Source organism: Bradyrhizobium archetypum (assembly GCF_013114835.1).
Lineage (GTDB): Bacteria > Pseudomonadota > Alphaproteobacteria > Rhizobiales > Xanthobacteraceae > Bradyrhizobium > Bradyrhizobium archetypum.
This window is the reverse complement of sequence record NZ_JAAVLW010000004.1, coordinates 450,359-508,029: the sequence shown is the minus strand read 5'-3', so window position 1 is coordinate 508,029 and position 57,671 is coordinate 450,359. Positions and strand designations below refer to the sequence as shown.

Sequence of the window (57,671 nt, the reverse complement as noted above, 5' to 3'; positions counted from 1 at the left end):
CAGCCGCTTTGCTATCGCCGTCTTTGCGCGTTTCGCTGCAGCTTTCACGACAGTCTCAGTGAGCGTTCCTGCGGATTTGTCGTCACTGGATCAACGATCGGCTTCTGCTGGCCCCTTAGTTTCGGTTGTCTCATGGCTGCAATCCCATGAGGACACGCATGGGCTGCAGTGCCTGATGGGCGGCCTCAGAGCGCGCTCCGTTGTCGACCTGCGAACAATCCGTACACAAAGAGCACGATGATTGCGCCCACCACGGCACCGATCAATCCAGCGCCTTCGCCGGGCCGGTACCATCCCAGAGCTTGGCCTAAGTAGCTGGCCACGAAGGCGCCCACGATTCCCAGAATGGTCGTGAGGATAAAACCCGACGGTTCATTGTCCCCCGGCATAATAAATTTGGCTATTACGCCAGCGATGAAGCCAATGATGATCGTCCAAAGGATGCTCATCTCAATGTTCCTTTCCGTTAGTGATGCGTTCTAGAAATCAAGCAGCGGGTAGACGTCCTTCCGGTGTGTATTTATCAACGGCAGTGGGCAACTCGCGAGAGAGTCTCGCAAGGAGCTCTTCTTGCGAAAGTCCGGTCTGTTGTTCGAGCTTTTCGAGAACGTCCGATCCGATTGCCTGCTTCAGTTGCGGAGGCGAGATGTCCTTGTTGGGACCAGAATTGATCCACGATTGAGCCGTTTCACCATGACCATTTTGTTTGAAACGTTCGAGCAATTCGCCAATGCCTCCGCTCAGCAGGCCGCCAGCTCCGGCGCCGCCTAGCATCCCGCCCAAATTGGCAAGCAAACCGCCCGACGGCTGCGAACCCGCCGAACTATTACCGGCTCCCTTGAGCAATTCTGCCAATTTGTCGCGGTTCTGGTATCCGGCAATCGCGAGTAGCCCGAGAAGTGCAGTCATTGAAGGCATTCCGCGGCTCATTTTCGGCTCCTATCCGTTGCAGGTCCATGCAACTCCCGCAGATCGGTTGTGTTCCAAAAGTACGGCCAGCCGCGAGAAGCGACGGGTTTCCACAAGGCCCCACTTGATCTTCTTTCTCTACCCCACGCATCACAATCAGGACGCCTCCCCCGACGGTCGCTGCCCCCTCGCCTCAACCGGAATGCCAGCGATCTTGCCGAGCGCGGAGGAGCGCGACGTCCGGAAGCGTGCTTGTCCAGAGGGCCGGTCCTCCCGAGCGCACCCGCCGTGGAACGTTCTTCTCTTGAAAGAACACGACTTCGGGCCGATACTGGATCGAGGTCCTTGGCTATCACAGCGATCCGAGGAGGCGATCATGGCAATCCAAATCGTGATGGACCGCACCGGCGACAGCCGTCATCACTTCAACTCCCAAGACGCAAAAGAACTGGCGAAGGCGGAGCAGCGGTTCTACGAGCTGACGAAGGTCGGCTTCACCGCGGCGGTCCGGACCGGTCCAGGTCAGGTCCGCCAGATCCGATCGTTCGACCCGAACGCGGAAGAGACCGTTTTCTTCCCCAGGCTGGTCGGCGGGTAGCCGGCCTTTCTGCCATGTTCGGCTTTCGACCGGTGCCGCCAGGTAGCCGCTCCCGCAAGAGAGCGACGCGAGCTCTATTCATCAGCCACGGCGCCGAGGGCACGCCGGAAGGCCGGTCGCTGGGCCTGTTGCGAAAATGGCTGTCGCCGAGCCAGCGGGAGCAGTTCGGCAGGAAGGGCTACTTTGATGTCGTCGGAAGCGACAGCGGAAAGCGATACAGGATCCATGCCGGGGCCTCGGTGAACGTGTGCGAGATAGACGACAGAGGTTGCCTGCAGGAGGGGTTGTGTTTCATGCCGATCGGCGCTCTGCCGATCGGAGACGTTATGCTCGCCCAGAAGATCGCGCTGGAAACATGCGAACGCGAGGCGCGCGCCGTGGCCAGGAGGTTCACTCCGAACGGTTTCCATTTCAGACAAGTCCGACCTCTCGGCTGACCACGTCGAACGCGTTGTTGCTGTGCGGAATCACTTATGCTGACTTGCGCTTGGTTTTTGCGGCGGGTTTTTCGCGCCCGTTTCCTTGGCCGGCTTCTTGCCTGCAATCAGCAGCCGCATCTCCTTTTGTCCGACGGCGACCTCCTTCTTTTTGCAACCTGCCTTCGGCCGCCCGCTCCTTGCCGACGCTCCGACGCAGCGCCTCCGTGAGCTCGACGACGCTGCTGGAGGCAGGCTTCTCCTTCGGCGGGATAGCCCTGCCTTCAGCGGGATAGGCCTGCCGGCGCGCTTCTGGTTTGACGACGTCGATCGGAGCGGTTTCGTATCGGTTTTCGAGCTTTTCAAGCTGGAAACGACCTTAGCTGCCTTTGGCTGGAGCCATGCTCGCTCCGGATTCTGGATGCCGCGCCGCAGATGGCATGCCCAGGATTGTGCATTGGTCCAATCGGCCTCAGCGCTCACTTTGCCCTCAGTCCCCGCGCGCGCTGAACCCGTTTCTTCTGTCCCGTCGAATCAAACAGACCGCTCCGCAAAAGGCGGGATTCCCTTTGGCGGAATCCCGAAAGTGCAAAATCTAGACGAAGGAAAGATCTTGATCGGCGTCCTTCAGGCAAATTCGAAGATGACGATCTCGGGCTTACTCCGGACCGACTGTTACGACCACGACACCATCGATCTTGATCAGGAATGCCATTGTCGGCATGTCAGATGCCGGAGCCTGCCCGACCGCATGCTGGAACGCTGCGATCTCCTCTTTTGCTGCTAGTCGGGGGACCAGCGCTGAATTTGGCGAGCAGACCGGAGCGCCGTTCGATGTGAGCGCAATAAGATCGGTCCGTAGGTCGGCGTCCCGGCAAATATCCTGCGCCTCTGCAAGGTCAAGTGCTTCAAAGGCAAGCGTTGGCCTGCGATCGACTTCGAGGACGAACACTCGAAGTGAACCGATTTTCTTCGGCCGCTGCGATGGTCCGCGCGCTGACACGCAAGAGACTCCTCATGACCATCTCTTACTGTGACCATAGAATAGGGCAGAGAACGACATGTTCCTAGCGAAAAACAGGCCTGCTCTGCCCATCAGCACCCAAGTGCCCGGGTTCAGAATATTCGAGAACGGACCACCATCCATAGCGGCTACTCTCATATTGGGCGTGAATCCCCCCGCCCTCAAGGCTATTGCGGACATCTGGCAGCTATCGTGGAGCCCAGGATGGTACTTGGCCTGAGGCTTCAAAGTCGCAATCGGTTGAATGGCTCTCAATCCATGATGGCATCCGTGGGATGGCCGCCTATAATACTCAGACCGCTTTTGGAACGGCCAACAAGATCGACCGTTTTTCTTTCTCATTGTTGCACCGATTGTGCTGTTGATTGCGATTTGGATCATGAGGTCACATGCCGCAAGACGGTCTAATCTTCTGAGGTATTGTCATGGCGGTCTTGGTGACAGGCGGTGCCGGCTACATCGGTAGCCACATGGTGTGGGAGCTCCTTGATAGTGGCGAGGATGTAATCGTCCTTGATCGGCTCTCCACCGGCTTCGAGTGGGCGGTTGCGCCTGAAGCGAAGCTTGTTATCGGCGACATTGCCGACGCTTCCTTGGTGAAATCGCTTTTCCGCGATCACGAGATCGACGCGGTTATGCATTTTGCTGGCTCGATCGTCGTGCCGGAGTCGGTGGCCATGCCGCTGGCGTATTATGAAAACAACACCTGCAAGACACGTGCTCTCCTTGAGACGATCATCGAAGGGAACATTCGGCACGTTATTTTTTCATCGACTGCTGCGGTGTACGGCAACCAGGGCGAGGCACCGATTGCAGAAGACGCCTCGACAAATCCTGAATCGCCTTATGGTCGATCGAAACTGATGACCGAGTGGATGCTTCGCGATGCGTCCGCAGCCCATGGCTTCACCTATACCACGCTGCGATACTTCAACGTGTCTGGTTCCGATCCGCGCGGCCGGACAGGACAGTCGACAGAGGGCGCGACTCATTTGATCAAGGTCGCATGCGAAACAGCTACCGGCAAACGCCCTGCCATGACTGTATTTGGTACGGACTACCCTACGCCCGATGGCACCTGTATTCGCGACTATATTCATGTCAGCGATCTCGCAGCCGTACACCGCCTAGCCCTCGCGCGCTTACGCCGAGGTGGCAGCAATCTCACCGCAAACTGCGGTTACGGACGCGGTTATTCGGTCTTCGAGGTAATTGACAGCGTCAAGAAAATGGCGGGTCGGGACTTTGACGTACAGCTTTGCACCCGCCGCGCTGGCGATGCGTCTGCAGTGGTCGCTAATTCAGACCTTGCGTACCGAGAGTTTGATTGGCAGCCAAAATATGCCGACCTGGACCGGATCGTTGCTGATGCCCTTGCTTGGGAAGAAATTCTGGCTCGAGGCAATCGACAGAAATTCGACCGTGCAGAACTATGAAATTTCTGGCACCTTATAAGCGGCAGTATACGACTTCGGCGACTGCTGGAAGCACAGCATCAGGCTCGAGCGTCTCCTCGATTCCCGAACCGGGCGTCGCCTATCCGCGCCTGATCGAGGCCAGCGGCCGCTGCCCTGCCCGAAGACGCCGCGGTCCTCACCGGATGCGTACCGCTTTGCAGCCCCTGACGCGGCCTGCTCATCAATCTGGCTGGGTACCGCGACTTTGTCGAAGCCATGAAGCGTCTGTTAGAAGAGGTGAGGCGATGAACAAGGTCGTGGCTAGGCCTCGTTTTCTGTTCCTAACGCCGGCCCCGAGGCCGTTTGCGAATAGCCGCTTGGCGGCCGCACTCGCGCCGCTATTCCCCGAACTTGACATGAACGTACTTGATGTCAGGTCCGAGCTGAAACGGCATCCGTTCCGGTTGGCATCGATATGCACGGCTGCGGTTTGGAATGGCGGCTCGTCGCTTTTTGGCAACCGGCAAAAACTCCTGCTCGCACTCTATCGTACTCCGCTGTTTCAGCATTGGGTGAAGCAGCTGGTCTCTCAGCGTGTCAGGAGTGGCGATTACCGCTTCACGTTCCAGATGCAATCTCTCTTCGACGGGTCGGCCGGCAGCCTACCGCATTTCGTCTACACTGATCACACCATGCTTGAGAACATGCACTATCCCGGCTGGCAGCGATGGGTCGATATTCAGCCGTCATTCGTTGATCATGAAAGGACCATTTATCTCAATGCGGACACGATGTTTGTTTGGAGCACAAATGTGGCTCGCTCGCTCGAGGAACAGTACGGAGTTGCAGGTGAGAACATTCATTGCGTCGGGGCCGGGAGCAATGTTGAGCTTCATTGCGACCCGGTGAACCGGCTGTACGACGGTCAGACGATTTTGTTTGTGGGCGTCGAGTGGGAGCGCAAGGGCGGGCCGGTCCTCGTGGAGGCGTTTCGCCGCATCAAAGTCATGCGGCCTGAGGCGCGGTTGATCATTGTCGGATGCTCGCCCAATGTAGCAAGTGACGGAATTGAGATAGTTGGCCGACAGCCGCTCGCCACCTTGGCGTCTTATTATGAGCGGGCATCGATTTTCTGCATGCCATCCCGACGCGAGCCGTTCGGCAACGCCTATATTGAGGCAATGACAGCTGGGCTCCCTGTTGTTGCAACATCAATAGGTGCAACACCTGATTTCGTGCGCGAAGGTGAAACGGGATATCTAGTGCCGCCCGACAATGTAGACGAATTGACCGCCGCACTGCTGAGGCTTGTTGGCCGGCCGGGCCATTGTCAGCGATTAGGGAGCGCGGGGCGGAGGATTGCAGTAGACGAGTACAACTGGCACGCAGTTGCAAGGAGGATAGCGGCCGTCATTCGCTCGCGGCTCCCCCTCCTCGCCCAAACCGCATAGATTGTCGAGGCGGGGATGAACCTGATCCGCAAACACCCTCTTAGGTCTACAGAGAATTGAGACGGCTTGGCAAGCGCTCTACCCGCAGCCGGTGATGTAATCCAGCCTCCTCGGGCTTCACGGGGACGCCAGCAGACTCGTTTAGCCGTCTCGACGATATCGTTCTGTCGATGCTGGCATGCCTCCGTAACGAACCTAGTTTGGCGCTACAACGAGCGCTCGGTCGATGACAAGGTTATTAGGTACTTTCGGGAAACCTGCTCAGTGCTGCAGCCCTCAAAAGTTTGAAACGGCTGGTTGCGCTTGCTAGTTCCTTTCAACCGCCGTTGCCCATCTGCGATCTCAGTGCCGATTTTCGAGAACCAATGTAACTCTCCGCCCTTGAGGACGGTGGTTGATGCCATTTTCGAGCGCTAGACAACCGTCGCCTTCCAACGAAGCCCTGCGTTGGGCAACTGGCCCAGGCCACGCTCACGGGCAATGCCGTGCAAAAGCAGCGCCTGGACTCGAGTAGGCCAAACGGAGATCACACCTTCTCGCGGCTGAGCTGACAGACGCGAGTCGTCTGGCCGGCACCAGGGCCCTAGCGCCGTGGAAAGCCCTAAGCTAATATTCCAATCGCGCTACTCAGTGGGGCGATCGATGCCGTCCACTCCTAGAAACATAGTGTTCGTCATTAATTCGCTCACCGCCGGTGGGGCAGAGCGTGCCTTAACCGATTTGCTGGCGTACCTGCAGGATGATCTTCGGCAATATACCGTCCATCTTGTGCTTCTCGACGTCGAAGAAGAGCGGCACGCTGTGCCGTCTTATGTGCGAAAACATATTCTCGACGCCAAATTCGGGATGTTCTCAAGCACTGTTTTGCTTGGCCGACTTTTGAGAGAGTTGACCCCTGCCTTAACATTGAGCTTTCTGAATCGGGCGAACTGCGCAAATGTCATCTCGTCCAAGATTCTCAGTAGTCCATGCATAATCAGTGAACGTGTTCACACGACCAGCCATTTTGGGACGGGCATCAGCGCCGCGATCAACAAGGCAATTGTGCGGCTCACGTATCGATATGCAGACCAGGTGATCGCCGTATCAGAAGGGGTCAAGGCTGAGCTGGTTACCAAATTTGGTGTCCCCGAGGCGAACGTTCGCGTAATCTATAACCCCATCGATACCGCGCGGATTTGTGAGAGAGCATCAGAGGCACCCAGCATAAGACTTCCAAAACAGTACATAGTTGGTATGGGGCGCCTGGTTTCTAACAAGAATTTTCGGCTGCTGATTGAATCGTATTGGTCGTCTGGCATTACCGAGAATTTGGTTATTCTCGGTGAGGGTAGCGAACGCAGCGAGTTAGAGACGCTCATATCGAAGCTCGGATTGAGCGAACGTGTTTTCTTGCCGGGTTACGTGCAGAACCCGTACCCGATTGTTAAAGCCGCGCGCCTGTTCGTTTCTTCATCGAATGCAGAGGGGTTTCCGAACGCGCTGATTGAGGCAATGGCCTTGGGCTGCCCAGTTGTGGCGACTGATTGCGACGCCGGCCCGATGGAGATTTTGACGCGGCAACTGGGGCCCCGAGCCACGGAGGTGACACTCGCAGAACACGGAATCTTGGTCCCGGTCAACTCAGCGAAATCACTAGCTGATGCGGTCCGTATCGCCAGCCGTGAGGACATTAGAGAATTGTACTCACAACGCGGCAAGCAACGTGCGCTGGATTTTGGAATACGTAGTTCAGTTGACAAATACAGGTCGGCCATAGCGTCTTGTGCTTCCCTTTAATCTTGCATCATAGTGGGCCGGCCTTCTCTCGAAGGTCCGCTCATCTGAGGCTGTGCGGGCCGATGTTCTCGGCTGAATCGGGAGCCGTCCTGGCTGAGTTCTGAGACGACTCCTCCACGACGCACGCTCTTGGTGCGTCGTATCTCGACCGAAAAATGTACCGGCCGAGGCGACAGGCCTCCGTCGAGGAAGCGCTGCAATCTATTTCTGATGAGCGCCTGTACGATTTCGTGATCTGCTCATAACCTCATTGGGTGTATTCTCCACGTTGCTCGATAATACCGACGCGACTAGGCCTAAGGCCAAGTGCTGACCATTCGTTGAATGGTGGAGGAGATCGATGCTCACCAAGCGCGCACTGGGGTGGGGTGCACTTAGCACTGTAGCGGCTAGTCTATGGCTGCCCTCTCTTGTCCAACGATCAGCTGATGCCGATGAGAGACTCCGAGACCGTGAACGCAAGCCGTTTGCGGGCCGCAGGCACATCAGTCCGATGGGCTCGGGCAATCGTTCCGGAACCGATTGGCACAATGCTGCAACGCTGCTCGACATCAACGAAATGATCCGGCTTGCCGGTCCCGATGGCACGGTGCATATCCTGGCCGGCCCTGATCCTTATCCAATTGCTGAACCAATCGCCATTTCGCGTGGCGGTGTGTCAGGTAAGCCGGTCAAGGTGATGGGTGTCGATAGCGCCGGCGCGCCAGCCAAGGCCCGCATCATCGGCACGCGCACGAGTCCGTATCCCACTACTCGCGAAGACTTTGCTGCGATGAATAAAGGTAGTGATGTGTTCCGGCTCTGGGCCGGTGCAGATCACCTCCACTTTTCATTCCTGGAGTTTCAGAATATCGGCAATGGAGCGTTCTTGGTCCAAGCAAACCTAGCGGGCTTGACACTGGAAGATATCATCGCCGCGAACGTAACGCGCTTCTTCGAGCGCGATCCCGACAAGATGTGCACGGTCACCGACCTTAAAATCAGGCGTGTTTCCGTTGATGGCTTTTCGAAATCCGCCATCCGCCTCGACCAAAATACATCGAATGTTGTCATCGAAGACGTGCGCGCCGACAGCATGCGCCAGGATTTCGACAACTTCGCGGAGGGAGTGGATTTATCGGGCAATGTGCATGACGTGATTTTCCGTCGCTGCGTCATGCGCAACTCACAACAGACGCTTGGGCCTGATGATTTCTGGAATGGCGATGGCTTTACCACCGAGTTGGGCACGCACAACATCCTCTTCGAAGATTGTGTCGCGAGCGGCAACACGGACGCCGGCTTCGATCTCAAGTCGAATAACTTGACCCTGCTGCGCTGCAGAAGCGATGGCAACACCGCCAACTTCAAGCTCTGGGGCAAGAAGAAGGTTGTGATGCAGGAGTGCGTGTCTGAAAATCCGATCCAGCACGGCGGCACTCAGAGGCCGGTTCATCTTACCGCCCCTTGGGGAGCCAACGTGCTCGTGAAGAATTGCCGCTTCACAGACCAAAATCGCGGCGTAACCGTGTATCATACAGATGCGAACGACGCGGTAAAGCCGCCGGTTGGTTCGACGATTACCGTCACAGGCTCACGAGTCAGCAGCACAGGTAAGCTATCATTCGTTGACCTCAACTCCAAAGTTCTTATTGAAGGGGTCGAGCAACCGTTTGATGGGCGTTGATGCATTCCCGGACGGGACACTAAGTCTCGGAAGGGTATGCCAGCTCCTATTGGAGTGGCGAAATGTTCATGCGTCTAAACCTCGAACGTTGGTGGAAGGCCGTCCACTCCTTCGGCCCTTGGCAAGGGACCGTAGCATATTTCCTATTCGCGTGGCCCAGGCTGATGAGGTCCGGCGACCGGAAGGTGATAGAAATGCAAATCCCAACCTTGCCACATCCGATCCGGCTGCGCCCGGCGACTACCGACTGGGTCGTGATGGAGCAGATTTTTATTGATCAGATGTTCAGCCTAACACAGTGGCCGGAGCATGAGCGCGCCGTCCGTGCATGTTATGAAAGTGCCATAGCGCGCGGCCTGACTCCCGTCATTATAGATTGCGGCGCACATATCGGCTTGGCGACGCTATGGTTCGCGGTAAAATTCCCAGCTGCTCGCATTTTCGCGATCGAGCCGGCGTCCGACAATTTCGAGATTCTGAGTTTGAACGTTAAGCCTTATCCGAACGTGAAGCCGGTTCATGCCGCCATATGGGACCACGAGACGCAGGTCCGGCTCGTCAATGCGGGCAGCGAGCCATGGGCATGGGAGGCCAGCGAACATAATTCTGGGGAAGTGCGGACCGTCACTGTACCCCGTCTTTTGGGCGGCGAGCCAAATAGCGCTCCTCTCCTCATCAAGATCGATATCGAGGGTAGTGAGATTGAGATGTTTCGTTCCAATCTGGCCTGGATCGAGAAAACCCCTTTGATCGTATTTGAATTGCATGACTGGCAAGGTGGCTGGCGTGGAACTGGGCACGCTGTGTTCTCGGGCCTCAGCACCCATCCGCGTGATTACATGCAACGTGGGGAACACATGTTTTCATTTGCCCACCATACGCTGCCCTCAAACTGAGTCGAGTGAACGACAGACAATCCCGTTTCGAGTGGACGCCGGAACCGCCTTGGTCCTTGATGCGCTGGAACCGGCGGTCCCCAGAGACGGCAATAGGACGGGGCACCGCCAGAATTCGGCTGTCTCCAGGACTGGCGCGGGTGTCGCGGAACGACATAGGCGCTGAAGCGGAAAAGGCCCACCACCTGCTCATGATACGCGGGACTCCGATACGCAGAGCAATTTTCTGCCGCTGGTCGTTCAAGGCAACTTCACAGCCTGTATAAGGGCGCTGCTCGTCACGAGATCCTGGTCGGTCAAATGGCGAAAGCGGGGCGCGAGGTTCTCTCGACGAACACCCGAATCTCGCACAATGCGCTCATCGGTCACGACCTGACATCCAGCCTCTTGCATGAGTGCGATGTGGGTTGAATGCGGTTCGCGATTGGTCACATGCCTCCGACGACCCGCGGCCAGCCTCCAAATTGCCTCCGAGCATGACCACTGGCCGTTCCATTCCGTCGTGATCCCGATCGACTGAAAGGCGATCTCATGGGACATGATCCCGCCTGGTCTCAGCCAGTTCGCCATCAGGTTGTACATGTCGGGGAGATTGTGAACGAACTGGAGAACACCCTGCGAGATTACGAGATCGACTGTCGCATCCTCAACCATGCCCGCCGTCCAGGGGGCGTTGTAACAAACCGGCCCGTTGTTACGAGAACTTGCTTCTGGATTGGCCAGGGCGGCCCGGATCAGGTCGATGCGAGCAGGCCTGAGCTCGGCCTCCAGGCGCGCGGATGTAAGAAATTCGCCTGGAAAGGCGTATGATGGCAATGGTGGCTGCAAGTGAGGAAATTCCGTCGGATCCGGTATCGCCGCACGATCCCGAAACAGTGCTGCCAAATCTTCCAGAATTCGAATGTTGCGTTCACTATCAGCGTAGTGCACGGCATCGAGCGCAATATAGCGTTTTGCCCCGGTCAGGAGCGCGGCCAAGCCGACTCCGAGCGAGTCGCCTGGACCAAGCTCGACCACCGTCGTGAAAGTCGTCGGCAGACCGTGCCGGTGCAGCATGCATAGGTGGCGCAGCCAGACAGAGTAGCAATACCTCGCGGACACCGTGCCGCCCGTTCTTCTCCCGGTAAGGTTTCGCAGCCCAGGAACGTACGTCGCAGCGCCAATCACGAGTGAGCGTGGTTTGATTGTCATTCTATCCTCGTTCAAAAGGGATTGGTGCGCACCTTGACCCCATCTCTCCGATTGCAGCTCGTTCTCACCGAGGAGCCGACGTCGCGACGGGATTCCCGGCGAGCGATGATCTTGCTGCGGTCGGCACGCGCATTTGAGTCATCGTGATGATCCTAAACCGTTGGGCTCTGCTACTTGCGCATCTGTCCCCGGTTGGCGACCCGCGAGAGCTGCTTCTCGCAGGGGTATCGCTAAACCAACCACCACCCGGACGGCATGCTCAGTATATTCAGTATATCATGTCAGCGTCGGCAGGCGGTAGCCGACGCGAACGGCGATCGCCGGGAGAACGCCGCATCCATCTGGCAGCTCAACGATATGATCGTAGCGGCCGGTCCACGGTCTACGTCCGCGCTGACGCCGGGCCCTGCTCATTCACCGACAACAGGGTCAACATCAGCACCGGCGTTCAGATCGGACCGCCTGTGATCATCATCGGGGTTGTCTGGAGACTCGAGCGCTGGGTCGGACGGTACGAACACTGGGCGGCCCGCGCGATGGCACCTCCTGCTTGATCGCGAAATGATTTACCAAAAGCGGCACGTCATCGGCAGGTAAAGTATTGCAGGCTGGCCCCATAGCGCGCCGCTGACGCAACAGCGCATTGAATCTTCCTAGGAAGATAACACTTGCCCAGGAAGACCATACTGCAAAAGTCGTAAACGTCAATCGAAGGAACGCGCCAACGGGCCGTGGTCCCTGATGCGCTGGAACCGCAGTAAGACGGAGTTCAGGCCGCTCCGCGCCCGTTTCCAAATTACATCGCTGGAGCCGGGCCTTGCTAGTGGCACCACCAGACGCGGCGAGACTCTACGGGGCGGCTATTCCAGCTTGGCGTGTGTATCGTACCAACCAACCATTGGCTTTCCGCGCACCCATCCTAGCAGCCGGGTGATCTCCTTCCCGCCTGGCAAGCGCGACAGAATCGAGTTATCGCCGAAAAGACGGTAACGTGTAAAAATTCTCCGATACTCTCCCAGGCATTGGTCGTAGCTCAACCAAGCCCCCGGAAGGTCATCGCCAAACGGCCCAGACGCACTGTCTCCGAAGACGTAATCGAGGGAGTCGCCGCCGAGGGTCTTGGTCACAATTTGTGTCCGCGGTATGCGAGCCTGCTGAACCGGCTGAAAGCCGTGATAACCGAGGTCCCGCAGAGCCTGCAGTTGATCGACGAGCCGCGTGAGATCCACCGCTTCCGCCTCGATCGAGATATAGCGCGGGCGATCCTTAAGTCTGTGCAGCCCGTCCAAGACCAGATGATCGGCGCCCTCGATGTCCACCTTCAAATAGAAAGGGACTCCGAGGGTCCGAAAGGCTTCAACGACATCTACCCGTGCGACTTCGATTTTGACCGATCTGGCTCCAATCTTTTCGTTCCGCTCCGCCCAGCTTGCATCGATCGTGCCCCAAACGGATTTCTGCAGATTTTTGTAGAAGGCGAGGCGCTCACCGGCCATTTCAGGCGCGATAGCCCCCTCAACTATTTGCAACCGTCCCTCTGCGATCGCATCCCGGAAACGGGCCTTGCAGTAGGCAACGAGGTCCGGGTTCGCTTCGAAGGCGGCGACCCGGAAACCTTTCTTGAGATAGAAGTCGGTGTCTTCGCCTCTATGCAGTCCAATGTCGAAAATCAGATCCGGTTGATAGGCCATGTGTGCAGCCTCTCCAAGCAGTCGCGCATCATCCCGTGGACATTCGAGCGGCCAGTAGATTAACGGAACCGGCTTCCTATCCTTCGGTTGGGAAGCCCGATCACTCCGCTGGTCCAAAGCACAAACCGCCGAATGAGTTTCTGTATTGGCACGGGCACGTACGAGAGCAAAAGCAAAACAAAGTAACGCTGCGGTTCGACCGAGACAAAGAAGCCACGATAAATTTCGGGCGATACGCGCTCCCGCTGTTGGACTCCGCGGGCGTATTCGAATACTTCCATGTTGAAGAGCCGCTTGAGCAAACGGCGGCGTGTTCCCGATGCTCGAGCTATCATGTCCTCGAGAGTGGCGCACACGCAGTGGCGGGCGTTGGTAGTAACGGAATCCTGCATCTGGCCTGGTATTGCTCGATAATATGAGCTGCAGACGCGCGGCGATGCGAGCGCATCGGAGATGGACAATAGCCGCAGCCACATCTCCTTGTCTTCACCACGGCGACAGCACTCCTTGAACAGACCCGCTTCCAACAGCATGTCGCGGCGAAGAACGACGGCGGATGGTATCACGGGGCAACCGCCGATTCGCAGCCAATCGGAAACAAACCGGTCAAGGCTCAGATGAGTGAAGCGCTGGTCGTCGCAGGATGCGCTGTATGAGTCCTGCGTTACGATGCCGTCAGACCAGATGTTCTCAAAGCCCGTGAAGAGCATCCCCGTACGATCGGTTGCTTGGGTCAGCAGCTTTTCGATTTCCTCGATGTAGTCTCCATGCCAGCTGTCATCGGCGTCGAGAAGCGCAATCCAGCGTGATGTGGCAGATTGAATTCCGAGATTGCGAGTCGCGGGAAGGCCTCTCTGCTTTGGATCGGTTCGTCTTAGCAGCCGCAGTCTCGGATCTTGAAACGCGGTTACCTGGTCGATACTGCCGTCCGTCGAGGCATCGTCAACGATGATGATTTCGTCAACTGGCCTGGTCTGTGCCAGTATGGAAGTGATCGCGCGCGCAACATAAGGTTCTTTGTTGTAGAGCGGGACCAAAGCAGCAAACGTGTCGGCGGTCATGAGCTGGCCCTTCCGGTGCCCAATGCTGACGTGTAGATCGTGTGAGCTCCTCTATATTGTGAGCTCTACCTCAACCATATATGATGCATCTTCAAAGTCACGCGCCGAACCTGTCTGGAAAACAGCCTTCACTGCATGCCCGCTCCATTTTAAACTAAGTGGAATGCCCTGACTGCCGAGGTCCGGATGCATCGGCTTTTTCAAATCTCAAACCAAGGGTTGAAGCGGGATGCCCGTCGAGCAAGCGTTACGAACCTTGCTGGGCGCGCCGTAGATCTTCTTCTTCAATTTGGCGTCCTGATTGTCCTGGCTCGATTGATCACCCCTGCCGAATTCGGCGTGTTCGTCATGGCGACATCCTTTCTCTGGCTGACCATGACTTTCAGCGACCTAGGACTGGGCACTGCGGTGCTTCAGGAGCAACAGTTGACCGAGGGACACGCCTCGGCTGTATTCCAGATCAATTTGGCGACTGGCCTTGCTTTCGCGCTCATATTTCTGGTGGCCTCGCCATTGTTTGGCTTGTTCTATCACGATCCTCGGGTGACGCATGTTGCGGCCGTCTTGAGTCTTGTATTCGTCTTTTCTGGGCTCACCGCCGTGCAGCTGGCATTGCTGCGCCGCGCGTTGAAGTTTGATGTGCTGTTGCGCGCTCAGATTATCGCGTCGGCCGTTTCGTCGGTTGCGGCCATCATTCTTGCGCTCATGGGCGCGGGTTATTGGGCCCTGACGGTCCGTGCCCTTGCTGATCCTCTAATTTATTCCATTTTGGCTTGGCTTTCGTCGGGTTGGCTGCCAGGCCGCGCCAAATGGGATCAGACGACAAAGGCGCTACTGCGCTATGGAGGTCATAATCTCGCCTTCACTCTTCTTTCTTCGGCCGGTCGGCAGACCGACAGCATTCTGGTCGGCTGGCGTTTTGGAAGCGTCGAACTGGGGGCCTACGCGTTGGCAAGCCGGCTGTTTTATCTTCCGCTCGTGCACGCTGCATGGCCGCTCGGCTACGTCATGATCCCTGCTCTCAGCCGGCTCCGGGATGACCCTGATCGACTGAGAAGGTGGTATTCGACGCTCCTTCGAATGGTGACGTTTGTAGCGCTCCCCCCAATGTTCAGTTTGGCGATCTGCGCCGATGACGTCGTATATTTGGTCGCCGGTCCGCAGTGGATTAAAGCGGCTGACATCCTAAGGGTGCTCGGGCCGGTTGGAGCGCTACAGGTGGGCACCGCCACCATCGATTGGTTATTGCTTTCGCAGGGGCAAGCGCGCCGCTCTCTTGTTTGGGAGGCGGTCAGAACGACAGTCCTCCTCGTGTGCATCGTTCTTGGTCTTCCCTGGGGTGCAATGGGCGTCGCAGTGGGACTTGCCGCGGCAACTCTCCTGTTGTTTCCTCCTAGCTTCGCGTACGCGACAAAGGGTACCTCGATCCGTCTGATCGATGTCACGAAGGCCTTGCTTCCGAGTTTTGCTGTGATGATGGTTACGGTCGGTGCGGTACTCGTGCTGAGGGTTTTCGTCGCGCAAGATTGGAATCAAATTGCACGCTTGCTGGTTACAGGTGCGGTGATCGCCGGCATCATGACCTGCGGGGCAGCGTTCGCTTACGGCCGTTCGTTCTTGAATCCCCGTTTTCTGATATCAAGTCTGACGTCAACGCTGTTCGTCGAGCGGCGCTAGACTTTTCTCCTTGAGATATCGATTCGGACTGAACGAAGCGACGTCCGAGCGCGATTGCGCTTTGGCGAGCAAACGCTTCCGGTGCTCAAGAGAGCGTCAACCTGCGTCGCGGGTCTCGTCGCCCGTGGGTTGTGGCGCGCACCCTCCGAACGCCGACCGCAGCACTTGGCTAGAATAACGGTGACACCAATTTTCTTCGATGGCTTCGGTTCCAAAAGGACCATGTTGGCGGACGCTGGTTGCACGCGCGCCCCGCAAGTCGTATCATGATGCCTCTGCCTGCATTATTACGATGGCGGAAGTACCATGAATTCTTTGCGTTCGCGTGTTTGCACAGCATGGCTCCGTAAAGAACGGGGTGCGGCGCTTATTTTTGCTTCCCTTGTTTGTTTTGCCATGCCCGCTATGGCTGAATATCGCCTCGACGTTGGTGACGTCATCGAGATATCAGTCTTAGGCGTACCGGAATTGCGGCAGCGTGTTCCGGTCCAACTCGATGGAAGTATTTCGTACCCCCTGCTCGGATCCTTCGCGGTTTCCGGTCTATCTCCATCGGAGGTTCGGGCGAAGATTCAAGCCATCCTTCCGACCAAAGTATTTCGGCAAAGGGCGTCGGATGGACGCGAGAGCGTCGCGGTCATAGAGCCTGATCAGGTGACCGTAGGTGTCGTCGAATATAGGCCAATATACGTAAATGGCGATGTGTCCAAACCAGGTGAGCAGACCTATCGCCCTCGTATGACCGTACGCCAGGCCGTCGCCCTTTCAGGCGGCTACGAGATCATGAGATTTAGGACGAGCAGTAACCCATTCCTCGAGTCATCTGACTTTCGGAGCGAATATGAGTCCCTATGGACCGAATTCGCTAAAGAGCAGGCACATGTCTGGCGTCTACGAACCGAGCTAGGAAACACGGATAATCCGGATCAGTTAGTCCTCCGCGAAGCTCCGATAGCTCCATCGGTACTTTTGCAAATCGCACATCTGGAGGACGAAAAATTGAAGAGCCGCCAGCGCGAATATGATCGAGAGAAGGCATTTCTTCAAAGTGCCATTAAGCAGAGCGACACGCAGATTGCAGTGCTATCCGATCAGCTGCAGCAGGAGGAGCAAGGGGTAAAGGAAGATAGCCAGGATCTGCAGAGGATCACTGAGCTTCTGGGGAAAGGCGCAGTGACGGCCCCGCGACTGACCGATGCTCGTAGAGCCCTTTTGCTGTCCTCGACGCGCAAGCTGCAGACAACCGCGCAACTGATGTTTCAACGGCGGCAACGGCAGGATACTGCAAGACAGCTCGAAAGGCTCGATGACCAGCGCAAGGTCACTCTACTGAACGAGCTCCAAGATGCTGGCGTGAAGATCAATCAAATAAGAGCGAGGCTACAAGGCGTTGCAGAAAAGATTCAATACACGGCCCTGGTCAGATCACAGTTCGTACGCGGGTCCGGAGAAAAGCCGGAGATTGCCGTCGTTAGGAGCGGGCCTACTGGTCGGGAGCGCTTAATCGCTGAGGAAGATACCGAGCTTCAGCCAGGGGACGTGGTCGAGGTGGCGTTGCGAACTGGGGAAAACCCAGGGCCTGCGCAATGAGTACCGCAACCGCTACTGTTGCTTCCAACCAGCTCCTTAGCTTCTTGATCGAGTGAAGCTAGGAGCAGGCATTCGAAAAGGCCATTTCGCTACCTTCTGGAGGGGCGGAGATGCTGAAAAAAGCTGCTTGGCAGCCCTCACCTGCAGCAGGTGAGGCTCGAACAGCAAGTTCTAAAGATCAGTATATTGATCCCGTCGGCGTGCTTCGTGTCCTGCGACGCAGATGGGCTGTGATCGCGAGCATCTTGGCATTGGCCGTCGCGGTTGCCGGAATCTATGTGGCAACGACATCGCAGCGCTACACCGCCTCCTCGTTGTTGCTGTTCAACGTCCGAGATGCTGAACAGTTTCAACAGCGCGGTTATCCCAATCCGACCGCGGACTCGGCGTACATCGACAGCCAAGTGGAAGTCCTCAGGTCTGAGGCGATAGCGAGATCAGTCGTCAGGAACCTGAATCTCCTGTCCGACCCGGAATTCATTTCGCGAACAGGGGGCTTGGTGGGGATCTTCGGCAAGATCTCGAGTGCCATCTTTGGCTCGGGAACGAAACCCAACCAGGAGGGCCGGGCCGTCGCGGCATTCCAAAGAAACCTCACGATCAAACGCATTGGTTCGACCTATGTCATTCAGATCGATTACCGGTCGCTGGACGCCACCAAGGCCGCCCGGATCAGCAATGCTGTAACCGAAGCCTATCTGAGCGATCAAAACGCGTCGAAATACCGTTTTTCTTACGACATAGACGCATGGCTTCGAGATCGGCTCGACAAGCTGAAAGCCCAGGCTCAAAATTCGGAACGAGCCGTCGCTGAGTACAAGGCCAAGAGCAATGTTGTTGGCGCAGATGCACCCCTTTTAAGCGGACAGCAGCTCGCCGATCTTTCCAGCGGTCGACGCGTCCTTCTCAAGGACCTGGAAAGCTCCGCACAATCACATCGAATGCTTTACGAGACTTTTCTCCAGCGGGTAACAGAGTTCACGAACCAGCAATCTTTCCCGACCAACGAGGCCCGGATTGTCTCCGAGGCATCGCCGCTGCTTGTGAAGAACGATCCCAAACCCGTTCTCGTTCTCGGGGCTGCGACTATCCTTGGCCTTATCGGCGGTCTCGCCGTTGCTTTTGGACGAGAGTACCTCGATAAAAGTTTTCGCTCATCGGAGCAGGTCGAGAAGGAGCTCGGTACCGAATGTCTCGGTGTCTTGCCGACGATCGGACCCGCGCGAGATCGGTTGCCAAATAGGCGTCGAGACGGTGAGAGCGGTGACCGATCTATGCCGACCTTTGCTAGAAAACACCGCTTCGTTGTCCGAGAACCGTTCTCCCAATTTGCTGAGACAGTTCGGTCCTCGAAGATAGCGGCCGATGTGGCCGGTTTGCACCGGCCGAACAAAGTCATTGGCATAACGTCGGTAAGGCCCAAGGAGGGAAAGACGCTGTTTGCTGCAAACCTGAGCGAAATGATGGCGCTCTGCGGCTGCAAGGTCCTTCTGATCGACTGCCAACTGCGCAATGCTGGGATGACCGCACAATTCGCGCCGGCAGCGAAGGCTGGTGTGATTGAGGTAATCACAGGTCAGGCCGCCGTTAAGGACGTCATATGGCGCGATTCCAGCACCAATTTGAGCTTCCTGCCGGCGGTGAAAGCAGTAGCTAATCGTGATCCGACGGCTGGGAGAGTATTAGGTCCGGCTGCCATGTGCCAACTTACCCAGCTTACCTCGGCGGGGTTGGAAACACTTCTGCAGTCCGTCCAGGATTTCTATGACTACGTGATCCTCGATCTTGCTTCGCTCACGCCAATGGCAGACGTGAAAGCGATCTCCCATTTGATCGACTCCTTCATCCTGGTCATAGAACTCGGCGGCACTTCGCAAGAAGCCGCGATCGATGCCCTCGACTCAGCGCCTCCGATTTTCGAAAAACTCTTGGGCGTTGTTCTAAATCAACACCGACAGAGCAGGCTGAAAAGGCTGGCGCGATAAGAGAACCGGCGTCACGGCTAGGAACAGGCAGATTCTGCAGCGTTGCGAGAGCGCCGGCTTTCGAACCTGACGTTTACCTCGACATATGTCGCTTTCTTCTGTTAGGCCAAGATGGAAGAGCAAGTCCCATCCTTCCCGATCTACGTGACTCTTCCAGTTTGCAGCGCAACGTTGTTGCTGGTGCTCATTCAAGTTTGGCAGTTGCGAGACTCCTTTGCCACATTCCTGCTTCTGGCCATGTGGTTTCGCTATAGCATTGCGCTCTTTCACGAGTATACGTACACGCCTATCGTAGCCGGCCTTTCGCTTGTTGCGCTCACGTCCATTGCCGTTGTTGCAGTCGGCCTATTGCTGGTCGGGTCTCGTAGGCTCCTGCTGCGCCGGCTAGTTCCTTTTTACGGCATCGTAGTCGTTATCTTCATCAGTGCGTTGCTAAACCAAACGTGGCTCGGAGCCATAAACGCTACACTCAAGTGGTTCTATTTGATCGTTTTTGCGCTTGCCGCCTACCTTGCCATGCTGCGCTGCGGGCGAGAGCGGATCCTTCGCTCTCTTGCAGTGGTTTTCACCGGACCAATCATGTTGCAATGGCTCTCGGTACCATGGGGACTGAAAACAACAAATGAGGACGGATCGACCAGCTTCCTGGGCGGCTACCAACATCAACAGTCGCTCTCGATTATTTTGCTCACGTTTTTGTACGTGACATGTTTTTCGCGCGAAATGAGCGGGACAGCCTCCTACGTGCGGCTGGCGATTTCGGTGGCTGCAATTGCTCTGGCAAACTATAGAACGGCCTTGCTCGCGGCAGTCCTGCCAGCAGGCTCCCTCGCATTCTCGACGCTGTTGAGGAACATAGTCCCCAAGCAACGCGGTCTTCTGCTTATGGTCTTGGCGATCGTGGCCGTGTTCGTGTTCGCCGGAGTAGCAGTTCTTGTACAAGAACGGTTCGCCGATATCGGAACGATGATCGATAAGAACACATCATTGCTTCAGCCACCCGAGCGCTTCTCGCGAGAAGAAACGCGGATGTTTTCGGGTCGAGCATACCTCTGGAGTCAGTACATTGAGGCTTACTTGGACGGAAGCATCATCAACATTCTGGTCGGCTTCGGGCCTGAAGGATGGGTAGGGCGATTCTCGCTGTATGCGCACAACACCTTTGTGTCGTATTTGTACGAGCTTGGTCTGCTTGGACTTGCTGCCTTTCTATGGATATTGATTTCGAATTTTTTGATGGCACTGCACGCGAACAGAGATGACAAGCCGACCCTCATATCGTGCCACGTCGGCTTCTTTGTCTTGAATCTGGCAACCATGCCGTTCTGGACACTTGAGGGAGCGATTCTCTACGCATTGCTGCTTGGCCAGACCTGGCATTTGGAATCGACCAAGCTATCCGGAGAAGAAACATTGTACCCTCGAACCCGCCTGCGAGTGGACCGTTTGCAGTCGCGTTAGATAGGGCTGCTCTCGAGCTGAGAAAAAGAGCAAGCATTGGCTCCAAACAAGGAGAAGCAGATGTCGCTCAAACTTGGTTCTCTGGTTGTTGGCATAGCAACATACGTCCCTGGGCTCCGGAACCTGACGGGAAGGAAGACAGGTGGTACGGTCTCTGCGAGATACTGCTACTCCGTTTGGTTGCGCCATCTTGCAATGCTGCATGCCAGCGCCCTGCCAACGAGATTCGACACAATGGCCGAGCTTGGTCCGGGTGACTCGCTCGGCATAGGGCTTGCCGCAATCCTCTCCGGGACAGAGCGCTGCTTGGCACTCGATGCTGTCCCTTACGCCAACAGTTCACTTAATTTGCAGATTTTCGAGGAATTGATCGCACTCTTCCGCGATCGCGCTCCGATTCCCGATGATGCTGAGTTCCCGCTCGTGCAGCCGGCATTGTCATTATACGCATTCCCTGCGGACGTTCTCACATCGGCGCGCCTGGAGGCGGCCCTCAATCCGAAACGGCTGGAGCGAATTCGGACCTGCATTACTAGTCCGGCGACAACGGCGCGCGCAGACGCACCTCTCTGCTATATTGCCCCGTGGGAGCCAGGCACGATCCGGGATGCGAGCGTTGATCTAGTGCTCTCACAGACCGTGCTGGAATATCCTGGCGACCTAGCGGGAATTTACGCCGAAATGTGCCGTTGGCTGAAAACTGGCGGCGTCATGAGCCATGAGATTGACTTCAAGTCGTTAGGAATGACCACAGAGTGGAATGGCCACTGGTCATGCTCAGATGTGGTCTGGCGCCTGGCAGCGGGCAGACGCCGGCACAGGATCAATCGCGAGCCGCATTCAACGCATATAGCGCTTATCGAAAAAATGGGATGTCGTATCGTACGTGACGAACGGACCATAAGGCCATCCGCTATCACGCGCGCACAGCTTGCGCCACGCTTCCGCCATCTGACCGACGAGGATCTGGTCACGAGCAGCGCCCTCATTCAAGCAGTGAAGCAGGGCTAAGCGGCACATGGGGAAGTTGAATGCATCCGCTCCTCCAGGACGGCAGTGGTCCGATGTGACGTAGCGCTGAAGTGCCCCAGGAAGCTCTACCTATCCGATCGTCGGTTCGCGCCATCAGCCGCGCAGCCCGCGTCAAGTATCCTTTGCACCAAGCCGCGATTGTCAATCTGCGGAGGTCGCTCACGCCGGCCTCTTGGACCGCGTGGCAGGACTTGCCCGCGGCACACCGGAGTTCAGACGAACTAGCACTAGTCACTAGGACTAGTCCAATAGGCCTAGGCCAATTCTTCCTCGATAGCACCACGGTTGTAGAGAAAGGCAGACGGTAATCAGCGCCTATATTGTCGCGGCAGTCGGGGGGAGTGACATTCTGATTGCTGGGTCGCCCGATGCGAATCTGGATAATTGAATCGGTTCAGGCGAGGCTCGTCGCCTCAGTCTCCGCATCCTCTGCACTTATTACGTGCTGGCCTCCTCCACGTGCGAGCGATCATCAGGACCGACCTTACAAGCCGATCAGGAGGCCGGAAACCCGACCCTCCCCTTCCGTCACGTCCCGCGGCGTCTTCACAACTCTAAACGGTTCGTCTCACCCTCAGGGCCAGTCAAAAAGTTCGATAAATGCTCAGAGAGCTGGCAGTACCGGCGAGTTACGGCAATGAAGACTCTGCCGACAATTGCGTCGCACCGCGGTCGATTGGCCACCGCCGGCAATTCAATAGGCCTAAAATACGAGGATTTCATGTTCCTCGCGATGCTGGGGGATGCCTGCGCGATCGTATTCGCGAGCATCGCAGCGGGCGGGATATATCATTGGATCTCATTCGGGAAACTCCCAAACCTGAATGATTTTGTTGCTTTGGGCGGCATTTTGGCCGCACTGACAGTCGTCCTGTTAAAGCTCAAGGGCCTCTACACTCCCGACGTCTTGCTTTCGGTTCGCTCGCAGATCGCTCCGATAATGATGAGCTGGAGCAGCGTACTTTTGCTCCTCTTCGGTGCAAGCTTCACGCTGAAAGTCAGCAGTGACCTGTCGCGCGGCTGGGCTTTGTCCTTCGCGATAGCCGCTCCCCTGCTGATTCTCTGTCAGCGGTTTCTGCTCCGGCGTGCCATGCTGGAGATCATCCAGAAGGGCTGGCTAAAACGTCCAAAAATAATTCTCGTGACGAGCAGTTCAGAATCGATACTTGCCGCGAACGAGACGCTGCGGACTTACAATATCGTAAGAAGCCATTTGCTTCCTCAAAACACTGACGACATCCGGGCTCTCTTTCTGTCGCTCGTAAGCACCTGCCGTGGGTCCGACATCAGCGAGATCCACCTTGCGATAGATTGGGGTCGTTGGTCCGCTACCAAACAGGCGCTAATCGAACTTCGCGAGCTTCCGTTGCCGGTGCGGCTGATTGCCGATGCGACAGCCCAGGAGATCCTCCAGTCACCACAGGGGACGCGTTGCGGCACAGTCAGCTTCGAACTTCAGCGAGCGCCACTAACACCAGGGGAGCGAGCGGCAAAGCGAGCCTTCGACCTGGCGGTCGCAACCTGCAGCCTCTTGATATTGGCGCCTTTTCTGCTGGCAGTCTCGCTCGCTATCTGGATCGACTCATCCGGTCCGATTCTCTTCCGGCAAAAGCGTGGGGGGTTCAATGGACGTTCTTTCGAAATCCTGAAATTTCGCACAATGCGTGTCATGGAAGACGGCGTCACAATCAAGCAAGCCACTCCTAATGACTGTCGCATCACGCCCATCGGCCGATTGCTGCGTCGGACGAGTATCGATGAATTACCACAGCTCATCAACGTTCTGCTTGGCGACATGTCACTTGTCGGACCTCGGCCTCACGCGCTCGCCCACGACGATCAGTACAGCAAGCTGATCTCGCACTATCCGTGTCGCCACCACGTGAAACCTGGAATGACCGGGTGGGCTCAAGTCAATGGCTTTCGCGGTGAGACGCCAACGTTAGCGCCAATGAAGCGGCGGGTAGAACTGGATCTTTGGTACGTCAGCAATTGGAGCTTTTGGTTGGACCTTCGAATAATCGTTCGGACCGTTCGCGAAGTTCTTCGTTCGCGGAATGCATTCTGAAGGCCAAAAGCAATACGTTTTGGACGCGCAACGCCCAAGGATGATTAGGTGCCACGAACACAGGTCAGCACGCGAATTACGGAGCTCAGTATGAAGTAGAGGTCGGCCATGATTGTATGCGTCTTGGGTCTACGTGGCGTCCCCCGGGTGATGGGCGGCGTCGAAACGCATTGCGAGAATCTTTATCCTCTTCTCAAGAAGCTCCGTCGGAACGACTCGTTCACGATCATCGGACGAAAAGCGTACCTGCCAGATCGATTGTCCGAGTATCAGGGGATTCGAATCGTGTCGCTCGCGCACGCGAGGGGGAGGCACTTCGAAACGATCACAAACGCGGTTTACGGTGTTCTGTATGCCCGATTTGTGGTACATGCGCAGTTGCTGCACTTGCATGGAATTGGCCCTGCATTGATATCGCCCATCGCGAAACTCCTGGGGATGAGGATCATCGTTACATATCATTCCAAGAACTATGAACACCGAAAATGGAACTGGTTCGGAAAATGTGCTCTGCGCGTCGGTGAGCTATGCTCCATCCAATTCGGAGATGAGATAATCGCTGTATCGCGATCGCTCGCGATGGACTTGAAGCGGCGCTTTCCGCAAGCGGCGAACAAGATACATTTCATTCCCAACGGTGCCGACCACCTGTTGCGACCAACAACTGAACTGTGCGATGTTCCCGACATTCTGTCCAAGTATGACCTTGTCAAAGGCAGATATATCGTCACTGTTGGCAGACTCGTGCCGGAGAAAGGATTTCACGATCTGATTCAGGCTTTCAAGGCCGCCGATGTCGACTACAAGCTCGTGATCGTTGGCGATTCGGAACGTAGAGACCGTTACTCCAGCAGCTTGTTGGCGGAAGCGAGCAACTCGATCGTGTTTACCGGAGTTCTCAAAGGGGATGCGCTGCAAAGCATTCTGCAGGGTGCGTCATTGTTCGTCCTCCCCTCATACAATGAGGGGCTGCCGATCGCCGCATTGGAGGCTGCCGTAGCCGGGACTCCTGTTCTTCTGAGCGATATTCAGCCAAATCGCGATCTCGGCCTTCGCCCGGAGAACTATTTCAAAGTTGGCGACGTCGGGCAGCTGCGGCACCGGTTAACGCAGGACCACGCGACATACAAAGTAGCCCGCGACGCAGTTTTGCAAGACTACAACTGGGCTAACGTATGTGCGCAGACGGACAAAGTGTACTCATCTGTGCATTTTTGAGGCGGCGCCAGAGCGCGGCGCGTGCGAATATTGAATGAATCAGCGTCGCGATCGTCCCACGTGGCAGAGGGTGACAGTTGGTCAGACATCGAGTTGCAGTTTATGAGGCCGAGACACCGACTGTTCACTGCCGGCATCGAGGTTATTGCAGCGTCACGCGCGGATCGCTGGCTTCGCAATCTCGCGCGCGGACTCGGTATTGTTCTGATGTTTCATCACGTTCGGCCGCGGCGTGACGTTGCGTTTGCGCCGAACGAACTCCTGGAAATCACACCGGAATTTCTCATCACCGTCTTGGCCGAGCTGAGGCGGGAGGGCTTCGACATCATTCCAATTGCAGCGGTTCCCGATCGACTGCGTTCGAATCGGCGTTCAAGGCCCTTTGCAGTCCTGACGTTCGATGATGGCTACCGAGATAACGTCGAGCATGCTTGGCCGATCCTGAAGCGGTTCGGGGCTCCCTGGACGATATACGTCACCACGGAGTTTGCCGGGGGACGGGGGCAGCTTTGGTGGCTCGAACTCGAGCAGGCAATCGCGCGGCTCGACCGCATCGTGATTTCTCGCAACGGCGAGCCGTTGAGCCTGCCGAGCCGTACACCTAACGAAAAACAGGATGCCTTCCATGCCGTGTATCGTCAGCTCCGGGCGGGACCAATGGAGCGGCTGCGAACCGTGACGGCTGATTTGGCTTCGCAGGCCGGCATTATCTCAAACTGCCTTGCAGCGGAATTCTGCCTCAGTTGGGACGAACTTCGAGACCTGGCACGAGAGCCCGACGTGACGATCGGTGCACACACGCTATCGCACCCTGTCCTCGCGAAGCTCGACACGACCGCAGCCGCACGAGAGATCGCCGACAGCAAGACGCTGCTGGAGCGCCGGCTCGGTCGCCCGGTCAGGCATTTCGCCTATCCCTTCGGCGATCGGCTCTCGGCGGGCGCGCGCGAGTTCCGCCTTGTCCGCGATTCGGGCTTTGAGACCGCTGTGACATCCAGGCCCGGTCATCTCTTTTCCAATCACACCGATTACTTGCACTCCCTGCCGCGGGTATCGATCAACGGATTGTTCCAAACCAGGGCAGCTTTACGCACCCTTTTCTCGGGGGTCCCCTTCTTGCTCTGGAATCGTGGCCGTGTGGCCGAAATTGAGACCTGACTTCGAGCGGTGGCCACGCGGACGCCCCACCCTCCAGCGACGAGGTGGGGCAACGAGTCGGGTCTAACAAGAAGGCTCATATTGCAAGAATCTCATGACCTTCGACGAGATGGACTGTCAGCTGTCGCCAAATGGATCTTGGCGACGGCCGCAGCTTCGGTTCGATTGCGAACTCCCAACGCCCTCAGGACGCCGGACGCATGGATTTTTGTGGTGCCCTCTGCAATCCTGAGCGCGCGAGCAATTTCCTTGTTCGACATTCCACGCGCAAGCATAGCCAAGACCTCACGCTGCCGCGGCGTAAGTTTGTCAGAAAGTGCTTCGATTCGATTGAGCCGTGGACTCAAATGGTGAATCTGCCCGCCGGATCCATTCGTAGCTTCGCCAACTTTTGTCAGCAACGTCGGTACGTACACGCGACCAGAAAGCATATCTTTAATCGCGCCGAGAATCTCACTGTCGGATTGTGACTTGGATACGAAACCATAAAGGCCGGCATCAAGACTGCGCATGATATCAGCGCGGGTAGCCAAGGCCATCATGGCGGCCAAACGCGTTTTCGGATAGCATTCGTGCAGCCCATGAAGCGCTTCGAATGATACACCCGCAGTGCTGAGATCTAGGAGGCTCAGGTCGATGCAGCCATCGGGGTCAAGGCGTTTGCACGCGCTCTCCAGACTGTCTGCCTCAAGCACGTGGGCTTTGGCTATATGGGATTCCAGCGCACCACGCAGCGCCTTCCGATACATAAGATGATCGTCCACAATAAGGATACGAGGCATCGAACGCGCCCCTCGACCACGCCCCGGGAAAGCTGCGCTCTCGTCGGTTTTGTGTCTAGGATGACTTTTCTTGAGCTTCCTGAGATTACTAAAGTTCGAAAGATGTTCTTGTTGCGATTTTGTGAAAACTTATCGTCAAAAGTATGCTGATGCGAGAGTTCCCGCGTGCGAGAACTCTTGCCGGCCGAGCCCTAAAAACGTCGGGCCAGCCCTGTTTTGTTCTCGGCGAGCGCTCGCATAACTTATTGAAGAAGAAAGCTTTCGCGATGGTGGGCGCACCAGGGCTCGAACCTGGGACCCGCTGATTAAGAGTCAGCTGCTCTACCAACTGAGCTATGCGCCCGGACGCTTGAGGTCCGGAAAACCTTCGCGAGGGGCGTCGTTTAGCAAAGCGACTACGGGATGTCCAGCAAGCCTGCTCAAGTTTTCCCGCGCTTTGGTGGATCGCCCGAACGGCAAAAAGCCGCTGGATTCCAGCGGCTTCTGCCGGTGTCGGGACTAGACCAGGCGCGGCGATCCCTGCTCAGAGCCGCTCGGGCCCGCCCCGGTCCGGGCCACCGTCTCGATCATCCCGGTCGTAACGGTTGCGGCCGTAGCCGTGATGCCCGTCAAAGTCGCGGTCCATCCCCATTCCACGCTCGAACCGGTGGTGGCGCCAGCCTTCCCGGCCCCCGAACCGGTCCAAATGGGTCAGGATGGCAAGCCGCCGCTTCTGGCCGTCATCCAGCGTCTTGTAGAGCGGGTCGGCGGCTTCCGCGATCTTCTTCATGGCTGCCGCCGAGGCCGCCATGTTGTCGGCGTGCTCGCGCAGGCGCGAGACCGGATCGTCCGGCTTCTGCTGGCTGGAATCGTCCCGCCGCGGGTTCATCCGCGCATTGGCGCGATCGATCCTGAGCTTGGCGAACTCCCTGACCGCCGCTTCGACCGGCGGCCATAGTTTTTCCTGCTCGGCCGTCAATTTGAGGCCGGCATGGACGGCCGCGATCCGCGCGTCGGCGTAAGCCGCCCTGTCCTCCGCGCTCATCCGCATATGGCCGAAGCCCCAATGGCGGTGCTGGGCATAGACCGCGGTCGAGCCGGCGATGGCAAGGACCGCGACGGCAGCGATGGCAAAATTCCTCATGCGAACCTCCCGTGAAAGGTTGCACGAAGATGGGCCCGGCCGGGCCGGCGTTCAACTTAAGGATTGGCAAGGGAGGCTTCCCTTACCAAGATGTAATGCGTTCTCGGCTTAATCCGGCGCCCCGCGCCAACGGCTATAACATCCCCAGCGCGCGCGGCAGCCACAGCGATATCTCCGGCACGTAGGTGACGATGCCGAGGAAGATCAGCATGGTCAGCAGCCACGGCCACACCGCGATCGTCAGCTCGGTGATCCCCATTTTGGCGATGCCGGAGGCAACGTAGAGGTTGAGGCCAACAGGCGGATGGCACATCCCGACCTCCATGTTGACGACCATCAGGATGCCGAGATGCACCGGATGGATGCCGAGCTTGACCGCCACCGGAAACAAGATCGGCGCCATGATCAGCACGATCGAAGACGGCTCCATGAAGTTGCCGGCGAGCAGCAGCAGCACGTTGACGACGAGCAGGAAGATGATCCAGTCGACGCCGACCGAGGTGATCCAGTTCGCGATCTGCTGCGGGATGTTTTCGTTCGCCATCAGGAAGGAGAACAGCACCGCGTTGGTGATGATGTAGAGGATCATGGCACTCATGTTGGCGGAGCCGAGCAGCACCTTCGGCACATCCCTCAGCGACATGTCCCGGTAGACGAACACCGCGATCACGAAGGCATAGACCGCGCTGATCGCGGCTGCCTCGGTCGGCGTGAAGATGCCGGCATAGATGCCACCGAGCACAATCAGGATCAGTAGCAGGCCCCATACGCATTTGCGGAATGCGGTGATGCGCTCTGCCCAACTGGCGCGCGGCAGGCGCGGATAGTCGTTGCGCCAGGCACCGTAGAACGTGGTCACGCCGAGCAGCATCGCCAGCATCACGCCGGGGATGACGCCGGCGATGAACATCTGGCCAACGGAAGCCGACGACACGCGCTGGCCGGCTGGATCGAGCGCAATGCTGCCGCCGGTCGCAACGCAATAGATCACCATCACGATCGACGGCGGGATCAGGATGCCGAGCGCGCCCGACGTGGTGATGACGCCGGCGCCGAAGCGTTTCGGAAAGCCCTGCTTCACCATCGCCGGCAGCATGATCGAGCCGATCGCGATCACCGTGGCGGGCGAAGAGCCCGATACGGCTGCGAACAGCGCGCAGGCCATCACGCCGGCGAGCCCCAGCCCGCCATACCAGTGGCCGATCATCGATCTGGCAAAGTCGATCATGCGTCTGGCGACGCCGCCATGGGTCAGGAAATTGCCGGCAAGGATGAAGAACGGGATCGCCATGATCTCGAAATTGTCGATGCCGGTGAAGAGCTTCAGCGCCACTGACTCGGTCGGCACGTTGGTCATCGTGTAGATGAAGGTGAGCACGGTGAGACCGAGCGCGATCGAGATCGGCATGCCGGTGAGCATCAGCGCGATCAAAAGTCCGAAGATGATGAGCGAGGTCATCGCGTCACCTCCGCCGCGCCAGCGCCGGGCGCATCGACATCGACGCCCTCGACATGGGCGTGGTCGTGATGCGGCAGGTCACCGGTGAAGAAGTAATTCCAGGCGACCTGCAGGAAGCGGAAGCACATCAAATAGGAGCCGAGCGGAATGCAGAGATAGACGAACCAGCTCGGTATCTCGAGATCGGGCGATACCTGGTCGGTATAGTAAAGGCCATAGACGAATTTCGCGCCCATGGTGCCGATCACGGCGGTGAAGAAGGCCCCGCAAAGCAGCCCGAACAGCATGACGTAGTTTCGCCAGGGCGATTTGAGCTGGTTGACCACGACATCGACGCCGACATGGATGCCGGTCCGCACGCCGTAGGCGGCGCCGAACTTGGCCACCCAGACGAACATGTAGATGCAAAGCTCCTGCGCCCAGGCCAGGTTGATCGGGAACAGGATCGGGAAAAGGAAGGGAACGCCGAGCAGATAGCGGTGACACACCGCGAGGAAGATCAACAAGGTCGCGAGCGCCATCAGCGTCGCGATCAATATCTCCTCAAGCCGGTCGAGGATGCGAAGCAGTATCAATATGTCCCCCACTCTATCCCAGCCGTCATGGCGGGCTTGTCCCGGCCATCCACGTCTTTCTGGCCGCCCCGCGACTAAGACGTGGATGCCCGGCACAAGGCCGGGCATGACGCGAAAGTACCAGCGTCATTGGCCGGCAAGCCACATTGTGCGCGCCGGCCATCCCCTCTCCTCAGTTCGTCGCGCCGCGGGTCTCCTTCAGGAACTCGTCGATCAGCGGCTGGCCGACGCGGCTGGCGACATCCTTGTAGACTGGCTCCATCGCCTTGCGCATGGTGGCGTCCTGCTCGGGCGTCAGCTTGATGATCTCGCTCTTGCCGGTCTTCTTGATCTCGGCGAGTGCATCGTCGTTTTCCTTCTGCGACTGGGCGTTGCCGTAGGCGGTGGCCTCCTTCATCGCCTTTTCGCATTGAGTGCGGATGTCCGCCGGCAGGCCGTCCCAGAATTTCTTGTTAGTGACCACGACGTAGCCAATGTAGCCGTGGTTGGTCTCGGTGATGTACTTCTGCACCTCGTGCATCTTCTGGGTATAGATGTTCGACCAGGTGTTCTCCTGGCCATCGACCACGCCGGTCTGCAGCGCCTGATAGACTTCGGAGAATGCCATCACCTGCGGCACCACGCCGAGGGAACGGAACTGCGCCTCCAGCACCTTCGAAGACTGGATGCGGAATTTGAGGCCACGATAGTCGGCGGGCGTGACGAGCTTCTTGTTGGCGCTCATCTGCTTGAAGCCGTTGTCCCAGTAGGCAAGACCGGTCATGCCCTTGGCATCGAGCAGCTTCAAGAGCTTGGCGCCGAGCGGACCGTCGGTGACTTTGCGCAGTGTCTTCAGGTCTGGAAGGATGTAGGGCAGATCGAATACCTCGAATTCCTTCACCCCGATCGGGCCGAATTTCGAATTCGAAGGCGCCAGCATCTGCACCGCGCCGAGCTGCAGTGCTTCCAGTTCTTCCTTGTCCTTGTAAAGCTGCGAGTTCGGGTAGACCTCGACCTTGACCTTGCCGTCGGTGTATTTTTCGGCCAGTTCCTTGAATTTCTCGGCCGCCAGTCCCTTGGGCGTGTTGGTGGCCACCACGTGGCTGAACTTGATCACGATCGGCGATTGCGCCGCGGCGGGTCCGACTAGGGTCAGTGCCGCGATTGATGCCGCGGCCAAAATCAGCTTGCGCATGTTTCCTCCCGTTATTTTCTTCGGCGCGCCCGAGACGGATTCCGAAGCTTGCATGCCAGATGCATCCATACAGACAAGCCGGCCGGATTGCCATTGCCCGTTAGAAGGGTGCCCTCGCCGCGGGCTTTGCTGCGCTGCAAAATTCTGCCCGCACGATTTGGTTCGGATCGTGCCGGAGCTGTGCAACCAGCGTCCAATAAAGCTTCGCTATGTCTGCTTTCCTCGTAACGAAAGGCTCAGAGTGCTAGGCCGTCATTGCGAGCGCAGCGAAGCAATCCATAGTGCCGCAAGTGGAGAGGTGGATTGTTTCGCTGCGCTCGCAATGACGGGGATATAGCTTCGCGATCTCGCGACATGAACTGTCCGAGGTTTGCTGGAAGCTTCCGCCCTCTCCAATTGGAGGGCGCAGGGAAGACCGGGTGCTGGCTGCACCCGAGGTCTCGTGTGCCGTTGCGCATAGAAGGAAACGCACACGAGCATACAGGTACAGCGGAAACACTCCGGCCTTCCCTGCGCAATGGCTTTACGGCTTATAACGCGCTCTCCCCGGCGAACGGCTCTTTTGCCACCGTCGCTTCACGAGATGACCTCGCGAAGCTTCATGCCAGCACCGCGACATCAGGACCACACGACTTCGCCGTACGCCTCCGGCGCGCAACGTCTCTCGCACCATCCGCGTCCATCGCATCTCACCGCGCATTCGTGACGTTCGCGAGCGCCCCTCATCTTGCGGTGAGACGGACGGAGTTATGCCGCTGATTTGGGTGAAAACGAAAGCGGAATATTTTTGATTCTTGGGCTTGACACGATTTCTGAAAATCAGAAGTGATTTGCTTGCACAGCGTTCGCCACGTCATTGCGAGCGCAGCGAAGCAATCCATCGGTCGGCATAACGGATGTATGGATTGCTTCTTCGCTTCGCTCCTCGCAATGACGACCACTCACAGCGCTTCGCGCGTGTTGACTGATGATGGGCACATCGCTGACGCTCCTTTGCCCACCTACGGCTACGGCAACTAACTCACGGCAAAGCGAACACGATGCCTTACGGAACAAATCTCTCGAAGGCTATTTGATCCCGCAGAACGCGCTACCGGATGGATGCAAGGCACGATGATCGATCTCGAACAGGAAATGACCTATCGGGTCAAAACCGCCAATCCGCTGGATCCGACTGCCGGCTCGCCGCGCGCCGTTCTACAATATTGGCAAGTCGTCGAAGCGGAATTGAACGGTCCCCGGATCAAGGCCCAGCTGGCCGCGACCGGCCTCGACTGGATGCAGGTGAGCGAGGACGGATTCTGGCGGCCCAATGTCCGTGCGCAATTTAGGACACACGACGGCGCCGTGGTGTTGATGAGCTACATCGGTCTGGTCGAGCAGACGGCGCGCTTCAAGCACGCTGCGGAAGCCAATGAGCCGACCGGCTGGGACGATCAGTACATGCGCCTGTCGCTGATCTTCAACACCGGCGATCGGCGATATGCGTGGATGAACCACAGCCTGTTCGTCGCGGCGGGCCGGCTGCTCGGCACCGGCAGTATCGAATATCAGGTCTTTCGGGTGACGTAGCTTCAAACAAAACGCGGCGCTCCAGGCGCCGTGTCAGAGGTGAAGCGTCACCGGAGCGCATCAAGCAGCGCCTTGGCTTCCCGCAGATCGGGCGTGTCGAAACCTTCCGTGAACCAGCCATAGACTGGCGCGAGCAGATCATGGGCCTGCTGCGGCTTCCCCTGATCACACCATACCCGGGCCAAGCTGGTGGCGGCGCGCAGCTCCAGAGCTTTCGCACTCTGGCGACCGGCCACCTCGAGCGCACGCCGAAAGCACGCTTCTGCTTCGGTCGCGTCCCTGCCTTGCCTCGCCACCGTCAGTTCCCCAATCAAGCGATAGATTTCCGCCTCCCATCGCCGCTCGCCTGTCTCCTCGACAGCGGCCGCAGCCTCGGCCAGCGCAGTCAATCCTTGTTCGATTTCTCCGCCCCGGGCCGAAGCTTCAGCCAGCAGCGCGAGATAAAAGGGCCGACGGATGCGCACGCCCGTCGGCTGGATGGCCGCGAGACCGTCGCGAACCTCCGCGATCCCTTCCATTGCCTGTCCGCATTCCGCGATCGTCCAGCCCCGCAAGATGCTTCCGGCTGCCGCCAGGTGCGGCGCGATGCCATGCTCGGCGCACACCGCCATTGCGGCTTCCGCTTGCTCACGGGCCGGCTCAGCTTCTCGCCGATGCTGGGAGATCATCGCCGCGAACACCAAGGCGAGAACAAGGCTAAAGGGATGCGAAAGCTGCCGCGCCATGCTCACCGCTTCGCGAGCCGCGGCAAGCGCCTGCTCAGGGAAACCAAGCGGCCAAAGCGCCGCGGCTGCGGTGTAACGGTTGCAGACAGCCACGTCGTGGCTGCCATAGAGGAACTTATGGGCACCGTACGCGTCTGGCCGATAGAGCGCCGATCCCGCACCGAGATGCGCGCGGCACGCGGTAAGCTCCGGGAGATTGAGAAGGGTTGTCCATGCAGCATGATGCGCCTGCAGAAGGAGCGCCGGATCGGCGCTCCGCCGCGCAAGTGCGAACAGCTCGTCCAACAGGTCGCGAGCGGTCTTGAACTCGCAGCGCTGTTGGTAAACGAGCCACAACCCCCAACTCACGGTAAACAGCTGCGCTACATCGCCGGCTTGCCGACCGAGGTCGCGCGCGCGCAGATAGGCCTGCTCCACTTCAGGCGCCGACCAGCTCTTGGTGGTGATCAGCACCGGCGCAAGCACGAGCTGCAGGTCGAGTTCGCGACGGGCGCGTTGCACCGGATCGGTGATCCGCTCAGCAACACCCAGCCCCTTGCGAAGATGAGCGATCGCCTCCGCGTGCGCCGAGCGCTCGGCTGCGCGCTGGCCGGCCTTGCGCCAGTAGGCCACAGCATTTTCCGTGAGATCAGCCTCGGTGAAGTGGTGCGCAAGCACCTCCGGCTGCGTAGCTGCAATGTCCGGAAACTTCTCCTCAAGGGCCCATGCAATGCGCGCGTGCAGCGGTTGCCGCTTGCCGCGCAGCAGCGTGCCGTAGGCAGTATCCTGAACGAGGGCGTGCTTGAAGCTGTAGGCCGATGAACCACGACGAAAAATCAACTGTGACGCGGCGAGCTGGTCGAGGGCCGACTGCAAAGGCGCGTCGGGCAGCGGCGACACGGTCCGTATCAGATCGTCGGAGAATTCCCGGCCAATGGCGGCGCCGGTCTGGGCGATTTCTTTGGCTTCCGGACTGAGACGATCGAGACGGGCCAGGAGCGAAGCATGAAGGGTAGCAGGGATGGCGAGCGCAGCCGGCGAGAGCCGTGAAAGCACCACCTTGGGATCCCCTTCGTCAGCCCCCGCTTCGAGCATCGCCTTGGTCAGTTCCTCCACGAACAGCGGCACGCCGTCCGTGCGGTCGACGATCTCGTGAACAATCGCAGGGGGAAGCGCGTTGGCGCCGACCACCCGCTCTACGAGGGCAGCGGTGTCGCGCCGGTTCAAGCGGCCAAGCGCCAGCATCGTGACATGCGGCTGGCCGATCCACGGCGGCAGGAACTCCGGTCGGAAGGTGAGGAGTAACAGCACCGGCAGTTGCTGCACGCGATCGACTGTCACCTGCAGAAGCTCGAGGGAGGTGGGGTCGATCCAGTGCACGTCTTCGAAGACCCACAGCACGGGATTGCGCCGAGACAGGTCTTCCACTTGCCGGACCAGCGCCTGAAGCGTGCGCTCCTTCTTCGCTTGCGGACTGAGCGGTACCCGGCCATAGCGGTCGGAGGGCAATGACAGCAGCTCGGCCAATAGCGGCATGTCCTCGGCGGCGGTAGCTGCGCCCGCCAGCAGCGCCTTGAGCTTGTCAAGCTTGATCTCCGGCGGATCGTCGCGGGTGAACCCGGCCGCCCGCTCCAGTTGCCTGATGACGGGGTACAGCGCGCTGCCCTGGTGGTGCGGCGAGCAGAAGCAGCGCAGGCGCGAGTATGGTTCGGCCTGGAGCTTCTCCTGGAGGGCTGCTACGAGCCGTGATTTCCCGACCCCGGCCTCCGCTGAGAGCAGCACCACCTGTCCCTCGCCAGATGTTGCTCGCTGCCACCGGCGCAGCAGCAGTTCGATCTCCTCCTCGCGACCGACCAGTGGGGTCAGGCCAGCCGAATGGAAGGCTTCAAACCGGCTCTCGACGGCGCTTGACCGGAGCACCTGGTAGGCTTGGACCGGCTGCGGAAAGCCTTTCATCGCGACCGTGCCGAGATCGCGGTACTCGAAAAGGTCACCCAGCAGGTGGCGCGTCGTGGGGCCGACGACAATGGTGTTCGGCTCGCCAATTGCTTGCAGGCGCGCTGCAAGGTTGGGTGTATCACCCACCACAGCGCGTTCCTGTGCTTCGCCGGAGCCGATGAGGTCGCCGACCACGACCAGCCCGGTTCCGATACCGATGCGGACCCGAAGACGCTCGGATGTTTGCAGTTGGTCGATGGCGTTAATAAGCGCCAAACCGGCGCGGACCGCTCGCTCGGCATCGTCCTCGTGCGCCTGCGGGTAGCCGAAATAAAGCAGCACGCCGTCGCCCATGTACTTCGCGACGAAGCCGTCGAAGCGGGCGACCGTCTCAGCGACGCAGCGGTGATAGGCGCCAATCACCTCACGCAGATCCTCGGGGTCAAGATCAGCCGATAGCGCGGTCGAGCCGACGAGGTCGCAGAACATCACCGTGAGCTGCCGTCGTTCGGCCGAGGAGACGGTGCTGAAGCTTGCTGCCGGAGCGGCGCTCGAGTCTGCCGATGCTGAGGCGTTTGGCAGGCAAGCGGCCGCCTTCAATAGCTTCTTGCGCTGGCCAAGCGAGAGACCGAGCTTTTCCAGGTCCGCCTCACTCAGCTCAGGCAGGATCTTGAGATCGACGTCGTTCGCCCGCAATGCGGGTGCGAGTTGCACCAGGCCAAGCGGCACCAGCCAGCGCTCCAGCTCGTCCACGGCCTTCCTCCTGGCTGATGTGGACTCTACCAGATCGAGCGTGTGCTCCAAAGTAACTTTGCCGGCTGCAGGGCTCCGAAAGAAGCCCTTGGCCCGGTTCGGTAGTTCCAGGCCGGTCCTTTGGACCGTCCGGAATAATGATGGAGGCGTGGAGCCCTCAGCCCGCCGCCTGCGCCGGCACATCGCGCTGGCGCTTCATGACGATCTTGTTCAACGCGCCGAGATAGGCCTTTGCGGAAGCGACCAGCGTGTCCGGATCCGCTGCACGGGCGCTCATCGAGCGCCCTTCATGCGCGAGGCGCACCGTGACTTCCGCCTGCGCGTCGGTGCCTTCCGTCACGGCGTGGACCTGGTACAGCTCCAGCTTGGCTTCATGCGGCACCAGTCGCTTGATGCAGTTGAACACGGCATCGACCGGACCGTTGCCTTCGGCTTCCTCGATCCGAGTCTGGCCCTCGACGTCGAGCTTCATGGTGGCGCGCTGCGGACCATGGGTGCCGGCGATCACTGTCAGCGAGGTCAACTTGATGCGGTCGTGGGAGGCCGCCATTTCCTCATCAACCAGTGCCTCGATATCCTCGTCGTAGATGTCCTTCTTGCGGTCGGCCAGCGCCTTCATGCGGTTGAAGGCGTCTTCGAGCTGGTTGGCGCCGAGCTTGTAGCCCATCTCTTCCAGCTTGTGGACGAACGCATGACGGCCGGAATGCTTGCCCAGCACCAGCGAGGACTGCTTCAGGCCGACCATCTCGGGCCGCATGATCTCGTAGGTCGATGCATCCTTCAGCACGCCGTCCTGATGGATGCCGCTCTCATGGGCGAAGGCGTTACGGCCGACGATCGCCTTGTTGTACTGTACCGGGAACGAGGTCGCCGCCGATACCAGCTTCGAGGCGCGGGTCAACTGCGTGGTGTCGATCTTGTTCCAGTACGGAAACTTGTCGTTTCGGACGTTGATTGCCATCACGATCTCTTCGAGCGCCGCGTTACCCGCGCGCTCGCCGATGCCGTTGATGGTGCACTCCACCTGCCTCGCGCCGCCGACGACGCCGGCCAGCGAGTTCGCCACCGCCATGCCGAGGTCGTTGTGGCAGTGAACCGAGAAGATAGCCTTGTCGGAGTTCGGCACGCGCTCGATCAGCGTCTTCATGAAGTGGGTGTATTCCTCCGGCACCGTGTAGCCGACGGTATCGGGGATGTTCACCGTGGTAGCGCCGGCCTTGATGACCGCCTCGACGATGCGGCAGAGGAAATCCATCTCGCTGCGGGTGCCGTCCTCGGCCGACCATTCGACGTCGTCGATCTGGTTGCGGGCGCGGGTGACGTTGGCGATCGAGAGGTCGATCACCTGCTCCGGCGTCATGTTCAATTTGACGCGCATGTGCAGCGGCGAGGTCGCGATCACGGTGTGGACACGGCCGCGCTTGGCAAATTTCACGGCTTCCGCGCAGCGGTCGATGTCCTTTGGATGCGCGCGCGACAGGCCGGCGATGACGGCGTTCTTGGAGCGGCGGGCGATCTCGCTGACCGCCTCGAAGTCGCCTTCCGAGGTGATCGGGAAACCGGCCTCGATGACGTCGACACCCATGTCGTCCAGGAGCTCGGCGACCTCCAGCTTTTCCTCGAAGGTCATGGTGGCGCCGGGGCACTGCTCGCCATCACGCAGCGTGGTGTCAAAAATGATGACGCGGTCCTTCTCGGACTTATTGGCTGTGGTCATGTTCTGAATTCCTTTTGGGTGGTGGCGCCGGTTCAAGTGGCGCTTAAGGGTCTGGTGATCTCGCTCAAAACCCCTGAGTGCCCAGGCGCAAATCGCCCAGACGGCCCTCAGGGGCCGATAAGAAGCAGAAGCCCGCCAAGAAGGAGGGTGGGCGCGGACGCAGCCGGAATTGCGGGGGCAGCCTTGGCTGCTCCACCCTGAATTCCCCGATTTTCGCTGCGAATCAGCATTGCCAGACCCTTTTGGACGCCAATCCTCGGCCAAAACCCTTGACGGTTCGTTGCCGACCACAGCGTTCCAAGGCTGTTCTAGACGAGAAATGCGGCTGGCCGCAATGCCAAAAGAGGGTCAGGAAGGGTGACCTAGTTGGCGCGTGCGATCGCTGATCCTCAGGATAGTCAGCGGTTCGTGACTCGCCCTCCACGAGCGCATCCAGAACAACTCGTTTGCGTTATCCGCCCATCCGCTAACGAGGAGAACCAAATGGGCGTCGAAACCGAGGTCAAGTTCCGAGTGCCGAGGCACCATCTTTCGGCGCTGGCCCATCTGAAAGTCGCCGGAAGCAAGGTTGGCGAGCGCGCCGAGAGCGATCTGACATCGACCTATTTCGATACGCGGAAGCGGAAGCTGAAGCAGCATGGACTGCTGCTTCGGGTACGGCAATCGAACGGCAAACATATTCAGACGATCAAAAAGGTCACCGCCGCCGAGTTCGGCCGCGGGGAATGGGAAAGCGAAATAGCGGACGGCCGCCCAGACCTTGGCGAGGCCGATGGCACACCGCTTCAGCGACTTGCTTCAAAGAAGTTGCGGCGCAAGTTGCGGCCGATTTTCAAGACCTCCGTCCATCGCACCATCCTGCCGGTTCGTACCAGACAGAGCGAGATAGAGCTTGCCATCGATCGCGGCGAGATCGTCGCTGGACGACGGTCAAGCCGTATCGAGGAGGTCGAGCTGGAATTGAAGCGCGGACGCCGGCGTGATCTGTTTCAACTCGCTAGAACCGTCGAACGAAAATTGGCTGCCGAGCTCTATCTCACGGGCAAGTCGGAACGGGGCTACGATCTCGTCGACAACAAGGGCGAAGGGGCGACCTTTGCCGGCTCGATCGAGCTCGACGATCGGATGTCCGCGACCGAGGGCTTCAAGGCGATCGCCTACGCCGCCCTCCGCCATTTTTCCGGGAATATCGATGCGGTACGCAATCTCGACCCTGAAGGCGTGCATCAGATGAGAGTGGGCCTGCGCCGGTTGCGCGCGGCCATCTCGCTGTTCGCGAAGATACTGACCGGCGCGAAAACCGAACAGATCAAGGGTGAGCTCAAATGGCTCACCAACCAGCTTGCGCCCGCACGCGAAATCGACGTTTTCCTGCACGAGAAGGTCGGCGCCGTGGCTCCCAGGATCAATCCCCGGCGAGGGATCAAGGCCATCGAAAAAGAGTTCGCCCACAGGCGCGACGAAGCGCTTGAGCGGGCAAGGAACGCGGTCAACTCGCGGCGATGCCGGGCGTTGCTCGTCGAGCTGCTGGAATGGATCGAGGCGCAGAATGATAGCGGCCAAGAAGCGAAGCTGGAAATCGGCGAATTCGCCGCCGATCTGTTGAACCGCCGTACCAGGAAGGCAAGGAAAGTCGGCAAGGCGCTGCAAGACTTGTCTCCCGGCCAGCGGCACAAGCTGCGCATCAGGGTGAAGAAGATCAGATACGCGGTAGAGTTCTTTGAAAGTCTTTTTCCCGGCAAGCGCGAGCGCAGGGAGCTTGTCCGGCTTTCGCGGCATTTGAAGAAGATCCAGCGTACGCTCGGCTCGCTCAACGATTTCGTTGCCGACAGCAAGATGGCGGCAGATGCCGCACTCAACGCACCTCCGCAAGATCGGCGCGCCCGCGCGTTTGCGTCAGGCTTTATCGTCGGCCACGAGGCCGAACAGACCAAGCCCTTGATGAAAGCGGCCGCGAAAGAACTCCGTGTGCTGCGTGCCTGCGCGTTGGGCTAGTCTTGCTTGCGCGGGAATAACAAGCCTTAAATGATCCCTCACCTCCTGTTGCCACGCGATGTGGCCCGCAAGCTTGACGGCGAGCGACCATGGAGCTCGGCGAACGCGGCGTTGAAGCGAAACGAATCGCAGCGGACGGCGAGCAATGGGCTGCGCTGCCTGTCCTACTTCTTAGCACCACTCTCCTCCGCCAAAAGCGCCGTGCGGACCTTGGCGAATTCACTGCGGTCGGCCTTCTCTACTTTCGGGAAGTGCAGGTCGAGCTGATCGAGCGCGGCCACGATGCTTGAGCCGATCACGACGCGGGCGAACCATTTGTGATCGGCGGGGACGACGATCCAGGGCGCCCACTGCGAGGCGGTGTGGCGGATCAGGTCCTGGTAGGCGGCCTGGTATTTCGCCCACAGGTCCCGCTCGCCGATGTCGGCCATCGAGAACTTCCAGTTCTTGGCGGGATCCTCCAGCCGCTCGAGAAAGCGTTCGCGCTGCTCCTGCTTCGAAATGTTGAGGAAGAATTTCAGGATCACGGTGCCGTTGCGCGCGAGGTAGCGCTCCATCGCGGAGATGTCCTCGAAGCGCTCCTTCCAGATGTCCTTGGTCACCAGCGGCTGCGGGATCTTCTGCTTGGCGAGAATTTCCGGGTGCACCCGCACCACCAGGCACTCCTCATAATAGGAGCGGTTGAAGATGCCGATGCGGCCGCGCTCGGGCAGCGCGGTCATACTGCGCCACAGGAAATCGTGATCGAGTTCCTTGCTCGAAGGCTGCTTGAATGAGGTGACCTCGCAGCCCTGCGGATTGACGCCCTCGAACACGCTCTTGATCGCGGAGTCCTTGCCCGCAGCGTCCATGCCCTGGAAGATCAGTAGCAGCGACCAGCGATCCTGCGCGTAGAGCTTTTCCTGGAAATCGTTGAGGCGCTTGCGGTTGACCTCGACGATCCTGGTCGCCTTCTCCTTGTCGAGACCGCCCTTCTCGTTCGTCCTGTGCGACTTCAGGTGAAACTCGCCCGAACCGTCGTGACGGAAAGGGCCGATAAAGGGTTTCAGTTCATCGGCAAGCGACTGCGAATATTTCTTGCTCATTTTGTCCCGGAGGGCTTCGGTTGCGTCTTCAATCGGTCGAGGACGCTACCAAGAATGCCCTTGGGAAGGAATATGATGAAGATGACGAGCAGGAGGCCATAGACGAGGTTGTCCCAGCCGACCGCCTTGGTGCCGAAGCCGATGCGCAAGACTTCCGCGAGCAGGATGGTGATGATGGCGCCAACTGTAGGCCCGAGCGAGACGTAGAGACCGCCGACAATGGCGGCGAACACCATTTGCAGCGACACCGCAATGCCGCTCACGGTGTCGGGCGAGATGAACATCTGGTACTGGCAATACAGCGCGCCGGCGAGCGCCGTCATCAGCGCCGAGATCAGCGTGATCTTGAGTTTTTCCGCTGTCACGTTGACGCCGGCCGCGGCGGCGGCGTCCTCATCCTCCGAGATCGCCTCCATGGCATAGCGGCTCATGCTGCGATCGACCCAGCGCCACATCAAAAGGCCGAGCACCCAGACCGCGAGCGCGATCAGGTACCAGGTCGTCTTGTCGTCGAACTGCAGCGCCATCAGGCCCGAGCCGCTGCGGGCGCGGTTCGGCGTATAGCCGAGCGAGCCGCCGGTGTAGTCGCGCGTCGCGGTAATAACCTGCAGCACGATGCCTGACAATGCCAGCGTCACCAGCACGAAATAGTGCCCGGTGATGCGGAAACGAAAGCAGGGATAGGCGACGACCAGCGCCAATATCCCCGCCGCCACCATGCTGACGGGGATGCCGATCCACGGCGAGACATCGAGATGGTTCCACAGCAAGGCGGTGACGTAGGCGCCGACCCCCATGAAGCCGCCATGGCCGAGCGACACCAGCCCGAAGCGGCCCATGATCGACCACGCGGTATAGGCGAACGACCAGATCAGGATCAGCACGAGAATGTGCAGGTGATAGGGATCGCGATAAACGAAGGGCAACGCGATCAGCGCGGCGAGGCCAATGCCCCATGCGGCATGACGGAAATTCACGAGCGCCTCGCCAAAAGGCCCGCGGGCCGGATGAACATCATGACGATGAAGAAGGCGAACGCCAGCACGTAACCCCATTCGAGGTCGGAGAACAGGCCGCCCAGCGAAATGATCTCGGCGAACACGAACGCCGCGATGAAGCCGCCGACGAAATTGCCTAGGCCCCCGAGCACGCAGATCAGGAAGGTGATCGGCCCGAACGACAGCCCGACAAAGGGATGCACGTCATATTGCAGCACCAAGAGGCAGGCGGCGAGGCCGGCGAGCGCGCCGCCGAGCGCCGAGGTGATGAGGTAGATGCGCTTGGTGTCGACGCCCATCAGCGACATGATCTGGCGGTCCTGCGAGATGGCGCGGATCGCGGTGCCGGTATAGGTGCGGGTCATGAAGAAGTAGACCGCCAGCATGCCAAGCAACGCGGCGATGAAGGCGAGCAGCCGCGAATAGCTGAAATGCATGTCGCCGATCGCCAGCACCGGCAGGCGGATGCCGAGATTGCGGAAGTCGATGCCGAAGGCGACGGTGGCGAAACTCTGCAGGATGAACAGCACGCCGCCAGTCGCGAGCAACTGGTTGATCGGCGGCGCGGTGAGCAAGGGCGCGATAACGATGTAATGCAGCAGCGCGCCGAGCGCTGCGACTAGCATGATCGCGATCGGTGCCGCCACCCAGTAAGGCAGGCCGAACACCTGGACCATGTAGTACATGCCGTACATGCCGATCATCACGAGCTCGGCGTAGCAGATCCAGGTGACGTCGATGACGCCGAAGATCAGATTGAGCCCGAGCGCGAGCAGCGCCAGCACGCCGCCGAGCAGAATGCCGTTGACCACGGCCTCCAGCAGATAGATGTCGAAGATGTCGAGGAACCCTTGCATCCCTAAACCCCGAGGTAAGCCTGCTTGATCGTGTCCGTCTTCATCATCTCTTCCGACGTGCCGGACGCGCGGATGGTGCCGGCTTCCAAGAGATAGGCGCGATCGACCACTCTCAGCACCTGCTGCACGTTCTGCTCGACGATCAGAACCGTCAGCCCGCCGGCGCGGATACGCTTCACCAGTTCGAACACCTGCTGCACCACGACCGGAGCCAGCCCCGCCGAGGGCTCGTCGAGCAGGAGCAATTTCGGATCCGACATCAGCGCGCGGCCGATCGCGCACATCTGCTGCTCGCCGCCCGACAGAGTGCCGGCCATCTGGCTGCGCCGCTCCTTCATGCGCGGGAACAGGTCGAACACGAATTCGAGCCGCTCGGCATATTTGGCGCGCGCGCCCGGCATGTAGGCGCCCATCTTCAGATTGTCATCGACGGTGAGCCGCGGAAACAGCCGGCGGTTCTCGGGCACATGGGCAATGCCGAGATCGACAATGCGATGCGCGGGCGTCGCCACGACGTCACGGCCTTCCATGGCAATAGTGCCGCGGCTCGGGCGGATCAGGCCCGAGATCACCCGCATCAGGGTGGTCTTGCCGGCGCCGTTGGGGCCGATCACGCCGACCGCCTCGCCCGCCTTGACCTCGAGATTGGTGCCGAACAGCGCCTGGAAGGTACCGTAACCCGCGTCGACCGACTTCAGTTCGAGCATGCTTACACCCCTGCCCGGCGGCGCGCTTCGGCCGCCGCGGCCTGGCTCGAATCCGCGTCCGTGCCGAGATAGACCTCGATCACGCGGGGATCGCTCGCCACGACGCTCGGCAGCCCTTCGGAAATCTTCTCGCCGTGATCGAGCACCATCACGCGATCGACCACCCGCATCAACACGCCCATAATGTGCTCGACCCAGATGATGGTGATGCCGAGCTCGTCGCGGATCTTGCGCAGCATGTCGGCGGCCTGGTCCATCTCGTGCTCGTCGAGTCCGCCGAGGCTTTCATCAGCGAGCAGCAGCTTCGGTCCCGTCGCGAGCGCTTTTGCCAGTTCGAGCTTCTTCAGGCCCGCAGCGCCAAGGCCATCGACACTCGCATGGCGGTCGGTCGGCAGGCCGACCATGCGCAGCGCGCGCTCGGCCGCCTCATCCGCTTTGCTGCGGCTGTGGCGGCCCTGACCGTAATAGCCGGCGAGCGCCACGTTCTCGAATATCGTGAGCCGGTGAAACGGCCGCGGGATCTGGAAGGTGCGGCCGATGCCGCTATTGATGATGCGGTGCGGCGCCTTGCCGGCGATCTCCGCACCGTCGAACAGGATCGATCCCGCCGTCGGGGTCAGCGTGCCCGACAGCATGTTGAAGATCGTGCTCTTGCCGGAGCCGTTCGGGCCGATCAGGCCGAGAATCTCGCCCTGCTCGACCCGGAACGACACGTTGTTGACCGCGGTGAAGCCGCCGAAGCGCTTCACCAACCCTTCTACAGTCAGCACGCCAGAATCTCCGCGTTACTGGTTGCTGAACGTGGTTCCCTTCGGCAGCGGCAGCACGGCCTCGCGCTGCGCCTGGCTCTTCGGCCACACCACATAGGACTTGTCATCAATATACTGGATGACCACCGGGAACGAGCGTTCGTTCTGGCCGGCCATCGGGGAGCCCTCGCCGTGGAACTTGACGCCGAAGCCGAGCATGGTGCCGCCTTCGGGAATGTCGGTTTCAAGCGCGGCCTTGCGCAGCGCATCGGGATCGACGCCGCCATACTTCTTGATCGCGCGCGGCAGCACCTCGGTCAGGAACAGGTAAGTGTTCGATGCGGCCATGCCGACATGCGCGGAACGGATCGCCACTCCCGGTTTCGCCTTGTCGAACTCCTCGCCGACCATCTTGATGACCGGCGGCAGCTTCGGATCCATGTTCTTCTGGTTGGCTAGCCAGATCGAGATCGGGTCGGTGTTGAAGACGTAATTGACGTCGGCGCCGAGGCCTTCCTTCAGCTTCTCGTAGACGCCATAGCCCGCACCGTGGCCGACGAGCGCCGCAAACTTGAGGCCCTGCTCGCGGGCCTGGCGGCCGAACAAGGTGATGTCGGGGTTGTAGCCGGTATGGAAGATCACGTCGGGCCGCGCGCGCTTCAGCTTGGTGATGAGCGCGGAAAGATCGGGCGCGGTGGCGGAATAGCCTTCCTTCAGCACGATGTTGAAACCGGCCTTCTTGGCGCCGGCCTCGTTGCCCTTGGAGACGTCGACGCCATAGGCGCCGTCCTCGTGGATGATGGCGACGCGCAGATCCTTCGGCTCCTTGCCGAGCTTTTCCTTGGCGTTCTGCGCGATGAAATCCATCGTCATCATGCCGAACTGGTCGCCGGAGGCCTGCGGACGGAACACGTATTTGAAGTTCTTGTCGGCCAGCACGGCCGAAGAGATGCAGGTGGTGATCCACATGAAGTTCTTGAGCTGCTCGACGCGCGCGGCCACCGGCACGCATTGCGCCGACGAGAAGAAGCCGAGCAGCATGTTGACCTTTTCCTGCTCGATCAGCCGCACCGCCTCGTTGATCGCCACGTCAGGCTTGCTCTGGGCGTCGGCATAAACAGCTTCGACCTTGTAACCCTCGACGCCGGTCTTCGCGTAGTGGTCGAGCATGATCTTGGCGCCGATATACTGCAGCTCCGAACCGCCGCCGGCGAGCGGGCCGGTCAGGTCGTAGATCACGCCGATCTTGATTTTCTTTTCCTGAGCCTCGGCGGTGACCGCCATCCCCAGCGCCGCGATTGCGGCGGACAACCCGACGAGAAGGCGTGCAGCTTTGCGCCCCGGCATCTATTCCTCCCTGGATTATTATTGTGCACTGCATTTTCTTATTCTGGTTGGTGCCTATCACATTGATAGCGCCACCAGATGTCAAGCAGCATTGCGCGCGTCAGGGTCTGGATGCAAACTGCGCCTCAAGAAAGGCCGTGACAAAACGCGGCATGGCGGCGGTGAAATCGCCGGTGCTGCGCACGAGGCGGATGGCCGACAGTTCCGGCTGATGCTGCGCGGCCAGATTACGCTCGATCCGCTCGCGCACCGCCTCGCCCGGCATGTTGACGTGCAACAGACGGATCATCGCGACCGCAGTCTCCGTGTGGATGCAGTGCCAATGCGGATCGCTGTCATACGCGCCCGACGCGAGCCCGGTCTCCTCCTCGAGTTCGCGTGTGACGCTGCCGGGCAGGTCGACCGTGCCGTCCTTGATATCGTTGAGGTCGGGTGTGCCGGATGGAAAGTAGATGCGCCCGGCGTTGGAGGTGTGCCCGCTCATCTCGCCGAGCACAAAAGCGCCGTCGGCGCAGCGGAGCGCGCCCATGCCGAAACCGTTGAACACGGATCGATCGGGAAAGCCCCAGTCGCGCCAGGCCAGGAAGCTTGCGAAATCGGTTTCGAAATAGCTGGCTCTGAAACAGTCACCCGAAAATACCGGGTTGCGCCCGAGCAGGACGCGGCCATTCCAGATCGCCGGCCTTTCGCACTGCTTGCTGGCGAAATGCGCCTCGATCTCCACGCGCTGCGCTTCGGCGAATGGCCATGTCCATGCCTCGACGGGGAGATCGAGCGTGCTGACGCGATGAATGACCAGAGGCGTCGTACTATTCATCGCTTCACGCGGTTTGCAGTCGCCTGAACGGTATCAGGACTCACTTCGAACTGGTACCGGTCGTCTTCCTGGCCTGCTCGACATATTTGTTGGTCCAGGTCTTGGTCACGTCGATATTGGCTTTCGCGACCTCGGGCGAGCCCTCGCTGAACACGGCGAGCACGGCCTCGGCTCCCTTGGGATCCATCTTGCCGGTTTCCGAATACATCGGGATCGTGTTCTTCAGCGCGGCAAGATAGAGCTCCTTGTCCTTGCCGACCATTCCCTCGGGCATCTTGGCCATGATCTCTTCCGGCGAGTGCGAGTGAATCCAGGCGAGCGTGTTGACGATCGCATTGGTGAGCGCTTGCACTTCCTTTTCGTGCGAATTGATCCACGCCGTCGTGGTGTACAGCGCTCCGCCCGGATATTCGCCGCCGAATACGGCCAGCGTGTCCTTCTGCGTGCGGGTGTCGGCCAGTATCTTCAAATCCGGATGGCTGCCCTGCAGGACGGTGACGGACGGATCGAGCATTACGGCGGCGTCGATCTGGCCCTGCTGCATCGCGGCCACCGCGGTCGCGCCAAGGCCGACGCCGATCACCGCGGCGCTGGTCGGATCGAGGCCGTTCTTCTTCAACAGATACTTAAGGAAGAAATCGGTCGATGAGCCCGGCGCGCTGACGCCGACCTTCTTGCCGGCCAAATCCTTGACCGACTTGATCTCCGAGGTCCGCGACGGCGAGACCACCAGCACCAGGCCGGGATAGCGGTCGTAGATGACAAAGGACTGCAGCTCCTGCTTCTTGGCGGCCAGATTAACGCAATGGTCGAAATAGCCCGACACCACATCTGCGCTGCCGCCGAGCACGGCTTTCAGCGCATCCGAGCCGCCCTTGAGGTCGACCAATTCGACGGCCACGCCCGCCTTTTCATACTCGCCGAGCTGTTTTGCCAGCACGGTCGGCAGATAACACAGGCAGGCGCCGCCCCCGACCGCGATGGTGACCTTGCTTTGTGCTGTGGCAACACCGGTCGTGAGCGCCAGCGCCAGCAGCGAAGCGGCCAGCCGGCCGAACAGTTTCTTCATTGGGTTCCTCCATTGTTGGCTGGCAAGATAGAGCAGTGCCGAGGTGTTGAGAAGCTTGCACCGTCATCCCGGGGGCGGCGACAGCGAACCCGGGATCTCGAGATTCCGGGTTCGCCTCTTCGAGGCGCCCCGGAATGACGGCATCCAACATCTACCCCCTGCCCTCCGCCGCGGCCGGCCGCCATACCAAGAGCCGGCGTTCGACCAGCGTCACGCCCATGTCGATCAGGATGACGAAGGCGGACAGCACGAACATGCCGGCGAAGACGCCGGCGACGTCGAACACGCCTTCGGCCTGCTGGATCAGGTAGCCGAGCCCGGCGGCGGATCCGAGATATTCGCCGACGACGGCGCCGACCACCGCGAAGCCGACCGAGGTGTGCAGCGAGGAGAACATCCACGACAGCGCCGACGGCCAGTAGACGTGCCGCATCAACTGCCGCTCGTTCATGCCGAGCATGCGGCCATTGTCGAGCACGGTGTTGGAGACCTCCTTGACGCCCTGATAGACGTTGAAGAACACGATGAAGAACACCAGCGTCACGCCGAGCGCGACCTTGGACCAGATGCCGAGCCCGAGCCACAGCGTGAAGATCGGCGCCAGCACCACGCGCGGCAGCGCGTTGACCATTTTGACATAGGGATCGAACACTGCGGCGACGCGCGGCTGGCGCGCGAACCAGAAGCCGACCAGCACGCCGCCGATCGAGCCGATCACGAAGGCGAGGATGGATTCCCACAGCGTGATGATGAGGTGTTTCCAGATTACCCCGCTCGAAAACCATTTGACGATTTGGCTGCCGACATCGACCGGGTTGGAAAAGAAGAACGGCGGCAGCAGGATTTTTCCGAACACCGGCACGGTCGCAAAGAACTGCCACAGCGCCAGCGCGACGACGGCGACCAGCAACTGCGAGAGAAGGAGCATCGGACGCGACATCAGCCAGCTCCCACAGCTTGGGTGGATTGCACATAGCCCTTCATCACTTCGTCCTTCAGCACGCCCCAGATCTCCCGGTGCAATTCATGAAAGTCCTTCTCCATGCGGACTTCCGAAATGTCGCGCGGGCGCGGCAGTTTTACTCGCCAGTCGCCGATGATGCGCGCCGATGGACCGGCCGACATGATCACGACGCGGTCGGCCAGCGCGATCGCCTCTTCGAGGTCGTGGGTGACGAACAGCACAGCCTTGCGGTCGGCGTTCCAGAGTTCGAGCAACAGATTGCCCATGATCTGCCGGGTCTGGGCATCGAGCGGGCCGAACGGCTCATCCATCAGGAGAATTTTTGGATCACGTATCAAAACCTGCGCCAGGCCGACGCGCTTGCGCTGGCCGCCCGAGAGCATGTGCGGATAGCGGTTGGCAAAGGCGCCGAGGCCGACGGAGGTGAGCCAGCCGTGTGCGCGCTGCAACGCCTGCTCGCGCGGTGCGCCCTTGATCTCGAGCCCGATGGCGACGTTGTCGATCGCGGTCTTCCACGGAAACAGCGCGTCGGCCTGAAACAGGTAGCCGGCATCACGGTTCGACCCCGTCAGCGGCTGGTCGAAGATCTTCACCGACCCGGCCGCAGGCTTCAGAAGCCCGGCCGCGACGTTGAGCAGCGTCGATTTTCCGCATCCCGTCGGGCCGACAATGGCGACGAATTCGCCATGCGCCACCGATAGATTGGCCTTTTCCACGGCCGTATAGACGCGATCCCCGGCGACGCGAAACGCCACCGTTGCACTATCAAGCGCGACCGCCATGGGCTGTGCGGTATCTGCCATGTTTCTCCCCAAGTCTTTGGAGGGATGCCTTAGCGGGTAAGAAGGATAAGTTCAACGCGGCGTCATGACGTGGTAGTTGATGTTCACCCTCCCCTGGAGGGTAGGGCTATCGCATATGGCAGTTGGAGGTTGCCGGATGAGCTCGGCCTGCATGGTTCGAGACGCCCGCTTTGGCGGGCTCCTCACCATGAGGGTCTAATATCTCGCCGCAAAACGCGACCTCATCCTGAGGGCCCGCCATAGGCGGGCGTCTCGAAGGATGGTCGCAGGCGAGCTGCACACCACGTTTTTCTTCATATGCGATAGCCCTACCCCTCCAGGGGAGGGTGAAGGATTTGAGACCGCATGAACCCTCCCCTGATCACCTATGCCGATGTCAGCAAGACGTTTGACGGCGGCCGCGTCGTGGCCGTCGACAATGTTTCGCTCGACGTTGCCGAGGGTGAATTCCTCGCCATTGTCGGCGGCTCGGGCTCGGGCAAAACCACGCTGCTGCGGCTGGCCAACCGGCTGATCGAGATGGACTCCGGCTCGATCACGGTCGAGGGCGAGGATGTGCGCAGCGTCGATCCGATCTCGCTGCGGCGGCGGATCGGTTATGTCTTTCAGAGCGGCGGCCTGTTTCCGCATCTGACCGTCGCCGGCAATATCGGCATTACGCCGAAACTTCTGGGCACGCCGGCCACCGAAATTTCCGCGCGGGTTGATGAGCTGCTCGACCTGGTCAGGCTCGACCGCGCGCAATATCGCGACCGGCTGCCGCATGAACTCTCCGGCGGCCAGCGCCAGCGCGTCGGCGTGGCGCGGGCGCTAGCCGCAAAGCCGCGCATCGTGCTGATGGACGAGCCGTTCGGCGCGCTCGACCCCTTGACCCGCGATGCGCTGGGCGATGATTTTCGCGAGCTGCACAAGAAGCTCGGCCTGACCACGGTCATGATCACCCATGACATGACGGAAGCGATCCTGCTCGCCGACCGCATCGCGGTGATGGGCGCCGGGCGGCTACTGGCGCAGGGCACGCCATCGAAACTTTCCGAAAGCGACCACGCTTACGTCGGTGAGCTCATGCGCACGCCGCGCCGGCAGGCCGAGCGGCTCGGCGCCCTGCTGCCGCGGGATGGTGCGGCATGAGCATCTTCACTGATCCACGCTGGGCGGAAGCATGGGGCCACCTGCCCGACTATCTCGGCAGCCATGTCCGTGTCAGCGTTGCCGCGCTGGCGCTCGGGCTACTCGTCAGCCTGCCGCTTGCGATTCTGTCGCGCCATCGTCCGGTGCTGCGCGGGGCGCTGCTCGGGCTCGCCAGTATCGTGCAGACGGTGCCGGGGCTGGCATTGCTCGCGCTGTTCTATCCGCTGCTCCTGGCGCTCGCGGCGCTGTCGTTGTCATGGTTCGGCGCAGGCTTTTCGGCGTTCGGATTCTTGCCCGCGGTGCTGGCGCTTGCGCTCTATTCGATGCTGCCGGTGCTGCGCAATACGATCACCGGGCTGCACGGCGTCGACGCCGCGATCCTGGAGGCGGCGCAGGGCGTCGGCATGACGCCGCGGCAATCGCTGTTCACAGTCGAACTGCCGCTGGCGCTGCCGGTGATGATGGCGGGCATCCGCACCGCGGCGGTCTGGGTGATCGGCACCGCGACGCTGTCGACGCCGATCGGCCAGACCAGCCTCGGCAATTACATTTTTGCAGGCCTGCAGACCCAGAACTGGGTGTTCGTGCTGTTCGGCTGCGTTGCCGCTGCGGTACTGGCGCTTGCCGTCGATCAACTGCTCGCGCTGATCGAACGCGGCCTGCACAACCGCAGCCGCCTGCGCGCGGCGCTTGGCGGCATCGGCATCGTGGCGCTCGTCGCGGCCACGCTGGTGCCGACCATGATGCGCTCGCAGACCAGCTACATCGTCGGTGCCAAGACCTTTACCGAGCAATACGTGCTGTCGGCATTGATGGCGCAGCGTCTCAAGGCGGCGGGCCTCTCCGCGACGACCCGCGAGGGCCTCGGCTCCAACGTGATCTTCGAGGCGCTGGCGGCAGGCGATATCGACGTCTATGTCGACTATTCCGGCACGCTGTGGGCCAACCAGTTCCACCGCACCGACATCAGGCCGCGTCAGGAGCTGGTGGCCGAGCTGACGACGATGCTGGCAAAGCAGAACATCACGCTGCTCGGCGAACTCGGCTTCGAGAACGCCTATGCGCTGGTGATGCCGCGCAAGCGCGCCGAGCAACTGGGCATCCGCACCATCGCCGATCTCGCCCCGCGCGCAGCGAACCTGTCGATCGCCGGCGATTATGAATTCTTCTCGCGGCCCGAATGGACCGCGCTGCGCAGGGTCTATGGCCTGTCGTTCCGCGGGCAGCGGCAGATGCAGCCCGACTTCATGTATGCGGCAGTCGCCTCCGGCGAAGTCGACGTCATCGCCGGCTACACCAGCGACGGGCTGATCGCGAAATATGATCTGGTTGCCCTCAACGACATCAGGCGCGCGATCCCGCCTTATGATGCGATGGTGCTGCTGGCGCCGAAGCGCGCCAACGACGAGACCTTGCGCAAGGCGCTGACGCCGCTCGTCGGCAAGATCGACATCGCCACCATGCGCGAGGCAAACTTGCGCGCGGCCGGCAACGACGCGACGAGCTCGCGAGATGCAGTGGCGCAGTGGCTGTGGGAGAAGGTGGGGAAGAAGTGACATTGCGGCGGCCTCTCCCCCGTCATTGCGAGGAGCGACAGCGACGAAGCAATCCATGTCCCCGCCTGCAGTGAGATGGATTGCTTCGCTTCGCTCGCAATGACGGGATGGGCCGTCGGCACACGTTCGATAACGTCACGCCTCAAAGCCCCTTGATCATCCCCGCATCGATCAGAAGCCGGTTGAACCGCCGAGCCTCCGCCCCTTTCTTGCACGCATAGAACGTTCCCTTGCAGCGGAGCATGATGCTCTTCTGTTCGGCAAATGTCGGATCGAGCGGCAGGCCGGCGGCTTCCTGCAGCACGAGCGGGATATAGGCCGCATCCAGCGTTTCGAGCGCCGACGACAGGTCGCGTGGCTGGTAGTTGATGCCGTCGATGGCATAGTAAGTCGAGTAATAGCGCGGATCGGCGGTCATCAGCCTTTTCGCCAGCGAGGCTTGGTCGATCCCGGGCTCAAGCAGCTTCTGCGAGATGGCCGGCTGGTGATCGCCGAAACGCAAGACCAGAAATGACTGATCCGGATAGTCGCGCTTCAGCCGCTCGGTAAATTCGCGGTAGTCATTCGCCGTCACGGTCTGGCGACGAATGTATTCGTCGGTCTCCGCTGTATTTCCCAGCGGGGTCCAGTTCGGCGTCAGATCTGGCCGGTAGACGCTCCACCAGGGAAAATGATTGGCCGTAAGGTAGACGAACATGAAGACCGGCGACTGCTGCGGCTGCTCGCGCGCAAACACCTTCAATGCCTGATCGAAATAGAACTTGTCCGGCTGCATGTCCTCGTTCACGCCCATGTCCGCCATGTCGATGAACTGCTCGACGCCGGTGCCCTTCTGGAAGGCGCGCGCGCTGAGGAAATCGCCATAGGTCGGATAGAGCGAGACGGTTTTGTAGCCGCAGCGTTGCAGCGCCTGCGGCAGCCCGCGCGTCACCCGGCCGGCGGCGATCCGCGTGACGTAGAATTTCAGATCGCCGAACGAGCGCGCCGACAGGCCGGTCAGCACGTTGAACTCGGTGTACCAGGTCGGACCGCCGGTCGATTCCGCGATCATGGTGCGCTGCTTGCCGTCGATCGATTTGAAGTAGTCGGTGTATCCCGCCGGCACCTTGATATCAGGCGCCGAGGTGACGTCGAAGCTCGATTCGTCGAGCAGCAGGATAATGTGCGGCCGCTTGACCGTGGTGTCGCAGCCCTCGCCTGCTGGCAGCGCAGGCAGGCCGGCAGCGCGGGCGTCCCGCGCAAGGCTGAGCGGGCCGTTCGCCGGCGGATCGGCTTCGATCCATCCCGTCGACGCCAGCCGCGACACCGCCACTACGCCGGAGCGCGCCAAATTGGAGATATGGTTGACGCCCTGGAACGGCTCCCACGCCTGCTCGGGGAAAGCGACCGCTATCGTCGCAATCAATGCGGCCGTCGCAGCCACCCCCGTCAGCGCAAAGCGGCGGCGCACCCGGAACGGATCGAAGCGCCAGAGCGCCCACAACAGCGGTATCGCAACCAAGCCCGCAATCAGCAATTGCATCTGCAGCCGCGGGAACACCGAGAGCAGAAACGAGAAGGTGTCGCGGTCAATGATCAGGAAGTCGAGGAACGTAAGCGTGAGCTGCAGGATGCCGAACTTGAACCGCGACAGCTCGATCAGGATCACGATGAGGGCCAGCGCCAGCGCGGCGCAGACGCCGGGCCGCTGCAGCACGACCAGCAAAAAGCAGTTCACGAAGACCCACGCCAGCACGGCTAGCGTAATTGCAAACGGCCCGTATTCGCTGGTCAGGAGGACTGCCAGCCCCGCCAGATGGACGGCGGCGACGAGGCTGGCGAGGGCAAAGAACCGGACGCCGCGCGTTCTAGCGTGGACGCTTGCGCTCATTCCGGATCCCGCAACGGCTGACATAACGCTCCTCAGAGCCCTTTAATGAAACCTGCCTCGATCAATAACCGATTGAACCTGCGCACTTCAGCACCGTCCTTGCAGGCGTAGAATACACCTTTGCAGCGGAGCATGATGTTCTTTTGCTCCTCGAACGAGGGATCGAGCGGAATGCCGGCGGCTTCCTGGATCACCAGCGGCAAATAGGGCGCGTCGATCGTATCCATGACGGCGGAGCTCTTCACTGGCTCGAAGTTGATGGCATCGATCGCGTAGTAGGTGGTGAAGTAGCGCGGGTCGTAGGTGTTGAACTTGCGGGCGAGCTTGGCCTCATCCAGGCCGGGATCCAGCAAGTTCGACGAGAACTCCGGCTGATGATCGCCATAGCGGACGATCAGGAACGGCTGCGCCGGGAATTTCTTCTTCAGGCTGGCGACGAATGCCGCGTAGTCGCCGGCGCTCATGGTCTGGCGGCGCAGATATTCGTCGACCACCGGCTCGTTGCCAGGCTTGCGCCAGGACGGTAGCAAGTCCGGGCGGAATTTGGTTTCCCAGGGGAAGTGATTGGCGGCGAGATAGACGAAAGTGAAGAGCGGCACATTGACCGGTTGCTCGGCGATCAGCTTGACGGCCTTGTCGTAGAAGAAGCTGTCCGGCTCGATCCCCTTCGCGCCGAGCGCGCGCGCATCATAGAAGTGCTGGATCCCCGTGGAGGTCTGGAAGCCACGAGCGCCCATGAAGGCGCCGTAGGCCGGATAGAGCGAGATCGTGTTATAGCCGCAGCGGCGCAGCGCCAGCGGCAGGCCGCGCTCCACCCTGCCCGACGCTATGCGGGTGACGAAATAGGAGAAGCGGCCGAACGACCGCGACGACAGCCCGGCCAGCACGTTGTACTCGGCCATCCAGCTGGCGCCGCCGCTGCTCTCCGTCATGAACTTGCGCTCGCGGCCGTCAAAGGACTTGAAATGGCTGCCATAGCCCGCCGGCACCTTGACGCCCGCGGCCTGACGGATGTCGAAGCTCGACTCGTCATGGATCATGATGATGTGCGGACGGCGGCCGGCGACATGGCAGGAATCGACCAGCGGCACCTTCAACCGCTCGGCGGTCGTGGCTTCCGATTCCATGAAGCCGTAATTGACGAAGTCCGAAACCGCCGTGACGCCCGAACGGGCAAATTTGGAGAGATAGCCGTCGGCGTAATAGCCGCGCCAGGCTTCATCGGGCCAGGCGATGGAATGGCCAGCCAGACCTGCGAGACAGGCGAGCAAGCCGGCAGCGGCCGGCAGGCGGCGGATGCGGAACGGATCGAGCCACCACAGCGCATACATCAGCGGCAGGATGACGAGGGCAGCGCCGACCACGCTCCAGCGCAAATTCGGAAAGATCGTAAACAGAAACGCCGCGCTATCGCGGTCGATCACCATCAGGTCGACGAAGTTCGCGGTCATCTGCACGACGTCGTGCTTGAGCCGCGATAACAGCACGAGCAGCACGACCAGCGTCAGCGACAGCGCGCCAGACAGCGCCGGGCGCCGCAGCAACGCAATAAAGAAGAAGTTCAGGATTCCCCACGCCAGGGCAAAGCCCATGCGGCCGCCGAAATCGGTTTCAGTCTGCAGCAGGATCGCCAGCGCCGCCATGTGCGGCGCAGCAACGGCCGACAGCCGCCAGAAACCGATGGCGGCCAGACCGGCGGCAAGGGTGGTAGCGGAAGGCCCAGGATTTGGCGCGGGCGCCATGGAAGGAACGCAACATGACCCGGCGCAATGCAAAGCCTTGGCTGGTGACGACCAGGAGACGCACGACCCATCCGGAACCTGGCGCCGTGTCACAAAAACGTAGTGGAATCGTCATGAACGCGCAATGAATTTGCCCTTGCGCGAACGATGCAGGGTAAATACGGGGCACGCGTCGGAGTGTTCACCGTCATTCCGGGGCGCAAAGCGAACTATGGGGCGCCCTTGCGCCCTGAGAATCTCGAGATTCCGGGTCTGCTCCTTCGGACCGTCCCGGAATGACGGAGCAAGTCAGCGGCGTTTCGCAATCCCCTCGATGAAGAGATCGAGGATTGCCTCGGCCGTCTGCTCGGCCTCGGGGGCGGCCAGGCCCCAGCGTGGAAAATGGCCATCGATATTCATCCGGGCAAAACCATAGACCAGCGCGCGCCCGGCGATCTGGATCTGCTTGAGGTCCGCTGGTCGCAATTGGCCCGCCACAAAGGCTTCGGCAAGCGTTTGCTCGGTCAGCGCGATCAGTTCGGCATTGTCGCTTGAGATGGCAGCCGCCCTGTCGTGATCGAACAGGCGGCGGCTGGAAATGACCTCGAAATGGGTCGGATTACGCATCGCCCAGCGCAGGTAAGCAAGCCCAAGGCAGCGAAACCGGCCGAGCGGATCGCCGGCCGGCGCGCCGGCCAGCGCTGCCTCGATCTCGGCGCGGAATCGCCGCTGCGCCTCCTCCGCCACCGCCTGCATCAGGGCGTCGCGGCTCGGAAAATGCCGGAACGGCGCCCCCGGCGATACGCCGGCGCGGCGGGCTGCCTCGCGGACACTGACCGCGTCCGCCCCGCCCTCGCCGACCAACTGCAGCGCCGCCTCGACCAGGACGCGCCGAAGGTCGCCATGGTGATAGGGTTTTGGCGCAGGTGCGCGGGCGGCGCGCCGGCGCGGACGGACGACGGCCGATTTGCCGGCGGAGGATTTGACTGAGCGGCGCATACCCTCTCCTAGCATCACTACCTTGTGAATGTAAGCGCCGATTACACCAGTTGACCCGACGGGGTACCACGTATGTAACTGGTGATTACATTACACCGCACCGTCCGCGTCATTGCGAGCGCAGCCATCAGGGGGACAAAACATGCCGACACATCAAAAATGGTTCGAGGGCTGGCGGCTGTTTGCCCTGCTCTCGCTGACGCTGCTTGGCTTAAGCCTCTGGATCGCCGGCATGCGGGGCTTCGAGGTCGAGGACGTGCGGATGGTGATCCGCTTCACCGCGCGGACCTCGTTGTTGCTGTTCTGCCTCGCCTTCGCCGCGGCTGCGCTGGCGCTGCTATGGCCAAACGCATGGACGCGATGGCTGCGCCGCAACCGCCGCTATCTCGGCGTCAGCTTTGCGGCCTCGCACGCTATCCATGCCGTCGCCATCCTGGCCTTCGCCGTGATGGACCCGATCGGCTATGCGGCGGCGACCTCGATTGCGTCCTATATCTTCGGCGGTATCGGCTACGCCTTCATCATCGCCCTGACCGCGACCTCGTTCGACCGCACCGCGGCTGCTGTCGGCGCGCGCGCCTGGCGCTGGCTGCATCTCGCAGGCGGCTATTACCTCCTGTTCCAGTTCATGGTGTCGTTCGGCAAGCGAATCCCCGACATGCCGCTCTATGCGCTGTTCCTGATTCCGCTTCTGGCCGTGTTCGCGCTGCGAATGATCGCGATGGCGCTGCGTGCGCAGGTGCCGCTACGTGCGTAGTGATCTAGTCGCCCGCCAGCAAATGGTATTTCCGTCCAAGCCGGCGGTGCACCGACATGACGGCGCGGTCGACGTCGCTGATCAGGCTGTCGCCGAGAACGACGTTGGGAATTTCCCAGTTACGACCTGCGCGGATGTTGGGAAGCGCGCGCACGGCGGGGACGGACGCCGTTTCGCATCC

The 57,671-nt window shown here is 60.0% G+C and carries 47 protein-coding genes and 1 tRNA gene; 21 read left to right on the top strand and 27 right to left on the bottom strand.

Annotated features, from left to right (window positions below):
* Positions 1-185: 185 nt before the first annotated feature.
* Entirely contained in the window at positions 186-449 is a 264-nt protein-coding gene (locus HCN50_RS15120) for a GlsB/YeaQ/YmgE family stress response membrane protein (protein ID WP_171710449.1), read from the bottom strand.
* Positions 450-486: 37 nt separating this feature from the next.
* A complete protein-coding gene (locus tag HCN50_RS15115) occupies positions 487-930 on the bottom strand; it encodes a YidB family protein (protein ID WP_171710448.1) in 444 nt (147 codons plus the stop codon).
* 355 nt (positions 931-1,285) lie between these two features.
* On the opposite strand from HCN50_RS15115, the gene HCN50_RS15110 reads away from it, so the two are divergent.
* The 8 genes from HCN50_RS15110 (at position 1,286) to HCN50_RS15075 (ending at position 10,136) form a co-directional block, all read left to right on the top strand.
* Positions 1,286-1,507, top strand: coding sequence for a hypothetical protein (locus tag HCN50_RS15110; protein ID WP_171710447.1), 222 nt, complete (start codon positions 1,286-1,288; stop codon positions 1,505-1,507).
* Between the two features lie 14 nt (positions 1,508-1,521).
* A complete protein-coding gene (locus tag HCN50_RS15105) occupies positions 1,522-1,944 on the top strand; it encodes a hypothetical protein (RefSeq protein WP_171710446.1) in 423 nt (140 codons plus the stop codon).
* A gap of 85 nt (positions 1,945-2,029) precedes the next feature.
* Positions 2,030-2,710: a hypothetical protein gene (locus tag HCN50_RS15100; RefSeq protein ID WP_171710445.1), complete on the top strand. Its 681-nt coding sequence runs from the start codon at positions 2,030-2,032 to the stop codon at positions 2,708-2,710.
* Between the two features lie 662 nt (positions 2,711-3,372).
* Positions 3,373-4,383, top strand: coding sequence for a UDP-glucose 4-epimerase GalE (gene galE, locus HCN50_RS15095; RefSeq protein ID WP_171710444.1), 1,011 nt, complete (start codon positions 3,373-3,375; stop codon positions 4,381-4,383).
* 266 nt (positions 4,384-4,649) lie between these two features.
* Complete coding sequence (locus HCN50_RS15090; protein WP_171710443.1) at positions 4,650-5,795, top strand: glycosyltransferase family 4 protein; 1,146 nt, start codon at positions 4,650-4,652, stop codon at positions 5,793-5,795.
* 666 nt (positions 5,796-6,461) lie between these two features.
* Entirely contained in the window at positions 6,462-7,574 is a 1,113-nt protein-coding gene (locus HCN50_RS15085; protein ID WP_171710442.1) for a glycosyltransferase, read from the top strand.
* A 340-nt stretch (positions 7,575-7,914) separates the two neighbouring features.
* Positions 7,915-9,240, top strand: coding sequence for a right-handed parallel beta-helix repeat-containing protein (locus HCN50_RS15080; RefSeq protein ID WP_171710441.1), 1,326 nt, complete (start codon positions 7,915-7,917; stop codon positions 9,238-9,240).
* A gap of 194 nt (positions 9,241-9,434) precedes the next feature.
* A complete protein-coding gene (locus tag HCN50_RS15075) occupies positions 9,435-10,136 on the top strand; it encodes an FkbM family methyltransferase (RefSeq protein WP_171710440.1) in 702 nt (233 codons plus the stop codon).
* A gap of 240 nt (positions 10,137-10,376) precedes the next feature.
* Here the strand turns inward: HCN50_RS15075 and HCN50_RS15070 are convergent, their stop codons facing one another.
* The 3 genes from HCN50_RS15070 to HCN50_RS15060 all read right to left on the bottom strand — a co-directional run bounded on the left by HCN50_RS15070 (position 10,377) and on the right by HCN50_RS15060 (position 14,079).
* Complete coding sequence (locus HCN50_RS15070; RefSeq protein ID WP_171710439.1) at positions 10,377-11,114, bottom strand: methyltransferase domain-containing protein; 738 nt, start codon at positions 11,112-11,114, stop codon at positions 10,377-10,379.
* Between the two features lie 1,073 nt (positions 11,115-12,187).
* A complete protein-coding gene (locus tag HCN50_RS15065) occupies positions 12,188-13,018 on the bottom strand; it encodes an FkbM family methyltransferase (protein ID WP_171710438.1) in 831 nt (276 codons plus the stop codon).
* A 59-nt stretch (positions 13,019-13,077) separates the two neighbouring features.
* Positions 13,078-14,079, bottom strand: a complete 1,002-nt coding sequence (locus HCN50_RS15060; RefSeq protein WP_171710437.1) for a glycosyltransferase family 2 protein — start codon at positions 14,077-14,079, stop codon at positions 13,078-13,080.
* 186 nt (positions 14,080-14,265) lie between these two features.
* On the opposite strand from HCN50_RS15060, the gene HCN50_RS15055 reads away from it, so the two are divergent.
* The 8 genes from HCN50_RS15055 (at position 14,266) to HCN50_RS15020 (ending at position 26,268) form a co-directional block, all read left to right on the top strand.
* Positions 14,266-15,756, top strand: coding sequence for a lipopolysaccharide biosynthesis protein (locus HCN50_RS15055; RefSeq protein ID WP_171710436.1), 1,491 nt, complete (start codon positions 14,266-14,268; stop codon positions 15,754-15,756).
* 306 nt (positions 15,757-16,062) lie between these two features.
* Positions 16,063-17,346: a polysaccharide biosynthesis/export family protein gene (locus HCN50_RS15050; protein ID WP_171710435.1), complete on the top strand. Its 1,284-nt coding sequence runs from the start codon at positions 16,063-16,065 to the stop codon at positions 17,344-17,346.
* Between the two features lie 110 nt (positions 17,347-17,456).
* The gene (locus HCN50_RS15045; protein ID WP_171710434.1) at positions 17,457-19,331 is read left to right on the top strand and encodes an AAA family ATPase; all 1,875 of its coding nucleotides are present in this window, start codon (positions 17,457-17,459) and stop codon (positions 19,329-19,331) included.
* 111 nt (positions 19,332-19,442) lie between these two features.
* Entirely contained in the window at positions 19,443-20,792 is a 1,350-nt protein-coding gene (locus HCN50_RS15040; RefSeq protein ID WP_171710433.1) for an O-antigen ligase family protein, read from the top strand.
* Between the two features lie 234 nt (positions 20,793-21,026).
* A complete protein-coding gene (locus HCN50_RS15035) occupies positions 21,027-21,803 on the top strand; it encodes a methyltransferase domain-containing protein (protein ID WP_171710432.1) in 777 nt (258 codons plus the stop codon).
* Between the two features lie 658 nt (positions 21,804-22,461).
* Positions 22,462-23,892 carry an undecaprenyl-phosphate glucose phosphotransferase gene (locus HCN50_RS15030; RefSeq protein WP_171710431.1) on the top strand — a complete coding sequence of 477 codons (1,431 nt, stop codon included), beginning with the start codon at positions 22,462-22,464 and terminating at the stop codon, positions 23,890-23,892.
* A 150-nt stretch (positions 23,893-24,042) separates the two neighbouring features.
* Positions 24,043-25,110 (top strand): glycosyltransferase family 4 protein, encoded by a 1,068-nt coding sequence (locus HCN50_RS15025; RefSeq protein WP_171710430.1) that lies wholly within the window; start codon positions 24,043-24,045, stop codon positions 25,108-25,110.
* A gap of 102 nt (positions 25,111-25,212) precedes the next feature.
* On the top strand, positions 25,213-26,268 hold the full coding sequence (locus HCN50_RS15020) for a polysaccharide deacetylase family protein (protein WP_376700291.1): 1,056 nt from the start codon (positions 25,213-25,215) through the stop codon (positions 26,266-26,268).
* A gap of 92 nt (positions 26,269-26,360) precedes the next feature.
* Here the strand turns inward: HCN50_RS15020 and HCN50_RS15015 are convergent, their stop codons facing one another.
* The 6 genes from HCN50_RS15015 to HCN50_RS14990 all read right to left on the bottom strand — a co-directional run bounded on the left by HCN50_RS15015 (position 26,361) and on the right by HCN50_RS14990 (position 31,381).
* On the bottom strand, positions 26,361-27,050 hold the full coding sequence (locus HCN50_RS15015) for a LuxR C-terminal-related transcriptional regulator (protein WP_171710429.1): 690 nt from the start codon (positions 27,048-27,050) through the stop codon (positions 26,361-26,363).
* A 267-nt stretch (positions 27,051-27,317) separates the two neighbouring features.
* Positions 27,318-27,393, bottom strand: a tRNA-Lys gene (locus HCN50_RS15010).
* Between the two features lie 180 nt (positions 27,394-27,573).
* Positions 27,574-28,173 carry a Spy/CpxP family protein refolding chaperone gene (locus tag HCN50_RS15005; RefSeq protein ID WP_171710428.1) on the bottom strand — a complete coding sequence of 200 codons (600 nt, stop codon included), beginning with the start codon at positions 28,171-28,173 and terminating at the stop codon, positions 27,574-27,576.
* 133 nt (positions 28,174-28,306) lie between these two features.
* On the bottom strand, positions 28,307-29,632 hold the full coding sequence (locus tag HCN50_RS15000) for a TRAP transporter large permease (RefSeq protein ID WP_171710427.1): 1,326 nt from the start codon (positions 29,630-29,632) through the stop codon (positions 28,307-28,309).
* Positions 29,629-30,204 (bottom strand): TRAP transporter small permease, encoded by a 576-nt coding sequence (locus HCN50_RS14995; protein WP_171710666.1) that lies wholly within the window; start codon positions 30,202-30,204, stop codon positions 29,629-29,631. The genes HCN50_RS15000 and HCN50_RS14995 overlap by 4 nt, the downstream gene beginning before the upstream one ends.
* A gap of 175 nt (positions 30,205-30,379) precedes the next feature.
* Complete coding sequence (locus tag HCN50_RS14990; RefSeq protein ID WP_171710426.1) at positions 30,380-31,381, bottom strand: TRAP transporter substrate-binding protein; 1,002 nt, start codon at positions 31,379-31,381, stop codon at positions 30,380-30,382.
* A 1,113-nt stretch (positions 31,382-32,494) separates the two neighbouring features.
* On the opposite strand from HCN50_RS14990, the gene HCN50_RS14985 reads away from it, so the two are divergent.
* Positions 32,495-32,953 carry a DUF3237 domain-containing protein gene (locus HCN50_RS14985; RefSeq protein WP_171710425.1) on the top strand — a complete coding sequence of 153 codons (459 nt, stop codon included), beginning with the start codon at positions 32,495-32,497 and terminating at the stop codon, positions 32,951-32,953.
* A gap of 47 nt (positions 32,954-33,000) precedes the next feature.
* Here HCN50_RS14985 and HCN50_RS14980 read toward each other — a convergent pair whose 3' ends face one another.
* Positions 33,001-36,348 (bottom strand): adenylate/guanylate cyclase domain-containing protein, encoded by a 3,348-nt coding sequence (locus HCN50_RS14980; protein ID WP_311968049.1) that lies wholly within the window; start codon positions 36,346-36,348, stop codon positions 33,001-33,003.
* Positions 36,349-36,505: 157 nt separating this feature from the next.
* Positions 36,506-38,065 (bottom strand): 2-isopropylmalate synthase, encoded by a 1,560-nt coding sequence (locus HCN50_RS14975; protein WP_171710423.1) that lies wholly within the window; start codon positions 38,063-38,065, stop codon positions 36,506-36,508.
* Positions 38,066-38,548: 483 nt separating this feature from the next.
* Between HCN50_RS14975 and HCN50_RS14970 the strand changes: the two genes are divergently transcribed.
* Positions 38,549-40,060 carry a CYTH and CHAD domain-containing protein gene (locus HCN50_RS14970; protein WP_171710422.1) on the top strand — a complete coding sequence of 504 codons (1,512 nt, stop codon included), beginning with the start codon at positions 38,549-38,551 and terminating at the stop codon, positions 40,058-40,060.
* A 164-nt stretch (positions 40,061-40,224) separates the two neighbouring features.
* Here HCN50_RS14970 and HCN50_RS14965 read toward each other — a convergent pair whose 3' ends face one another.
* The 10 genes from HCN50_RS14965 to HCN50_RS14920 form a co-directional block, all read right to left on the bottom strand.
* The gene (locus HCN50_RS14965) at positions 40,225-41,145 is read right to left on the bottom strand and encodes a polyphosphate kinase 2 family protein (RefSeq protein WP_171710421.1); all 921 of its coding nucleotides are present in this window, start codon (positions 41,143-41,145) and stop codon (positions 40,225-40,227) included.
* A complete protein-coding gene (locus HCN50_RS14960) occupies positions 41,142-42,122 on the bottom strand; it encodes a branched-chain amino acid ABC transporter permease (RefSeq protein ID WP_311968048.1) in 981 nt (326 codons plus the stop codon). Before HCN50_RS14960 ends, HCN50_RS14965 begins: the two co-directional genes overlap by 4 nt.
* Positions 42,119-43,000, bottom strand: a complete 882-nt coding sequence (locus HCN50_RS14955) for a branched-chain amino acid ABC transporter permease (protein ID WP_171710419.1) — start codon at positions 42,998-43,000, stop codon at positions 42,119-42,121. Before HCN50_RS14955 ends, HCN50_RS14960 begins: the two co-directional genes overlap by 4 nt.
* A gap of 2 nt (positions 43,001-43,002) precedes the next feature.
* Entirely contained in the window at positions 43,003-43,707 is a 705-nt protein-coding gene (locus HCN50_RS14950) for an ABC transporter ATP-binding protein (protein ID WP_171710418.1), read from the bottom strand.
* Between the two features lie 2 nt (positions 43,708-43,709).
* Positions 43,710-44,477 (bottom strand): ABC transporter ATP-binding protein, encoded by a 768-nt coding sequence (locus HCN50_RS14945; protein WP_171710417.1) that lies wholly within the window; start codon positions 44,475-44,477, stop codon positions 43,710-43,712.
* 15 nt (positions 44,478-44,492) lie between these two features.
* Positions 44,493-45,803 carry an ABC transporter substrate-binding protein gene (locus HCN50_RS14940; RefSeq protein WP_171710416.1) on the bottom strand — a complete coding sequence of 437 codons (1,311 nt, stop codon included), beginning with the start codon at positions 45,801-45,803 and terminating at the stop codon, positions 44,493-44,495.
* A 100-nt stretch (positions 45,804-45,903) separates the two neighbouring features.
* Entirely contained in the window at positions 45,904-46,620 is a 717-nt protein-coding gene (locus tag HCN50_RS14935; protein WP_171710415.1) for an NUDIX hydrolase, read from the bottom strand.
* Positions 46,621-46,660: 40 nt separating this feature from the next.
* On the bottom strand, positions 46,661-47,689 hold the full coding sequence (locus HCN50_RS14930; RefSeq protein ID WP_171710414.1) for an ABC transporter substrate-binding protein: 1,029 nt from the start codon (positions 47,687-47,689) through the stop codon (positions 46,661-46,663).
* 151 nt (positions 47,690-47,840) lie between these two features.
* Positions 47,841-48,629 (bottom strand): ABC transporter permease, encoded by a 789-nt coding sequence (locus tag HCN50_RS14925; protein WP_171710413.1) that lies wholly within the window; start codon positions 48,627-48,629, stop codon positions 47,841-47,843.
* A complete protein-coding gene (locus HCN50_RS14920; RefSeq protein WP_171710412.1) occupies positions 48,629-49,456 on the bottom strand; it encodes an ABC transporter ATP-binding protein in 828 nt (275 codons plus the stop codon). The genes HCN50_RS14925 and HCN50_RS14920 overlap by 1 nt, the downstream gene beginning before the upstream one ends.
* Before the next feature lie 345 nt (positions 49,457-49,801).
* Here HCN50_RS14920 and HCN50_RS14915 point away from each other — a divergent pair, with 345 nt between their 5' ends.
* Positions 49,802-50,587, top strand: coding sequence for an ATP-binding cassette domain-containing protein (locus tag HCN50_RS14915; protein ID WP_171710411.1), 786 nt, complete (start codon positions 49,802-49,804; stop codon positions 50,585-50,587).
* Positions 50,584-52,143 carry a glycine betaine ABC transporter substrate-binding protein gene (locus HCN50_RS14910; RefSeq protein ID WP_171710410.1) on the top strand — a complete coding sequence of 520 codons (1,560 nt, stop codon included), beginning with the start codon at positions 50,584-50,586 and terminating at the stop codon, positions 52,141-52,143. Before HCN50_RS14915 ends, HCN50_RS14910 begins: the two co-directional genes overlap by 4 nt.
* 142 nt (positions 52,144-52,285) lie before the next feature.
* Here HCN50_RS14910 and HCN50_RS14905 read toward each other — a convergent pair whose 3' ends face one another.
* The 3 genes from HCN50_RS14905 to HCN50_RS14895 form a co-directional block, all read right to left on the bottom strand.
* Positions 52,286-54,013: a sulfatase-like hydrolase/transferase gene (locus HCN50_RS14905; protein WP_235976974.1), complete on the bottom strand. Its 1,728-nt coding sequence runs from the start codon at positions 54,011-54,013 to the stop codon at positions 52,286-52,288.
* Positions 54,014-54,045: 32 nt separating this feature from the next.
* A complete protein-coding gene (locus HCN50_RS14900) occupies positions 54,046-55,755 on the bottom strand; it encodes a sulfatase-like hydrolase/transferase (protein WP_171710408.1) in 1,710 nt (569 codons plus the stop codon).
* A gap of 288 nt (positions 55,756-56,043) precedes the next feature.
* Positions 56,044-56,733 (bottom strand): TetR/AcrR family transcriptional regulator, encoded by a 690-nt coding sequence (locus HCN50_RS14895; protein WP_171710407.1) that lies wholly within the window; start codon positions 56,731-56,733, stop codon positions 56,044-56,046.
* Positions 56,734-56,875: 142 nt separating this feature from the next.
* On the opposite strand from HCN50_RS14895, the gene HCN50_RS14890 reads away from it, so the two are divergent.
* Positions 56,876-57,490, top strand: coding sequence for a hypothetical protein (locus tag HCN50_RS14890; RefSeq protein ID WP_171710406.1), 615 nt, complete (start codon positions 56,876-56,878; stop codon positions 57,488-57,490).
* A gap of 4 nt (positions 57,491-57,494) precedes the next feature.
* On the opposite strand, the gene HCN50_RS14885 is transcribed toward HCN50_RS14890, so the two are convergent.
* On the bottom strand, positions 57,495-57,644 hold the full coding sequence (locus HCN50_RS14885) for a hypothetical protein (protein WP_311968047.1): 150 nt from the start codon (positions 57,642-57,644) through the stop codon (positions 57,495-57,497).
* Positions 57,645-57,671 lie beyond the last annotated feature (27 nt).

Bases quoted from the DNA above. Each gene is read 5' to 3' on its own strand.
- HCN50_RS15120 (WP_171710449.1), bottom strand. From the start codon at position 449: ATGAGCATCCTTTGGACGATCATCATTGGCTTCATCGCTGGCGTAATA.
- HCN50_RS15115 (WP_171710448.1), bottom strand. From the start codon at position 930: ATGAGCCGCGGAATGCCTTCAATGACTGCACTTCTCGGGCTACTCGCG.
- HCN50_RS15110 (WP_171710447.1), top strand. From the start codon at position 1,286: ATGGCAATCCAAATCGTGATGGACCGCACCGGCGACAGCCGTCATCAC.
- HCN50_RS15105 (WP_171710446.1), top strand. From the start codon at position 1,522: ATGTTCGGCTTTCGACCGGTGCCGCCAGGTAGCCGCTCCCGCAAGAGA.
- galE (WP_171710444.1), top strand. From the start codon at position 3,373: ATGGCGGTCTTGGTGACAGGCGGTGCCGGCTACATCGGTAGCCACATG.
- HCN50_RS15090 (WP_171710443.1), top strand. From the start codon at position 4,650: ATGAACAAGGTCGTGGCTAGGCCTCGTTTTCTGTTCCTAACGCCGGCC.
- HCN50_RS15080 (WP_171710441.1), top strand. From the start codon at position 7,915: ATGCTCACCAAGCGCGCACTGGGGTGGGGTGCACTTAGCACTGTAGCG.
- HCN50_RS15075 (WP_171710440.1), top strand. From the start codon at position 9,435: ATGCAAATCCCAACCTTGCCACATCCGATCCGGCTGCGCCCGGCGACT.
- HCN50_RS15065 (WP_171710438.1), bottom strand. From the start codon at position 13,018: ATGGCCTATCAACCGGATCTGATTTTCGACATTGGACTGCATAGAGGC.
- HCN50_RS15060 (WP_171710437.1), bottom strand. From the start codon at position 14,079: ATGACCGCCGACACGTTTGCTGCTTTGGTCCCGCTCTACAACAAAGAA.
- HCN50_RS15055 (WP_171710436.1), top strand. From the start codon at position 14,266: ATGCATCGGCTTTTTCAAATCTCAAACCAAGGGTTGAAGCGGGATGCC.
- HCN50_RS15050 (WP_171710435.1), top strand. From the start codon at position 16,063: ATGAATTCTTTGCGTTCGCGTGTTTGCACAGCATGGCTCCGTAAAGAA.
- HCN50_RS15045 (WP_171710434.1), top strand. From the start codon at position 17,457: ATGCTGAAAAAAGCTGCTTGGCAGCCCTCACCTGCAGCAGGTGAGGCT.
- HCN50_RS15040 (WP_171710433.1), top strand. From the start codon at position 19,443: ATGGAAGAGCAAGTCCCATCCTTCCCGATCTACGTGACTCTTCCAGTT.
- HCN50_RS15035 (WP_171710432.1), top strand. From the start codon at position 21,027: ATGGCCGAGCTTGGTCCGGGTGACTCGCTCGGCATAGGGCTTGCCGCA.
- HCN50_RS15030 (WP_171710431.1), top strand. From the start codon at position 22,462: ATGAAGACTCTGCCGACAATTGCGTCGCACCGCGGTCGATTGGCCACC.
- HCN50_RS15025 (WP_171710430.1), top strand. From the start codon at position 24,043: ATGGGCGGCGTCGAAACGCATTGCGAGAATCTTTATCCTCTTCTCAAG.
- HCN50_RS15020 (WP_376700291.1), top strand. From the start codon at position 25,213: ATGAGGCCGAGACACCGACTGTTCACTGCCGGCATCGAGGTTATTGCA.
- HCN50_RS15015 (WP_171710429.1), bottom strand. From the start codon at position 27,050: ATGCCTCGTATCCTTATTGTGGACGATCATCTTATGTATCGGAAGGCG.
- HCN50_RS15005 (WP_171710428.1), bottom strand. From the start codon at position 28,173: ATGAGGAATTTTGCCATCGCTGCCGTCGCGGTCCTTGCCATCGCCGGC.
- HCN50_RS15000 (WP_171710427.1), bottom strand. From the start codon at position 29,632: ATGACCTCGCTCATCATCTTCGGACTTTTGATCGCGCTGATGCTCACC.
- HCN50_RS14990 (WP_171710426.1), bottom strand. From the start codon at position 31,381: ATGCGCAAGCTGATTTTGGCCGCGGCATCAATCGCGGCACTGACCCTA.
- HCN50_RS14985 (WP_171710425.1), top strand. From the start codon at position 32,495: ATGATCGATCTCGAACAGGAAATGACCTATCGGGTCAAAACCGCCAAT.
- HCN50_RS14975 (WP_171710423.1), bottom strand. From the start codon at position 38,065: ATGACCACAGCCAATAAGTCCGAGAAGGACCGCGTCATCATTTTTGAC.
- HCN50_RS14970 (WP_171710422.1), top strand. From the start codon at position 38,549: ATGGGCGTCGAAACCGAGGTCAAGTTCCGAGTGCCGAGGCACCATCTT.
- HCN50_RS14965 (WP_171710421.1), bottom strand. From the start codon at position 41,145: ATGAGCAAGAAATATTCGCAGTCGCTTGCCGATGAACTGAAACCCTTT.
- HCN50_RS14955 (WP_171710419.1), bottom strand. From the start codon at position 43,000: ATGCAAGGGTTCCTCGACATCTTCGACATCTATCTGCTGGAGGCCGTG.
- HCN50_RS14950 (WP_171710418.1), bottom strand. From the start codon at position 43,707: ATGCTCGAACTGAAGTCGGTCGACGCGGGTTACGGTACCTTCCAGGCG.
- HCN50_RS14940 (WP_171710416.1), bottom strand. From the start codon at position 45,803: ATGCCGGGGCGCAAAGCTGCACGCCTTCTCGTCGGGTTGTCCGCCGCA.
- HCN50_RS14935 (WP_171710415.1), bottom strand. From the start codon at position 46,620: ATGAATAGTACGACGCCTCTGGTCATTCATCGCGTCAGCACGCTCGAT.
- HCN50_RS14930 (WP_171710414.1), bottom strand. From the start codon at position 47,689: ATGAAGAAACTGTTCGGCCGGCTGGCCGCTTCGCTGCTGGCGCTGGCG.
- HCN50_RS14925 (WP_171710413.1), bottom strand. From the start codon at position 48,629: ATGTCGCGTCCGATGCTCCTTCTCTCGCAGTTGCTGGTCGCCGTCGTC.
- HCN50_RS14920 (WP_171710412.1), bottom strand. From the start codon at position 49,456: ATGGCAGATACCGCACAGCCCATGGCGGTCGCGCTTGATAGTGCAACG.
- HCN50_RS14915 (WP_171710411.1), top strand. From the start codon at position 49,802: ATGAACCCTCCCCTGATCACCTATGCCGATGTCAGCAAGACGTTTGAC.
- HCN50_RS14910 (WP_171710410.1), top strand. From the start codon at position 50,584: ATGAGCATCTTCACTGATCCACGCTGGGCGGAAGCATGGGGCCACCTG.
- HCN50_RS14905 (WP_235976974.1), bottom strand. From the start codon at position 54,013: ATGAGCGCAAGCGTCCACGCTAGAACGCGCGGCGTCCGGTTCTTTGCC.
- HCN50_RS14900 (WP_171710408.1), bottom strand. From the start codon at position 55,755: ATGGCGCCCGCGCCAAATCCTGGGCCTTCCGCTACCACCCTTGCCGCC.
- HCN50_RS14895 (WP_171710407.1), bottom strand. From the start codon at position 56,733: ATGCGCCGCTCAGTCAAATCCTCCGCCGGCAAATCGGCCGTCGTCCGT.
- HCN50_RS14890 (WP_171710406.1), top strand. From the start codon at position 56,876: ATGCCGACACATCAAAAATGGTTCGAGGGCTGGCGGCTGTTTGCCCTG.